At 63.6% G+C, this 56,334-nt stretch carries 62 protein-coding genes (1 of these 62 running past the window's edge); 46 read left to right on the top strand and 16 right to left on the bottom strand.

Features of this window, described 5'->3' with window-relative positions; genetic code table 11:
- Positions 1-18: 18 nt before the first annotated feature.
- The 4 genes from RLDS_RS49420 (at position 19) to RLDS_RS49410 (ending at position 2,299) form a co-directional block, all read left to right on the top strand.
- Positions 19-318 carry a DUF736 domain-containing protein gene (locus RLDS_RS49420; RefSeq protein WP_021227845.1) on the top strand — a complete coding sequence of 100 codons (300 nt, stop codon included), beginning with the start codon at positions 19-21 and terminating at the stop codon, positions 316-318.
- A 152-nt stretch (positions 319-470) separates the two neighbouring features.
- A complete protein-coding gene (locus RLDS_RS56105; protein WP_021227844.1) occupies positions 471-914 on the top strand; it encodes a hypothetical protein in 444 nt (147 codons plus the stop codon).
- On the top strand, positions 803-1,198 hold the full coding sequence (locus RLDS_RS57475) for a DUF7662 domain-containing protein (protein WP_456242887.1): 396 nt from the start codon (positions 803-805) through the stop codon (positions 1,196-1,198). Before RLDS_RS56105 ends, RLDS_RS57475 begins: the two co-directional genes overlap by 112 nt.
- A gap of 255 nt (positions 1,199-1,453) precedes the next feature.
- On the top strand, positions 1,454-2,299 hold the full coding sequence (locus RLDS_RS49410; protein WP_021227843.1) for a DUF932 domain-containing protein: 846 nt from the start codon (positions 1,454-1,456) through the stop codon (positions 2,297-2,299).
- Between the two features lie 185 nt (positions 2,300-2,484).
- Here RLDS_RS49410 and RLDS_RS49405 read toward each other — a convergent pair whose 3' ends face one another.
- Positions 2,485-2,703 (bottom strand): helix-turn-helix domain-containing protein, encoded by a 219-nt coding sequence (locus tag RLDS_RS49405; protein ID WP_024020570.1) that lies wholly within the window; start codon positions 2,701-2,703, stop codon positions 2,485-2,487.
- 272 nt (positions 2,704-2,975) lie between these two features.
- Here RLDS_RS49405 and RLDS_RS49400 point away from each other — a divergent pair, with 272 nt between their 5' ends.
- The 15 genes from RLDS_RS49400 (at position 2,976) to RLDS_RS49335 (ending at position 16,991) form a co-directional block, all read left to right on the top strand.
- Entirely contained in the window at positions 2,976-3,230 is a 255-nt protein-coding gene (locus RLDS_RS49400) for a DUF2285 domain-containing protein (protein ID WP_021227841.1), read from the top strand.
- 157 nt (positions 3,231-3,387) lie between these two features.
- The gene (locus RLDS_RS49395; RefSeq protein ID WP_021227840.1) at positions 3,388-4,167 is read left to right on the top strand and encodes a DUF2285 domain-containing protein; all 780 of its coding nucleotides are present in this window, start codon (positions 3,388-3,390) and stop codon (positions 4,165-4,167) included.
- Positions 4,168-4,285: 118 nt separating this feature from the next.
- On the top strand, positions 4,286-4,552 hold the full coding sequence (locus RLDS_RS49390; RefSeq protein ID WP_021227839.1) for a helix-turn-helix transcriptional regulator: 267 nt from the start codon (positions 4,286-4,288) through the stop codon (positions 4,550-4,552).
- 7 nt (positions 4,553-4,559) lie between these two features.
- Positions 4,560-5,453, top strand: coding sequence for a replication initiator protein A (locus RLDS_RS49385; protein WP_021227838.1), 894 nt, complete (start codon positions 4,560-4,562; stop codon positions 5,451-5,453).
- 244 nt (positions 5,454-5,697) lie between these two features.
- Positions 5,698-6,195 carry a DUF2840 domain-containing protein gene (locus tag RLDS_RS49380; RefSeq protein ID WP_021227837.1) on the top strand — a complete coding sequence of 166 codons (498 nt, stop codon included), beginning with the start codon at positions 5,698-5,700 and terminating at the stop codon, positions 6,193-6,195.
- Positions 6,192-6,770: a S26 family signal peptidase gene (locus RLDS_RS49375; RefSeq protein ID WP_021227836.1), complete on the top strand. Its 579-nt coding sequence runs from the start codon at positions 6,192-6,194 to the stop codon at positions 6,768-6,770. The genes RLDS_RS49380 and RLDS_RS49375 overlap by 4 nt, the downstream gene beginning before the upstream one ends.
- The gene (locus RLDS_RS49370; protein ID WP_021227835.1) at positions 6,751-7,083 is read left to right on the top strand and encodes a DUF736 domain-containing protein; all 333 of its coding nucleotides are present in this window, start codon (positions 6,751-6,753) and stop codon (positions 7,081-7,083) included. The genes RLDS_RS49375 and RLDS_RS49370 overlap by 20 nt, the downstream gene beginning before the upstream one ends.
- Before the next feature lie 3 nt (positions 7,084-7,086).
- A complete protein-coding gene (locus tag RLDS_RS0128810; RefSeq protein WP_084514947.1) occupies positions 7,087-7,953 on the top strand; it encodes a lytic transglycosylase domain-containing protein in 867 nt (288 codons plus the stop codon).
- 304 nt (positions 7,954-8,257) lie between these two features.
- Positions 8,258-9,988, top strand: coding sequence for a relaxase/mobilization nuclease domain-containing protein (locus RLDS_RS49365; RefSeq protein WP_021227833.1), 1,731 nt, complete (start codon positions 8,258-8,260; stop codon positions 9,986-9,988).
- 20 nt (positions 9,989-10,008) lie between these two features.
- A complete protein-coding gene (locus RLDS_RS49360; RefSeq protein ID WP_021227832.1) occupies positions 10,009-12,039 on the top strand; it encodes a conjugal transfer protein TraG in 2,031 nt (676 codons plus the stop codon).
- Positions 12,036-12,452 carry a CopG family ribbon-helix-helix protein gene (locus RLDS_RS49355; protein WP_021227831.1) on the top strand — a complete coding sequence of 139 codons (417 nt, stop codon included), beginning with the start codon at positions 12,036-12,038 and terminating at the stop codon, positions 12,450-12,452. Before RLDS_RS49360 ends, RLDS_RS49355 begins: the two co-directional genes overlap by 4 nt.
- Before the next feature lie 250 nt (positions 12,453-12,702).
- A complete protein-coding gene (locus RLDS_RS49350) occupies positions 12,703-13,485 on the top strand; it encodes a DUF5131 family protein (protein ID WP_021227830.1) in 783 nt (260 codons plus the stop codon).
- Between the two features lie 18 nt (positions 13,486-13,503).
- The gene (locus RLDS_RS49345; protein WP_021227829.1) at positions 13,504-14,754 is read left to right on the top strand and encodes a three-Cys-motif partner protein TcmP; all 1,251 of its coding nucleotides are present in this window, start codon (positions 13,504-13,506) and stop codon (positions 14,752-14,754) included.
- Positions 14,755-14,757: 3 nt separating this feature from the next.
- Positions 14,758-15,735, top strand: coding sequence for a restriction endonuclease (locus RLDS_RS54745; protein WP_021227828.1), 978 nt, complete (start codon positions 14,758-14,760; stop codon positions 15,733-15,735).
- Complete coding sequence (locus RLDS_RS49335; protein WP_021227827.1) at positions 15,732-16,991, top strand: Shedu immune nuclease family protein; 1,260 nt, start codon at positions 15,732-15,734, stop codon at positions 16,989-16,991. The genes RLDS_RS54745 and RLDS_RS49335 overlap by 4 nt, the downstream gene beginning before the upstream one ends.
- 35 nt (positions 16,992-17,026) lie before the next feature.
- On the opposite strand, the gene RLDS_RS49330 is transcribed toward RLDS_RS49335, so the two are convergent.
- The 3 genes from RLDS_RS49330 to RLDS_RS54740 all read right to left on the bottom strand — a co-directional run bounded on the left by RLDS_RS49330 (position 17,027) and on the right by RLDS_RS54740 (position 22,709).
- The gene (locus RLDS_RS49330; protein WP_021227826.1) at positions 17,027-18,676 is read right to left on the bottom strand and encodes a hypothetical protein; all 1,650 of its coding nucleotides are present in this window, start codon (positions 18,674-18,676) and stop codon (positions 17,027-17,029) included.
- A 5-nt stretch (positions 18,677-18,681) separates the two neighbouring features.
- The gene (locus tag RLDS_RS49325; protein WP_152528118.1) at positions 18,682-20,184 is read right to left on the bottom strand and encodes a hypothetical protein; all 1,503 of its coding nucleotides are present in this window, start codon (positions 20,182-20,184) and stop codon (positions 18,682-18,684) included.
- A 119-nt stretch (positions 20,185-20,303) separates the two neighbouring features.
- Positions 20,304-22,709, bottom strand: coding sequence for a type I restriction enzyme HsdR N-terminal domain-containing protein (locus RLDS_RS54740; protein WP_021227824.1), 2,406 nt, complete (start codon positions 22,707-22,709; stop codon positions 20,304-20,306).
- Between the two features lie 215 nt (positions 22,710-22,924).
- On the opposite strand from RLDS_RS54740, the gene RLDS_RS49310 reads away from it, so the two are divergent.
- The 15 genes from RLDS_RS49310 to RLDS_RS49240 all read left to right on the top strand — a co-directional run bounded on the left by RLDS_RS49310 (position 22,925) and on the right by RLDS_RS49240 (position 37,157).
- Positions 22,925-24,739, top strand: coding sequence for an ATP-dependent nuclease (locus tag RLDS_RS49310; protein ID WP_021227823.1), 1,815 nt, complete (start codon positions 22,925-22,927; stop codon positions 24,737-24,739).
- Positions 24,736-26,004 (top strand): ATP-binding domain-containing protein, encoded by a 1,269-nt coding sequence (locus RLDS_RS49305; RefSeq protein ID WP_031298859.1) that lies wholly within the window; start codon positions 24,736-24,738, stop codon positions 26,002-26,004. The genes RLDS_RS49310 and RLDS_RS49305 overlap by 4 nt, the downstream gene beginning before the upstream one ends.
- Before the next feature lie 215 nt (positions 26,005-26,219).
- Positions 26,220-26,537: a hypothetical protein gene (locus tag RLDS_RS49300; protein WP_021227821.1), complete on the top strand. Its 318-nt coding sequence runs from the start codon at positions 26,220-26,222 to the stop codon at positions 26,535-26,537.
- 215 nt (positions 26,538-26,752) lie between these two features.
- Positions 26,753-27,403, top strand: coding sequence for a hypothetical protein (locus RLDS_RS49295; protein ID WP_021227820.1), 651 nt, complete (start codon positions 26,753-26,755; stop codon positions 27,401-27,403).
- 209 nt (positions 27,404-27,612) lie between these two features.
- On the top strand, positions 27,613-28,599 hold the full coding sequence (trbB, locus tag RLDS_RS49290; protein WP_021227819.1) for a P-type conjugative transfer ATPase TrbB: 987 nt from the start codon (positions 27,613-27,615) through the stop codon (positions 28,597-28,599).
- A complete protein-coding gene (locus tag RLDS_RS49285; protein WP_021227818.1) occupies positions 28,596-28,931 on the top strand; it encodes a TrbC/VirB2 family protein in 336 nt (111 codons plus the stop codon). Before trbB ends, RLDS_RS49285 begins: the two co-directional genes overlap by 4 nt.
- Positions 28,928-29,209, top strand: a complete 282-nt coding sequence (locus tag RLDS_RS49280; protein ID WP_021227817.1) for a VirB3 family type IV secretion system protein — start codon at positions 28,928-28,930, stop codon at positions 29,207-29,209. The genes RLDS_RS49285 and RLDS_RS49280 overlap by 4 nt, the downstream gene beginning before the upstream one ends.
- Positions 29,206-31,677: a conjugal transfer protein TrbE gene (gene trbE, locus RLDS_RS49275; protein WP_021227816.1), complete on the top strand. Its 2,472-nt coding sequence runs from the start codon at positions 29,206-29,208 to the stop codon at positions 31,675-31,677. The genes RLDS_RS49280 and trbE overlap by 4 nt, the downstream gene beginning before the upstream one ends.
- Positions 31,674-32,390 carry a P-type conjugative transfer protein TrbJ gene (trbJ, locus tag RLDS_RS49270; RefSeq protein WP_021227815.1) on the top strand — a complete coding sequence of 239 codons (717 nt, stop codon included), beginning with the start codon at positions 31,674-31,676 and terminating at the stop codon, positions 32,388-32,390. Before trbE ends, trbJ begins: the two co-directional genes overlap by 4 nt.
- 10 nt (positions 32,391-32,400) lie before the next feature.
- On the top strand, positions 32,401-32,679 hold the full coding sequence (gene trbK-alt, locus RLDS_RS49265) for a putative entry exclusion protein TrbK-alt (RefSeq protein WP_021227814.1): 279 nt from the start codon (positions 32,401-32,403) through the stop codon (positions 32,677-32,679).
- Positions 32,676-34,037: a P-type conjugative transfer protein TrbL gene (gene trbL, locus RLDS_RS49260; RefSeq protein WP_021227813.1), complete on the top strand. Its 1,362-nt coding sequence runs from the start codon at positions 32,676-32,678 to the stop codon at positions 34,035-34,037. The genes trbK-alt and trbL overlap by 4 nt, the downstream gene beginning before the upstream one ends.
- The gene (trbF, locus tag RLDS_RS49255) at positions 34,038-34,721 is read left to right on the top strand and encodes a conjugal transfer protein TrbF (protein WP_021227812.1); all 684 of its coding nucleotides are present in this window, start codon (positions 34,038-34,040) and stop codon (positions 34,719-34,721) included.
- Positions 34,718-35,731, top strand: coding sequence for a P-type conjugative transfer protein TrbG (trbG, locus tag RLDS_RS49250; protein ID WP_021227811.1), 1,014 nt, complete (start codon positions 34,718-34,720; stop codon positions 35,729-35,731). The genes trbF and trbG overlap by 4 nt, the downstream gene beginning before the upstream one ends.
- Entirely contained in the window at positions 35,728-36,939 is a 1,212-nt protein-coding gene (locus tag RLDS_RS49245; RefSeq protein ID WP_021227810.1) for a TrbI/VirB10 family protein, read from the top strand. The genes trbG and RLDS_RS49245 overlap by 4 nt, the downstream gene beginning before the upstream one ends.
- On the top strand, positions 36,936-37,157 hold the full coding sequence (locus tag RLDS_RS49240; protein WP_021227809.1) for a DUF2274 domain-containing protein: 222 nt from the start codon (positions 36,936-36,938) through the stop codon (positions 37,155-37,157). The genes RLDS_RS49245 and RLDS_RS49240 overlap by 4 nt, the downstream gene beginning before the upstream one ends.
- A gap of 8 nt (positions 37,158-37,165) precedes the next feature.
- On the opposite strand, the gene RLDS_RS49235 is transcribed toward RLDS_RS49240, so the two are convergent.
- The 12 genes from RLDS_RS49235 to RLDS_RS49180 all read right to left on the bottom strand — a co-directional run bounded on the left by RLDS_RS49235 (position 37,166) and on the right by RLDS_RS49180 (position 46,069).
- The gene (locus tag RLDS_RS49235; RefSeq protein ID WP_021227808.1) at positions 37,166-37,474 is read right to left on the bottom strand and encodes a hypothetical protein; all 309 of its coding nucleotides are present in this window, start codon (positions 37,472-37,474) and stop codon (positions 37,166-37,168) included.
- A complete protein-coding gene (locus RLDS_RS49230; RefSeq protein WP_031298857.1) occupies positions 37,471-38,418 on the bottom strand; it encodes a LysR family transcriptional regulator in 948 nt (315 codons plus the stop codon). The genes RLDS_RS49235 and RLDS_RS49230 overlap by 4 nt, the downstream gene beginning before the upstream one ends.
- Before the next feature lie 133 nt (positions 38,419-38,551).
- Positions 38,552-39,127, bottom strand: a complete 576-nt coding sequence (locus RLDS_RS49225; protein WP_021227806.1) for a c-type cytochrome — start codon at positions 39,125-39,127, stop codon at positions 38,552-38,554.
- Positions 39,124-39,618, bottom strand: a complete 495-nt coding sequence (locus RLDS_RS49220) for a DUF6692 family protein (RefSeq protein WP_031298855.1) — start codon at positions 39,616-39,618, stop codon at positions 39,124-39,126. The genes RLDS_RS49225 and RLDS_RS49220 overlap by 4 nt, the downstream gene beginning before the upstream one ends.
- The gene (locus RLDS_RS49215; protein ID WP_120323835.1) at positions 39,615-40,139 is read right to left on the bottom strand and encodes a DUF305 domain-containing protein; all 525 of its coding nucleotides are present in this window, start codon (positions 40,137-40,139) and stop codon (positions 39,615-39,617) included. The genes RLDS_RS49220 and RLDS_RS49215 overlap by 4 nt, the downstream gene beginning before the upstream one ends.
- Positions 40,123-40,491 (bottom strand): ion channel, encoded by a 369-nt coding sequence (locus RLDS_RS49210; RefSeq protein ID WP_021227803.1) that lies wholly within the window; start codon positions 40,489-40,491, stop codon positions 40,123-40,125. Before RLDS_RS49210 ends, RLDS_RS49215 begins: the two co-directional genes overlap by 17 nt.
- Before the next feature lie 77 nt (positions 40,492-40,568).
- Positions 40,569-41,861, bottom strand: a complete 1,293-nt coding sequence (locus RLDS_RS49205) for an APC family permease (protein WP_269078224.1) — start codon at positions 41,859-41,861, stop codon at positions 40,569-40,571.
- A gap of 66 nt (positions 41,862-41,927) precedes the next feature.
- Positions 41,928-42,587, bottom strand: a complete 660-nt coding sequence (locus RLDS_RS49200) for a methyltransferase family protein (RefSeq protein WP_021227801.1) — start codon at positions 42,585-42,587, stop codon at positions 41,928-41,930.
- The gene (locus RLDS_RS49195; RefSeq protein WP_021227800.1) at positions 42,584-42,823 is read right to left on the bottom strand and encodes a DUF2933 domain-containing protein; all 240 of its coding nucleotides are present in this window, start codon (positions 42,821-42,823) and stop codon (positions 42,584-42,586) included. The genes RLDS_RS49200 and RLDS_RS49195 overlap by 4 nt, the downstream gene beginning before the upstream one ends.
- Before the next feature lie 34 nt (positions 42,824-42,857).
- Entirely contained in the window at positions 42,858-45,173 is a 2,316-nt protein-coding gene (locus tag RLDS_RS49190; RefSeq protein ID WP_236616911.1) for a copper-transporting P-type ATPase, read from the bottom strand.
- A gap of 52 nt (positions 45,174-45,225) precedes the next feature.
- The gene (locus RLDS_RS49185; protein WP_021227798.1) at positions 45,226-45,600 is read right to left on the bottom strand and encodes a hypothetical protein; all 375 of its coding nucleotides are present in this window, start codon (positions 45,598-45,600) and stop codon (positions 45,226-45,228) included.
- Positions 45,601-45,640: 40 nt separating this feature from the next.
- Positions 45,641-46,069, bottom strand: a complete 429-nt coding sequence (locus RLDS_RS49180) for a DUF411 domain-containing protein (protein ID WP_021227797.1) — start codon at positions 46,067-46,069, stop codon at positions 45,641-45,643.
- 205 nt (positions 46,070-46,274) lie between these two features.
- Between RLDS_RS49180 and RLDS_RS0128805 the strand changes: the two genes are divergently transcribed.
- The 12 genes from RLDS_RS0128805 to RLDS_RS49140 form a co-directional block, all read left to right on the top strand.
- Positions 46,275-46,559 carry a hypothetical protein gene (locus RLDS_RS0128805; RefSeq protein WP_021227796.1) on the top strand — a complete coding sequence of 95 codons (285 nt, stop codon included), beginning with the start codon at positions 46,275-46,277 and terminating at the stop codon, positions 46,557-46,559.
- Positions 46,560-46,600: 41 nt separating this feature from the next.
- Positions 46,601-46,996 (top strand): Spy/CpxP family protein refolding chaperone, encoded by a 396-nt coding sequence (locus RLDS_RS0128800; RefSeq protein WP_052034204.1) that lies wholly within the window; start codon positions 46,601-46,603, stop codon positions 46,994-46,996.
- Positions 46,997-47,002: 6 nt separating this feature from the next.
- A complete protein-coding gene (locus RLDS_RS0128795; RefSeq protein ID WP_031298847.1) occupies positions 47,003-47,563 on the top strand; it encodes an RNA polymerase sigma factor in 561 nt (186 codons plus the stop codon).
- 57 nt (positions 47,564-47,620) lie between these two features.
- Entirely contained in the window at positions 47,621-49,420 is a 1,800-nt protein-coding gene (locus RLDS_RS49175; RefSeq protein ID WP_021227793.1) for a copper resistance system multicopper oxidase, read from the top strand.
- Complete coding sequence (locus tag RLDS_RS49170) at positions 49,420-50,418, top strand: copper resistance protein B (RefSeq protein ID WP_021227792.1); 999 nt, start codon at positions 49,420-49,422, stop codon at positions 50,416-50,418. The genes RLDS_RS49175 and RLDS_RS49170 overlap by 1 nt, the downstream gene beginning before the upstream one ends.
- Before the next feature lie 74 nt (positions 50,419-50,492).
- Positions 50,493-51,161: an RNA polymerase sigma factor gene (locus RLDS_RS49165; RefSeq protein ID WP_021227791.1), complete on the top strand. Its 669-nt coding sequence runs from the start codon at positions 50,493-50,495 to the stop codon at positions 51,159-51,161.
- Entirely contained in the window at positions 51,148-51,606 is a 459-nt protein-coding gene (locus RLDS_RS49160; protein WP_021227790.1) for a hypothetical protein, read from the top strand. Before RLDS_RS49165 ends, RLDS_RS49160 begins: the two co-directional genes overlap by 14 nt.
- 5 nt (positions 51,607-51,611) lie before the next feature.
- A complete protein-coding gene (locus RLDS_RS57310) occupies positions 51,612-51,950 on the top strand; it encodes a YHS domain-containing protein (protein ID WP_021227789.1) in 339 nt (112 codons plus the stop codon).
- Positions 51,943-52,278: a DUF5676 family membrane protein gene (locus tag RLDS_RS0128790; protein WP_021227788.1), complete on the top strand. Its 336-nt coding sequence runs from the start codon at positions 51,943-51,945 to the stop codon at positions 52,276-52,278. The genes RLDS_RS57310 and RLDS_RS0128790 overlap by 8 nt, the downstream gene beginning before the upstream one ends.
- Entirely contained in the window at positions 52,275-54,080 is a 1,806-nt protein-coding gene (locus RLDS_RS49150) for a DUF3141 domain-containing protein (protein ID WP_084514945.1), read from the top strand. Before RLDS_RS0128790 ends, RLDS_RS49150 begins: the two co-directional genes overlap by 4 nt.
- 151 nt (positions 54,081-54,231) lie before the next feature.
- Positions 54,232-55,653 carry a bifunctional enoyl-CoA hydratase/phosphate acetyltransferase gene (locus RLDS_RS49145; RefSeq protein ID WP_021227785.1) on the top strand — a complete coding sequence of 474 codons (1,422 nt, stop codon included), beginning with the start codon at positions 54,232-54,234 and terminating at the stop codon, positions 55,651-55,653.
- On the top strand, positions 55,650-56,334 hold the 5' portion of the coding sequence (locus RLDS_RS49140) for an acetate/propionate family kinase (protein ID WP_021227784.1). Its footprint extends 491 nt past the window's final position; only the first 685 of its 1,176 coding nucleotides appear in the window; it begins with the start codon at positions 55,650-55,652; the stop codon falls past the right edge of the window. Before RLDS_RS49145 ends, RLDS_RS49140 begins: the two co-directional genes overlap by 4 nt.

The raw sequence follows: 56,334 nt of genomic DNA, 5'->3' as shown, positions 1-56,334 counted from the left end.
CACGAAAGGACTTACGACATGGCTACCATCGGCACCTTCACCGCCAACGACAACGGCGAACTGGGCGGCACCATCAGGACGCTCACCCTCAACACCCAGGCAATTCTCCGCCCCGTCGACAAGGACGGCGAGAAGTCCCCCGACTTCCGCGTCAGCACCGGCGATCTCGACATCGGCGCCGCCTGGAAGAAGACCAGCCGGGAAGGCCGCGACTACATTTCGGTCAAGCTGGACGATCCGAGCTTTCCGTCACCGGTCTATGCCACGCTATCGGAGACCGACACCGCGGGCGAATACGCCCTCATCTGGTCGCGCTGACGGCCAACAGCGCCCCGCCTGTTCGGGCGGGGCGCATCGGGCATCGGGTGGATCGATCGGCTTTCGTCTTGCGGTCATCGCCAACGCCAGCTAACACTTGCGAGTGAATCGCAATAAGCGGCATGAGGGGATTGCGCAGAAAGGACAGATCGATGACCCGCCACTTCCCGCCGCCAAGCTTCGACGATGCCGCGCATCGTTCATTGCTGGTCGAGGCGGCACGGTGCTGGCGCAATGCACGTGACACAGGTCAGGCTGCTCAGCCCTGTCTCTACAAGATCTTGGCGTCCCATAATTGGGAGATGCTTGTCCCCGTGTTCGATAGCCTGATGCACCTGTGCGAAGACGCACTCGGGCGTCCGGTCGCTGTCGGCGACGCCGCTGTGCTGTCGGGCGATGAGTATCTGCTGCTTGGCTTGATCGACGGATCGAAGCCGCGCCGTGCCTGTATCGACTGCGCCGAAGGCGCGGCCTCGGCCCTCGATTGCGCCATCTGCTCGACACGAATCATGATGGGCCTCGCTTTTGCCCGTACCACGGGCGATGTTGCTGGCCGCGTGATGCCCTCGCAACCCGTCCCGCCCGTTATGCACTGAGGGGCGGATACGGCGGGATAGGTAAATATGATGCGCTGGGCACTTTCCTGAGACGCTGGCGGCGGCGCAACGATGCCGAAGGCGTTGAACTGCGCTTCGCGCATATCGAGGATATTATCGGAGGCCTGCTGCCGCGCGGCGCGGCCGAGCCCGAATGGTGGTGTGCGAACGGGCGCGCCGACGCCCATGCGCCGCATCGCCGCGCCTGGCTCGATGCCGGGTTCGAGGCAATCGCCGAACCCAAAGCCGAGACGGTCTATTTCCGAAAACGACCCACGCCCTGACCAGGGTGGGATGATCTTTGCGGGCGCGGCCGACGCCGCGCCGTGACGGCTAAGGGCGTTGCCCTCGCGCCGGTCAAGGGAAGCTTCGCCGTCCTGGCCGGTGTCCCCGGCCTTCCTCCATTTCATTGCGTGCAGGCCGGGCGATCCCCCTCCGGCCCGGCCGCCCTTGTCCGTTGCTACCCCAGTCTCGCCGACGGGCAGGGTTTCAGCGCGGCGCTTCTCGCTGCGCGGAAACCCAAATGGAAGGAAAGACCCATGAGCATCCACCATCTCGCCACCCGGTTTGGCCGCAACGCCCATCAGATCAGCGGGCGCGAGCCGCTCGACAACGAGGCCCTCTATCGCCACGTCCCGTCCATCTTCGCCAACGAGGCGCACGACAGCCGTTCGCAGCGCTATGTCTATGTCCCGACCATCGACATCGTGGAGGGGCTGCGGCGGGAAGGATGGTTCCCGTTCTTCTCCGTCCAGTCGGTCCCGCGCGACGGCAGCCGCCACGGCCACGCCAAGCACATGCTGCGCCTGCGCCGGGATGACGGCATCGGCAAGCCCGAAGCCGCCGAGGTCATCATCGTCAACAGCCATGACGGCACCAGCGCCTATCAGATGTTCGCCGGGATGCTGCGCTTCGTCTGCACCAATTCCATGATCGCGGGTGAACGGTTCGAGGAAGTCCGCGTGCACCACAAGGGCAATATCCAGCATGACATCATCGAGGGCGTATACACCGTGGCGGAGGACTTCCCCCGGCTGATCGACGCCAGCGAGGGCATGAAGGAAATCCAGCTTTCCGGCGACGAACAGCGGCTGCTGGGCGAAGTCAGCCTTGTCGCGCGCTATGGCGACGACGAAAGCCCGATCCGGCCCGAACAGATCATCGAGCCGCGCCGCCGCGACGATATGGACCGGAGCCTCTGGACCACCTTCAACGTCATCCAGGAGAATGTCATTCGGGGCGGCTTGCAGGGCCGCAAGCGCAATGCCGAGGGGCGCATTCGTCGCAGCCGCTCGCGGCCGATCAACGGCATCGACCAGAATGTAACCCTCAACCGGGCGCTCTGGACGCTGGCCGAGGGGATGCAGCGCCTCAAGTCCGCCTGATCGCGACGCCGTAGGGTCGGTCCCGGCCCTACGGCTTCCCCCGACTGCGCAAGCTACCGACCTGACCGGCTGCCGGCGCGCGGCCCAAGGCCCGCGCGCCGGTCGAAGCGGACGGGCTCGCCGGGCGTTCGCCCGGCTCGCGTTTTAATGTTCTGAATGGCTCACAAGGATTTGATAAATGAGGGTCAGGCCTGATCGTCGGGCTGCACCAATTCGACGTGACTCACGCCAAGAGCCTGAGCCAGTTCATACAGAGTGATTACGGTCGGATTCCTTTTGCCGCGCTCAAGGCTACTGAGATATTGCTGACTGAAGCCGGACCGCGCTTCCACCTCTTCCTGGGTCAGCCCCCTGTCTCGGCGCAAACGCGCGAAATTTCGGCCAACCAATTTGCGCATATCCATGCGCCGCAGGATCGTGATTTACATACTTTGAGTTTATCAACTATAGTATGTAAACGGCCTTCGCTATGTTGGCGTCCAACAGGTACGCGCGCCACGACCGTCTGCATGTATCACCGGCGAGACGCCCCAGACGATGGATAGACGCGCACCCGAGCTATCCGCAAATCATCATGTTGCGATAGCGAATGCGGGAGGATTGCTTCGGTCCATTACGGTGTATGTTTGGTGAATCTGCACAAGCCTGGATCGGGGTCGAGGCAAAGAGGTAAGCGATGGGAATAACCGCCTTCGACGATCACGCCCCTGACGCCCCCCACGTCACGCCTTACGACGAACGCCACCATCACACCTATTGGCGGTTGCTCGATGCAGCCGAGGAAAAGGCCGACTGGCAGGAGGCGGTTCGCATCATCTTCGGCCTAGACCCGGCCGCCGACCCGGATCGCGCGAAGGCCGTCTATGACAGTCACCTCGCTCGCGCTCGCTGGATGTGTGAGAGTGGTTATCGCCACTATTTGCGGCCCTGATCCAATCCATCAAATACACGCACCGCGCCGGAATTCTCCTCTGCCGCTGTCTTAATTCCGCTATGTGTCGGAGCGCGCAGCGGAACTTCCCCGCGATGGCCTGTCCGGAGAACATCTCTCTTCGCGCTCCGCAGAGGGCCATGCTTGGGAGGGGCCTATGCCGCCTGAGAGGGACTGGCGCGCGCCCCCGGACGAAGCCGGGAGCGATGCGCTCGCATATTCCGACATCGCCCTCGGCTATCTCAGCCGCAACCCGGCCTACCGCGCCGACTATTCCCGCGCGCTACGGCGTGTGAAGCGCGGGACCATCACCGCTGACGACGCCACTACCAGACTGGTGCGCCGCTGGGGCATCAGCTTTCACGCAGAACCGGCGACGGCCTTCGATCCGAAGTTGGCGGTCGCTCGACCAGACCTGTCTCCGACGAATATTGTCCTGGCCCCGGCGCCGACCGACTTCGGCGCGACACAGATCATCGACGAAAAGCAGCTCGGCGCAATTCGCGCGCGAATGCGGATCGGCAAATATCTGCACGTCATTCTCGCCGATTCCGATGGCGACGAGCACATCTGGATCGCGGGCGCGCTGGATGGCCCGTTGGCAATGATGCTGCCGATTGACGCCGATCCGTTCGCGCGTCTTGCTGCGGCCGAGCGGCTTTGCCGCCGCCTCAACGGCGTGACGGCGGGACCGCCGACATTGCGGCCGCCACCCTTTCGACGGTTGCACCTGCTCACGCTGCTGCAGGTGCTCGACGGCTTGCAGGCGGGTGCCACGCAGCGGGAGCTGGCCACATCGCTGATACACCAGAAGGTTCGTCGCTATAGCGCCGCGGACTGGGTTGAAAGCAGGGAACGCAAGCGCGTCCGCCGGTGGATCGCAGAAGCCGTCGACCTGCGCGACGGCGGCTACGTCCGCCTGCTGCGTGGCGGCTGAGGGGACGTTTTCACACCCATCGGCGATGTCCCTTCTTTAGACAGCAGTCGTTTCGCCATCATCGCCTCCTGACCGCCGGCTTTCCTTCCGGGTGCCGGCCATCATCAGGAGGATCACCATGACCGAACCTGTGGCCGTTACCACGCCGCGCTACCTCAAGACGCCCGATGCGGCGATCCACCTTGGCCTGTCGGCCCGGACGCTGGAAAAACACCGCTGCTTCGGCACCGGCCCGGTGTTTCGCAAGCTCGGCGGCCGCATCGTTTATGCGATCGACGACCTTGAAGCCTGGGCGGCACTGGGCACCCGTCGCTCGACCTCCGACACTGGTACCGGCGTGGTCCATCCCGCCAAGCGGCTGCCCACCGACTGCGTCCGGCGCTGACAGGCCGATGCAGGCTGCACGTCCCCATTCCAGCCGGACCAGCGGTGAGCGGACGCAGCTCGAACTGTTCCGCTCCGTCCCCGGCGACCTTGCCGCGCGAGATGCTCAGGACCTGATGTCCTGGCCTTTCTTCAGCCTGGCCAAGACCAGACGGCAGGCGCCGATCGACTTTCACATGGGCGCGACATGGATCTCAGTCGAGGCCGTGCCCGAGCATGGCATGGCGACCATTTGGGACGCCGACGTGCTCATCTGGGCCGCCAGTCAGCTCGTTTCCGCGCGGGATGCAGGGCGGCCAACCTCGCGGCTGATGATGACGACGCCTCACGAGATACTGGCATTCACCCGACGCGGCACGGGTAAGGCCAGCTATGAGCGGCTGAAAGCAGCGCTCGACCGGCTCCAATCCACCACCGTCGCCACATCGATCCGACAGGAGCACCAACGCCGACGCCATCGCTTCTCATGGATCAACGAGTGGCGCGAACTGGCGGATGGCAACGGCCGTGCGCTGGGCATCGAACTGATCCTGCCCGACTGGTTCTATGCCGGCGTGCTCGATCGCGCGCTCGTGTTGACCATCGACCGCGCCTATTTCGACCTGACCGGCGGCCTTGAACGCTGGCTCTACCGGATCGTGCGCAAGCACGGCGGACGGCAGACCGGTGGCTGGAGCTTCGATGTCCCGCACCTTCATCTCAAGTCGGGCGTGCTCTCGCCGCTCCGCCGCTTCGCGTTCGAGCTTCGCGCTATCGTCGCGCGCCAGCCACTCCCCGGTTACGTCCTCGCACTTGAGCATGCACTCGGCCGCGACCGACTGAATTTCACACCGATTCCGGTCGATCCGTTCGATGCCGCTATGCGCCGCGTCGGTCTCAAGCCTGTGGAGAACCGGCCATGAGACACGGACTATCAGGAACGCCCGGAGTCGGACGATCAGGAACGCGAAACACGGACTATCGGGAACACTTTTTCCCCGAAAACCCGCAGAAAACCGCGCGGAATCGGCCCCTCTCTAACTATCCTAATAGAAAAGAATCCTTCGGATTCTTGCTAACGGCGTGCGCCGCTGTGGAAGACACGGCGCAGTCCGATCGGCGGCTTGCCGTTCGCCATCGCGCCGCGCTCATCCCTGGAGACAACCAATGACCGACGACCGGCCCTTCGGCGCGCTCGCCCGCGATGGCCTCACCCATGTCGAGTTGACCTGGGTCGAGAAAAAGCTGGAGCACTGGATACGCTTCGGCCGCATCGCGGAGGATCGCATCCTGACACGCCGAACGCGCGTCGTCGGCTTTCGGCCAGGTGCGATTTTCGCCTTCGTGCGCTGGGCGTCCAACGACTTCGGCACCATCGTCTCGCGTATCGACGTGGTGCGCGCGGTGGCGGCGAACGAGCCCTACACGACGCTGCCCTTCGTGCGGCCGGGCGGCGATATCCTGCTCAAGATCGAAGGCTGGCCGAAGGTGAGCCAAGTGCTGGCCGTGATCGACGCCGTGGAGGCCGCTGGTGTCGATCCGTGCGAAGCTGCCCCCGATCACTGGCGGCATGTCCACCAGCGCATCACTGCCGGACATCAGCCACGGCTCTACACGACCGAGCGCCATACCGCGTGGCTCAAGCGCCGGGAGATCGAAGGATGACCCGCCGCCGCTACGCTGTGGCCACGGCCCTCGCCGCGTCGGCTTTCGCAGCCTCGTTCGTTGCTGTCGCCGTCGTCCATCCGCAACCGCGTCTCGTCTGGAACGCCAGCGCCAGCGCGCCGATCGGTCTCTACCGGATCCAGCCCGACCGCGATCCGCCCACGGGCGCGCTGGTCGCTGCGATGCCGCCCGCCAGACTCGCGCGATGGCTTGCCCAGCGCGGCTATCTGCCCGCCGGACTGCCGCTGCTCAAACACATCGCGGCCAAGGCCGGACAGCGCATCTGCCGACACGGCGCCGTCGTGAGCATCGACGAACGTCCCGTTGTCATCGCCCGAGCGCGGGATGGCCGAGGCCGTCCGCTGCCGGTCTGGCAAGGCTGTCACACGTTGCAAGCCGGCGAGTTGCTGCTGCTCAATCCGGCGGTCCCGGACAGTCTGGACGGCCGCTATTTCGGCCCGCTGCCGGCGTCAGTCGTCATCGGACGCGCTCTGCCGCTGCACCTCAGCACCCCTCTGCCACGCCTTCACCTGTCAAGCCCGAAGGAGACCCACCATGCCCGTGAACATCTTTGAGCCGACCGATAACGGCTATGCCGGCCGCATCCGGCTGTTCGCGATAGACGAAGCGATCATGCTCGTTCCGGCCGAACCGAGCGACGCCGAGGACCCGGCCGATTACCGCATCCATCTCGACGATCCGGACGGTCCGATCGTCGGTTTCGCCCGCAAGCGCACCAGCGAACGGGCTGGCGACTACATCGCGCTGGAGATCGAAAGTCCGCTCTTTCCGCGTTGGCTCAAGCCCAAGCTGTTCCGCACGGACGCCGACGCGCAGACATTCCGGCTGTCATGGCGCCACCCGCGATCCAGCCAGGACCGGAGCTGATCGGTGCCTGACCTGATCATCCCTTTGTTCGTGGAAAGGCCGTCTCATCCCTCCGTCCCGCTCGGTCGCAGGCCGGCCGGTGCGCGCAGCGAAGGTCAAGGGCGGCCTTCGGCCGACGCTCCGCGCGCACCCTTTATCGGAGCGAGCACATTGGCAGGCTGGCGGCGAAGCGGAGTCGGGTCGGTCGTTGGTCTGGTGATCATGCTGTTGGCCTCGCCGGGCACCGCGCTGGCGCAGAATGCTCCGGCTGGGGAGATCACCGAGAGTGTCCCTTATGCTGCACCCATTGCCGAGGCGGCGCAGCGGTTCGGCATCCCCGAGCGTTGGGTATGGGCCGTGATGCGCGCGGAGAGCAACGGCGATTTTCGCGCCGTCTCTCCGGTCGGCGCGATGGGGCTGATGCAGATCATGCCCGCTACCTGGGCCAGCCTACGCGCACGTTATCGGCTCGGTTCCGACCCGTTCGATGCGCGCGACAACATCCTGGCGGGCACGGCTTACCTGCGCGAGATGTACAACCGCTATGGCAACGTGACCGCCATGCTGGCCGCCTACAATGCTGGCCCTGGCCGCACCGACGAATATCTTTCGCGCGGTCGTCCGCTGCCTGCGGCCACGCGCGCCTACATCGCGAAGTTGGCGTCGATCACCGATGGTTCGGACGACACCCGGCTCGCAGTCGCGCTACCGCCCGATCCCTTTGCCTGGCGCCGCGCGGGGCTGTTTCCGGCACGCGCGGGTGGGTCTTCTATTGCTGCCACTGTACCTTCGGAAGGTGCACCGGCCGTTCCATCAGCCTTCGCCGCGGAGCCCGTCGCGCTTCGCCAAGCCAGCTTGTTCGTCCCACTTTCCGACGAGATCGCACGATGATCGCGCGTAATCTTCAGCGTTTCGGCCGTGTATTTGCCGTCAGTGACGGTATTCACGCGCGCTGGCGTTGCCCGTCGCAGCGTCTCGCAGCGCCGGAAGAGAGAAGGCGTCTGCTTTTGCAGGGGAAAGGTCGAGGGCAAGATAAAGGGCGGCAATGTGCGAAGCCCCTGCGCCCCGGTCGTAGCCTTGATTCTCAAGGCTTTTGGGCATTGCTGCGCAATGTGTGCGGAAATCCCGCACTGTGCGGCGCTGGCCGAACGTCAGTCCTCACCGTGGTTTTTCGCACTGTGCGGAGCGCCGCGCCATGAGCGGTGACGAGGATTTCCGCATCCGCCCTGGCCGCATCCGCTCGCGCGGCGGCCGGCGGGCGCTGCCGATCATCACCCAGGCGCTCGTCGCCGCGCAGCGCGCCGGCGGCCATGTCTCGCGACGCGGGCGAATCATCGCGCCGGGCCGTTCGACCTTCGGGCGCGGCCGCGTCGCCAGCCTGCGCGCCACGCACCGGCTCGGCCACCGATCGCGCCAGGTTGTCGTCAAGGCGCGGGTGGTCCGCCACGGCGGCCGCGCCTCGCTCGCGGCGCATCTCAACTATCTGCAACGCGATGGCGTCACCCGCGACGGCGAGAAGGGCGTGCTGTTCGGCGCGGACACCGAGGGCCTCGACCGGGGCACGTTCGCCGCGCGCTGTGAGAACGACCGGCACCACTTCCGCTTCATCGTCTCGCCCGAGGATGCGCCCGACATGGGCGACCTCAAGGGCTTCACCCGCGAGCTGATGACGCGAATGGAAAAGGATCTCGGCACCCGTCTCGACTGGCGAGCCGTCGAGCACTGGAACACCGATAACCCCCATGTCCATGTCATCGTGCGCGGCGTCGCCGAAGACGGCCAGAACCTCGTTATCTCGCGCGACTATATCGGCGAGGGAATGCGCGCCACCGCGCGCGAGATCGTCACCCGCGAGCTGGGGTTGCGCAGCGATCTCGACATCCGCACCTCGCTGGAGCGACAGGTCGACGCCGAACGCTGGACCGAGATCGACCGCGACCTCTCGCGCACGCTTGGCCGCGAGGGCGTCATCGACATGGCGCCCGAACCGGGCGTGCGGCCGGACGGGGATCACACGCTGCGGATCGGACGGCTGCGCAAGCTGGAGGGGCTCGGCCTCGCCAGCGAGATCGCGCCGGGCCAGTGGACGCTTGCGGACAATGCGCAGGCCGCGCTGCGCGAGCTGGGTGAGCGCGGCGACATCATCAAGCGGATGCACAAGGCGATGAGCGATCGCGGCGTTGACCGGGGCGCCGCCAGCTATGTGCTCCAACCCGATTCCGCCCAGCCCGTCATCGGCAAGCTGGTCGACCGCGGGCTCCATGACGAGCTGACCGGCCGCGCCTACGCGATCGTCGACGGGATCGACGGACGCACCCACCATGTCCAGTTTCCCGACATCGAGGCGACCGGCGATTGCAAGCCCGGCGCGATCGTCGAGCTGCGCCGCTTCGAGGACCGCAAGGGCCGCCAGCGGGTGGCGCTTGCCGTGCGATCGGACTTGGATTTGCCGGGACAGGTCCATGCGTCGGGAGCCACCTGGCTCGACCGCCGCAACCTGTCGAGCGAAGGCCGCGATCTCGGCGGCGGCTTTGGGACCGAAGTGCGTGCGGCAATGGAAGCGCGCGCCGAGCATCTCGCCGACACCGGCCTGGCGCGTCGGCAGGGGCAGCGCATCATCTTCGCACGCGGCCTGCTCGACAGGCTGAAGCATCGCGAACTGGACGCGGCGGCCAAGGACCTGTCGGCCGATATCGGTCTGCCGCACACGCCCTCAAAGGCCGGCGAATATGTCGCCGGCACCGTGCGCCAGCGCCTCACGCTCGCCTCGGGCCGCTTCGCCATGATCGACGACGGCCTGAGTTTCCAACTCGTCCCCTGGACCCCCTCGCTCGACCGCCAGATCGGTAAGCACATCTCCGGCGTCATGCGTGGCGACGGCGGCGTGGACTGGTCGCTCGGCCGCGGCCGGGGGCTCGGGCTGTAACCCTTCCAAGGAGATTGAATATGCCCGCCAGCAAGATTCTGTGGGGCCAGGTCGTCACCGTCTTCACGATCATCGTCGCGACGCTCTGGATCGCCACCCAATGGACGGCCGCGGCGCTCGACTATCAGCCGCAGCTCGGCCCGCCCTGGTTCGCCGTCTTCGGCTGGCCGGTCTATCCGCCCTACGCTTTCTTCGTCTGGATGTTCTTCTACGACGCCTACGCGCCCAGGATATTCGAGACCGGCGCGCTGATCGCCGCTTCGGGGGGCTTGCTCGCCTTCATCGTCGCCATCGCCATGTCGGTGCGCCGCGCCCGCGAACTGAAGAACGCGGAGACCTATGGCTCGGCCCGCTGGGCGGAACGCCGGGAAGTGGAGGCGGCCGGCCTGCTCGGGCCGAACGGCGTCACGCTGGGCCGGCTGGGACGCGACTATCTGCGCCACGACGGCCCCGAGCATGTACTGTGCTTCGCGCCGACCCGAAGCGGCAAGGGCGTGGGACTGGTGGTGCCGACGCTGCTGACCTGGCCGGAGAGCTGTATCGTCCACGACATTAAGGGCGAGAACTGGCAAATCACCGCGGGCTTTCGCGCACGTCACGGCCGCGTATTGCAGTTCGATCCGACCGACGCGCGCTCGGCCGCCTACAACCCGCTGCTCGAAATCCGCAAGGGCGCCCTGGAGGTGCGCGACGTGCAGAACGTCGCCGACGTGCTGGTCGATCCCGAAGGCAGCCTGGAGAAGCGCAACCACTGGGAAAAGACCTCCCATGCGCTGCTGGTCGGCGCGATCCTGCATGTCCTCTATGCCGGCGAGAACAAGACCCTGGCCGGCGTCGCCGCCTTCCTGTCGGACCCGCGCCAGCCGATCGAATCCACCCTGCGCGCCATGATGACCACGCGGCATCTTGGGCGAGCCGGCGTCCATCCCGTCGTGGCTTCCGCTGCGCGGGAGCTGCTCAACAAATCGGCCAACGAGCGATCCGGCGTGCTCTCGACCGCCATGTCGTTCCTCGGCCTCTATCGCGATCCGGTTGTCGCCCAGGTGACGAGTCGCTGCGACTGGCGCATCGCCGATCTGGTTGAGGGGGCGCTGCCCACCACGCTCTACCTCGTCGTCCCGCCCTCCGACATCTCGCGCACCCGGCCGCTGATCCGGCTCATGCTCAATCAGATCGGGCGGCGCCTCACCGAGGATCTGAAGCCGGCGGCCGAGCGTCACGAGCTGCTCATCATGTTCGACGAGCTGCCGTCGGAAGGGCGCCTTGACTTCTTTGAAAGCCAGCTCGCCTTCATGGCCGGCTACAAGATCAAATGCTTCCTGATCGCGCAGTCGCTCAACCAGATCGAGAAGGCTTACGGCCCCAACAACGCGATCCTCGACAACTGCCATGTCCGGGTCTCGTTCGCCTCGAATGACGAGCGCACCGCCAAGCGCATCTCCGACGCGCTCGGCACCGCCACCGAGATGCGCGCTATGAAGAACTACGCCGGCCACCGGCTGTCCCCGTGGCTGGGACATTTGATGGTGTCGCGCTCCGAGACCGCCCGCCAGCTCCTCACACCTGGCGAGGTGATGCAGCTCCCGCCCGACGACGAGATCGTGATGGTGGCGGGCGTCCATCCGATCCGCGCCCGGAAGGTTCGCTATTTCAAGGACCGGCGGTTCACCGAACGGGTGCTGGTGCCCCCGGACCCGAAGGCCGGCGTTGGCGAGCCGCGCCCAGACGACTGGAGCAATATGCCGCCGATCGCGCCGCCGCCAATGGCAGAGCCGACCGAGGAGAAGGCGCCGAAAAAGTCGAAGAAGAAAAAGGCCGGTAAGAAAGCAGCGGCGGAGGACGATGCGGAGAATGGGGACCTGCGCCGCGAGCCGGACATGGAGCGCCATATCGACATCGCGTCGCCGCCGGGCCCAGCGCCCGCCAACGAGTTCGAGCTGGACGAGCCGGAACCCGATACCGACGCGGCGCGACAAGCGACGGTGCGGCGACAGATGCAGGGCATGGCACGGCAAGCGTCGCTCGATCCTGACGACGGCATCGAGCTATGACCACCAAGACGCCATTCTCTGTATATCTCGACCCCGAAGTGATGCAGGCGCTCGCCGCCTATGCCGACCGGCGGGGCAAGTCGCGCTCGCTGGTCGCCGAGGCGGCCATCGCATCCTTCCTTTCGCCCGACGCCGACGAGCAGCGCGAGGCAGCCATCGCCAAGCGGCTTGATCGGCTCGACCGACGCCAGACGCGATTGGAGCGCGATGTCGGGATCGGCGTCGAGATGATCGCGCTGTTCATCCGCTTCTGGCTGTCCAACACACCGCCGCCGCCCGAAACGGAGCGAGCCGCGATGCGCCGCCAGGGTGGTGATCGCTACGACGCCTTTATCGAGGCGTTGGGCCGGCGGCTCGCGAAAGGTCCGAAGGTCCGGCAGGAGATCGGCGAGGATGTCGAAGTTGCATCATAGGATGGGACGATCCGGTTATTCCCCTTCTAGGAGCCAATCGGCTGAAGCCGACGTTCGTTCATCTCCGTTGATGCGCGACGTATATTACCGCTGGGTTGGACTGTCCGGAAGGGCATATTTTGTTGGTTGGATGGCTAGATTTGCCATTAGATTGTCTGGTCCCGTGACAATGAACATTAAATCGCGTTGTCCGTAACCCGGATTGATCAGCGTGGAAGACATTATGCTGCAACTGATCTAAGACACATTTATGGCTGAAACGCAGATCGAATGGACCGATGCTACATGGAATCCCGTCGCTGGCTGCACCATCGTCTCGGCGGGCTGCACCCATTGTTATGCCATGGAAATGGCGCGCCGCCTCGAAGCCATGGGCGTCGCCAAATATGAGCGCCTGATCCGCAAGAGCGGCAAGCGCGCGATCTGGAACGGCACCGTACGGGAAGATCGCCAAGCACTCACCATCCCCCAGCGTTGGAAGAAGCCACGCAAGATCTTTGTTAATTCGATGAGTGATCTCTTCCACGAACGAGTAAGCGACGCTTTCATCGCCGAAGTCTGGCAGGTAATGCGCGCGACGCCCTGGCATTCCTATCAAATCCTCACCAAACGCCCCGAGCGCATGGCCGAGCTTCTGATGCAGATGGAGTGGGGCGTCCTTCCCAATGTTTGGCTTGGCACAAGCGTGGAAGACGCGGCGGTCGCCCAACGCATTGATCATCTCCGCCGTGCGCCGGCTGCGACGCGGTTCATCTCGTTCGAACCTTTGATAGGGCCGGTGGGCGACATCGATTTGACCGATATCCATTGGGCGATCGTCGGCGGCGAAAGCGGTCGGCTGGCGCGGCCGATTAAGGAGGAATGGATCGACGAGATCCATGACCTTTGCGGCGTCTTCGGGACGGCCTTCTTCTTCAAGCAATGGGGAACCTGGGGCAAGGACAACAAGCGTCGATCCAAGAAAGCCAATGGCCGACTCTATCGTGGCCGGACCTGGGACGAAATGCCGCAGCTCTCGGTGGCATGCCCATAGACATGGCGCGGGGGGCGCATGGTCGAAAAAGCGTATGAGTGGACCGATGGAGCCGTGCTTGAGGAGCATTCGCGCCGCAAGCACCGGATCCTCCGCGAATATTTTTCGCAATATCTCCGCGTCCGCTGGCGCCGCCCGCAACAGAACCGCTTCCGTTTCGCCATCGTCGACGGTTTCGCCGGCGGCGGCCGCTACAAATGTGGCGCGCCGGGATCGCCCCTGATCTTCATCGAGGAGCTGCGCGCGACCCTGGAGGCGGTCAACCTCCATCGCGTCGAGCAGGGGTTCGATCCGATCGAGGTCGAATGCCTGTTGATCTGCAACGATGGCAACCGCGATGCCATTGAGCTGCTGAAAACCCATGTCGCGCCGATCGAGGCGGCTGTGAAGGCGGAGGTCGCCAAGCTGCACCTTCGGGTCGACTATCTCAACGACACGTTCGAACGCGCCTATCCGACCATCCAGCAGCTACTGGCGGCAGGCCAATATGCCAATGTCGTCTTCAACCTCGACCAGTGCGGCCACAGTCATGTCGACCTGCGCACCATCGTCACAATCATGCGCGCGCAGCGGTCCGTCGAGATATTCTACACCTTCATGATCGAGGCGCTGATCGCCTTCCTGCGCAAAAACGACCCGACTGTGCTCGCGACCCAGCTTGCCTATCTCAACGTCACACCGGACGATCTCGCCGGGCTGCAGGGCGCGATGAGCAAGAATGTTTGGCTTGGCACGGCCGAACGCATCGTGTTCGAGACCTTGGGCACGTGCGCACCTTATGTCAGCCCCTTCTCAATCCACAATCCGAGCGGGTGGCGCTACTGGTTCGTCCACTTCGCGAACTCCTACCGTGCGCGCCAGGAATATAACGATGTCCTGCACAACAATGCGACGACGCAGGCCCATTTCGGGCGCTCTGGCCTCAACATGCTCAGCTACGATCCACGCGACGAAGGTGCACTCTATCTGTTCGATGACGCCGGGCGACAGCAGGCGCATGGCCAGCTGCTGGAAGACATACCGCGCCTGATCTCCCGGGCGGGGGACGCTATCGAAATCGGCGAATTCTATGAGGGCATCTATAATCTCACGCCCGCGCACACACAGGACATCCACGCTGCGATCATCGACAATCCTGACATCGAAGTGATCACACCAACGGGTGGCGAGCGCCGAAAGCCCAATACGATCGCCGTGGGCGACACGCTCAAACTGAAACGCCAGATCAGCTTCTTTCCCATGTTTCTAAACGGCGGAAAGACGGGCTGATCCATGGCATCCCAACGCACGGACGCGGAGTGGCGGGAGTTCGAGCGGCTCGTAGCTAGGATCGAGACCGATGTCCGAGACTCAGGCGCCGTTGTTACCTCTCCCGATCACATTCGTTGCACCCTGACCGGTGCGCTACGCGAGGTCGACGCCAGCATCCGTCATGCGGTCGATGGCGTCAGTCGCCTGATCACAATCGAATGCCGCAAGCGCCGCGGTCGGCAGGACGTGACCTGGATCGAGCAACTGGCGACCAAGCGGCAGTCTATTGGCGCTGACAAGACGATAGCAGTAAGTGCTTCCGGATTTTCGGCTGCCGCGCACAAAGTAGCTGCTGCCCACCAGATCGAATTGAAGGCGACCCGGGAACTGTCGGTTGCCGATCTCAATCCTCTGGCACAGCTGGATTTCGTCTGGTTCACACACAAGGTTGCGAAGTTGCAGTCGGTCGGTTTGCGCTTCTTTCGATCGTTGGAATGGAAGCTGCTGGAAGCCGGTGATGTCAATTGCACCTTGCCGACCGATACCGACCCGCATCAGCCCATCTTCACGAACAAGGATGAAGGGCACAGCTGGTCGATCAACGATTTGTGGCACCAATTGCAGCAAGCGACGGAACCTTTCGACGGCATCGCCAAGGGCAAACCTCCGGTCACGCGGACTGCATGCTTTCCCTATCCCGGTAATGTGGAGGCTTGGACGCCCGACGGCCCGAGGCGGCTCGGTGAAGTTTTCCTGACTGTCGCGCTGTCGCTGGAGGTCGAACAGATCACCCTCGATCAGGCCAGGAAGGTGGACTATCGCGCGACCGGGCAAGACCTGCAGCGCGTCGAATTCGCGTCGCAACGATCGGCTACGCAAGAGTGGCGTGTGTCACTGCAACTGCCAAGCGATGCCATCGACCTCGGAGAACTGCGCACCGGTGGAAGCTGGCCCATCCGCAAAACCCGCCCTGGCGCAGATGACGGGGGCGTATCGTGATCCGGTTCGACGTCAAGCGACGCAGCGTGATTTTCGAATATGAGCCCGAGTTCACCAGCGCCGAGTGGATCCTGAATGAGTTGAAGACCCACCATGAAGTGACACTAAGCCGCGGCTTCACGTTCAAAGATGACGATCTGATTGAAGGCCCGGTCGACGTTGCCGAAGACGAAATCGGCGAACCCGTCTTCCGCTTCCGCTTTGCCACGCGCCGCAGCGGCTATTTCCGTATTCCGGGGCGGATTCTCGGAATCGCCAACGACGTGCTGATCGACGAGGGCATCACCCTCCAGCGCAAGTTGTTCATTGCCGAACGCAATGTCGGGATTTTCCGGCGCCTCGCGAAAGTGATCCCCGATGGAGCCGAGATTGTCATCGGCGGAGATCGCGAAGGCGGCATCCCTGAGGACGTGTTCCGCGAGCTGCTCGATCGCTTTCCCAATTCTGGGGAGCTCGACCGCTACGCCAGCGCGCGCGTCGAGACCATCATCGGAGAGCATTTCGATGGAATGAAGAGCGCGCGCGACCAGTACGAGACCTACCTCAGCAAGCGAAAGTCATCCGTGACTGATGCGCCCCTCGCGCAGGATCATCTCCTCCAGGCCGAGGTCGACAAGTTCGTCTATGTGCGTGACACCATCATTGCTTGGCTTCGATCCGCTGATTCCTACACCGAGCGCGACTGGCAGAAGATGATCATCAAGATCATCCTCCTCATCTTCCCGAAATACGTAGCGGTGCTCGAGAACGTCGAAATCGCCGATTTCTACACCTCGCCTGACCGCACCAGACGCCGCTACATCGATCTGTGCTTGATCGACGCCGCAGGCAATCTCGACGTCATCGAAATCAAGAAGCCGTTCGACAATGTGTTGCTGAGCAAGTCGCTCTATCGCGACAACAGCATCCCCACGCGCGAGCTATCGGGTAGCGTGATGCAGGCCGAGAAATATCTGTTCCACCTCTCCAAGTGGGGAGTCAATGGGGAACGGGAACTCTCTCGCCGCTTTGCCTCCAACCTCCCGCGCTCGATGCAGATCCGCATTACCAACCCCAAGGCGATGATTATCCTCGGGCGTGATTGCGGTCCCGATGGTCAACACGCGCTTACAGATCGCCAACTGTTCGATCTCGAAATCATCAAGCGCAAGTATGCCAATATGATCGACATCCTCACCTACGATGACCTGCTGCGCCGACTGGAAAACATCATCACTTCGCTCGTGAAGCGGAAAGCCGGAACCGCCTTAGGCTAGCAACCAATGGGCTTGGTCTATACCTGCGACTAGATCTAAGGTGGATCGATTAGATTGCACGTATCACAGTCGATCCCGTAATATTGTTGGAACTGGTGCTTGGCGAGCGCAACGAGGGCGGCATTGTCAGTCTTCCCGGTGAGCCATTTGAAGTCGTAGTGGAACGGCCCCGGTTGCAGGGTCCATTGTAGCGCCAGATCGTACACGAGCATGCCAGTGAAGAAGGTCTGCACGAGCATTTTGATGTTCTGATCGCTGCGGCCAGGCATCGCGCGCGGATAGATCTGCTCAGTATCCGCTCGGTCCTGAAAGAGGGACAGATGATCCACAAGAAGGGCGCTCTCCTTTGGCGTCACCTTATCGCCGGCCAGCCACATACCGGGCCAGCAGAAGAATTCAGGTCGCTTCAGCTTGTCGCGACAGAAAGCGATATAGTGCGAGACCATGACGCGCACCGGCGTGTTGACGGCCTGGAAGCCGAATGTGCGATGCTCCTCCATCAGCGCATCGACCGGACCACCATCTCCGAGAAGACCGACGACCGCTTCAAGGGCCGCACGCGGATGGTCATAGCCGCAACGGTCGGTCAGCCGACCCGCGATGTCATTATATTCGAGGGCGGAGTAGGTCTGCACGCCGTTCGCAAGTTCCGGCGCCTCCGCCGCAGCGAGGCACAGAAGCGTGAAACGGGCGCCGGCATCCACGTCGCTGATGAGGTCGTCGAAATGCTCGATATCCAGCGGAAAACCACGCGTAGGGTTAATCGCTAGATCGCAGATCAAAAGGAAGAGACCGACCAGCGGGTCGTCGTAGCGCTCCGGCCATTGCGTGGCCGTCAACTTGAGGAACAGCTCGAAGGCATCCCGGTAGAGCGGCGCGAAATAGCCATCGTCGCGATAGGTCTGAAGCAGTTCCGGGCCGCCGGCCGACGCCAGAAACTGGATCTGACAGAAGCGGGCCTGGCCTTCAAAGATGTGCCGCAGGCCGATCTCCGCGTAGGGCGGCCGCGGACCATAAGGAAAGCCTTCGCTGCGCTCGGCATGCAGGCGACGGGTTTCCGCATCCCAGCTCTCAGGATTGGGAAATTGGCCGTCAGCGAAGTCGCACGAGCCGTTGATGGCGCTGACGGTGTCGCCATAGGCCTTGAGATAGCTGTGTCCTACACCGAGGAAGAAGGGCGAGCGCTCATGCTCCAGCACCGACTTGGGAAAGAAAGCGAGCTGCTTATAGTAATTGATATCGAGTGCGTTGTTAACGGCGACGTTGTCGGCAACGAGTCCTGGATCGAGGGGCGACGTGCCGTCGATCAAAGCGCGATCTGCCCATGCCTTGACCGGCTTCACAGCGCCGACCTCGCGCGCAAAATCTGCGAGGAAGCCCATGCTGCCGTACACCTGCGCAGGATAGGCCAGGCTCAGGATAAGGCCTGCCGTCGAGCCCACATGCTGCCACCAGTGGATCGTTTCATGCAGATAGGTGGAATAGGCCTGATACAGTTCGGCCGTGTCATAGCCGTCTGTTTCCTGCCGGGTGATGGCATCAACCAGTTCGTGCGTTCGAGGGCTCAAGCGCAGCACGAAATGCTCCGTCGTGTACGTGCCGAGCGCATTGATGGTCGCCTCGAATACCGACTGATCGTTACTGGGATTGAGCAGTGCCGGGTCCAGATCGGAAAACCGAAGCATCGGGGCTAATCCTTGCTCGTAAAGATGGCGGCTGGATACTCACGGAAGATCCACTCGCCGCCGCCTCCTTCCTCGCTCAGGAACCGGACCGTGTTCTCGACCATGTCCGGATTTCCATGGCCGGTCGGCATAGGGAACTGGCGCACGAGGAAGGTGGCGGGAATGCGAATGGCACCGTCATGTTCCCATTGATGGATGCGCTCCATATATGCATGGGTGCGATTGTCGGCGACATCGGAGCGCGCGCCCTCCGGATAGGCGACATAGACCAGTCCGAACTCCCCACGCGGCACCTGCGTTACCGCCTTCGCGAACAGCCCCAATGGTGCCCGGCTCCGCTTGGTAATCGCTGCCTCAGCGTCGACCCGCCAGGCGAGTCCCACCGGCGAACGCACCCGGTCTACGGCTACAGCGGGTGGCCCATCGATCTGACAGATGAAGCCATCCCAGCTCGGCATTTCCAGTTTCCAACCGAACACCTCATCCAACATGATCGGGCTGTACGCCTTCGTTACGTCGTCGAGGTCGACGCGACGTGGCATCGGCCGAAACGCAACGCTGCCCCAGGGATAGGAGAGCGGCCGCTCGGGATGCGCGGCGAGCCGCTGCCGGAGGCACGTCGCGGCGACATCCGCGATATCGACTGCGCTCGCCTCGACCGAGAACGCAACCTCGTACCTGCCGAACTGACCGCGCGCCATTGCACCCGCCCTGAGCAAGTGAAACAAGCTACGCATCCGCGCTTCCTCATCGACCTCATAGACCGTGAGCGCTGCGCTGCGCTTGCATTCTACGACCATCTTGAATGCATCGGTGCAACGCAGATCAGGCGATTTGACGCTTGTTGGCTCTACGAAGACCATGGCTCTCCCCTTCGCCGAGCAAGCAGCAGCGACGAGAAGCTCGAACATGATTGAATCGGTATCGGCGCCGGAATAGAGAGCGTCGATCCTCTCCTGGGAGCCCCCGACCGCCCGCAGCGCCTCGATCCGCCGCCCGAGTTGCGCGAGTTGGGTTACGGCCAGCGCTCCGCCGAAATGATCGTAGCGCGGATCGTTGGCGAGGTAGTCCTTCGCTAATATCATGGCCTGGCGAAGTCGGTGTCCCTTCGGCCGTTCGCTTTCCAGTCGCACACCCTTCACAATCGAGACGGGCTGTTCATCGGGCACCGATGAAAAGCGAAAAAGGTCTGCAGGTTCCCGCTCGAACCAGCCGTTGGGCGCATGACGTTCGATGAGCTCGATTGCCTTGGGCAGATGGTCCTCGACATAAGCAGTCGCAGCCGGTGCCTCGTCCACGATCGATGCCCGACTGAGCCTCGGAAAAGGGTCGCCGACCGGCTCTCTCTCCTCGGCAAGATCGTCTGGATCGATCCCGGCGGCCTCGAACGTGGCCGCTACTGCGGCATCGAGATCGACACGAGCCCGTTGCGCGCGCTCGATCGCCGCTTCCATTTCCAATTTGGCAGCTTCGGTCCGCTCGACGAAATATCGGCGACGCAATTCCATGACCTTCGGCCATTCCGCATCGAAGGCCCGCTGGCGGCGATCCAAATCTTCCACGAGCACTCTGAGATGCTCGGGCATATCATCGGGGAGTGGGGGAAAAGCCGACATCAGATTATGCGCTAGCCCTCGGTCGATGAAAGGGCCTTTTTCAGCGCCGGATTCACCAATGTGTCGAGCCGGACTTTCGCCCATTCTGCCCGCGATGCCTTTGGGTTCAGCACTGTCAGCATGAACAGGGCCTGCGAAATGCGGTTCAGCAAGGGAGCCGATCCGTCGTCACAAGCCTCCTCGAGCCACTCGTCGGCATTGTCCTGCTCGCGCTCGAGAAAGCGCAGGAGCGAGAAGGTGACCGGCTCGATGATCCCGTCTTCGCGGCAGGCGAGCTGGGCACCGTCAGGGCCGTCATGGGTGTGGTGGCCGGAGCGTTCGGGATCTTCAGGCACGCGACGCAGAAGGATCGGACTGGTGCCGACCAGCGCCAAGATCGCCGGGTCCATGAGGCCGACAATCCGGTCCTCGTCGGTCGCCAGCGCGCCGATCCGAACGCTCGCGAGATGCGAGAGGATCAGCCAGGCGTCGAGATCGGCATAGGTTACCGCGGCTTCGCCGGCGGGCAATTCGATACCTTCCCTCCAGCCAGGCTTCTTGATCACGGTCACGCCGTCGGCGCGCGTCGTCATGTTGAGCTGGCCAACGCTCGGCATCCAGACGACGGCGCGCGTGCCGGGCTTGATCGGGCGGACATTCGGCGCCCGCTGGAGCAACCTGTTCAGAAACGCGACCGAGATGCCGTTGCGCCATGAGATGAGATCGACCAGCGCCTGCGCACCGATCACATCGCCAAAGGGCAGGCGCGCGGTCGTCGCGACCAGCCAGTCAGCGGCGTCCGCGTCGGCCTCCGCCTCCGCCTCCTCGTCGCCCATGCGCTCAGCCAATTGCTCGGCGATCTGCCGGGCGAGTTCGGACGCGATCAGTTCGGGAATGCGTCCGGTGACGAGAGGCCGATTGCCGATGTCGAGCGCAGTTCCAGTGAGGCCGGACCGCACCATCGTCGCCAGTTCGTCGTTATCGGCATGGTCGCGCATTGTCGCCCTGCGAACCATGAAGCTGTGCATCGATCGCAGGATGACGTCGTGGGGCCGATCGGCCCGGCCATAATCATCGAGCACCGCGCGTGCGAAGGTCGCCGCTTGTTCGTCGAGGTCGTCCTGAATGAAGTGAGCGCGAGTATAGCGGAAGAGGTCGAGGCTGAGCAGCGGCGGCAGGACCGCCGTCATGCCCTTGGTCCGTTCCGGCGCTTCGACGACGCCGGCCGCCATCGATCGCAGCAGCCAGGGTTGGCGATATTCGTCGGCCCTGTCGGCGCCGTGCATGAAGGTGACGTCGTGCCGCTGAAGCACATTCAGCGCTTGGCCAAATTCGTCGTCGTCAAGCCGTTCGACCAGAATGCGCTCGCCACGGCGGGCGAAGACGGTGTCCTTGCGCCGGGTCTCGCCCTTCCAGAGGCGGTCGATGACCGACGTGTCGGCCTCGATGACGAATTTCACCTTCGGCCCCATCGATTGAGCCGACAGCGCTTCGAGTTCACGGCGGATGCCGTCATGCTCGAGGCCCAAGCCATCGATGGCGATCACGAGCTGCGGACCGTCGGATGTCGCGAGACGCTCTAGCCAGCGCCGCGCCTCCTCCGCCGAAATTCGCCAGCCGACCGCGCCGGACAGGAGCCTGGCGACCTCGTCCGCGATCCCGATCGCGGCGGTGCCCGACGCCTCGACGAGGAGTACCGCGATCTCGTCCGACGCGGTCGTGCCGATCGCAAGCTCGCGCAGGACATGGCTCTTGCCGATCAGGGGCGCGCCCTCAATCGCGATGACGCGGCGTGTGCCGCGCAGAACCGTCATCGCCTCAGCCGATGCCTTGCGGGAGATGTGGAAGTCGGGAGTGAACGGCGTGCGGACATCACTCCAGCCGCCGGTCAGCTCGTCGAGCGTCTGCTCGGTTGCGGCCCGGATAGCGGCCATCCAGACGGCCGAGCCCGGCCCCATGAGCGTTGCGATGGCATCTTGCAGACCGGCGTGAGCATTCGCCATCGCGGCATCCATCAATGCGGCGAAGGCCTGCTCATTCGGCAGCCCATCCTTCAGAAGATCGCCCGTCTCGGTCGCATAGGTGCGGGTCTCGGTCCCATTCGAGACGATCACGATCGGGGGGCTGGGATGCAGCACGCGGGCGTAGGATAGACCCTGGTCAACATCGTCCGCGTCGAGCGGCTGCCCCGGCTTCTTCAGTTCGAGTATCGCCAGTCGTTTGCCGGCGCTTTCAATCAGCATATCGAGCCGGCCGCGCCGGCTGGAGGCTTTGGCGCCGTTGATCTCTACCGTCTTGTGACCAAGTTTAAAGGAGAAGGTCAGCTGATGTTGTACTCCAGCGACGTCGAGCCAGGGCAAAGCAATCCGTAGGGCCGAGTTCGCGTGGACTTCAAGGTCGGTTTCGGTCTTGCCGACCGTGGATTGGGTAACAGTCATTTCTGCATTTTACACCGACCAGTCTCCAAACTGCACTATTTTAGTGTTCTACCGACGAGATATTCGATCGTTACCTGAATTGCATTTCGATCCTTATGGCAAGAGGTTGACGATGCCTCTACGGTGGAATGCAATCGCTGGCCTGTCGGAGACCGATCTCATGCTGACGCCTGATACGGCTCCAGGAGCCATCCGATCGATAGCGGGGGGATGAAATGGAGATCGCCAGCCTTAAGATCGAGAACTTTCGGGGCGTGCAAGATGGCATAGTCCGTTTCTCGCCGCACACGGTGCTTGTTGGTGCGAATAACTGCGGTAAGACCACGGTGATCGAGGCACTGGCGCTCTTGTTCGGCCGCGACCGGATGATCCGCTCTTTGACCGAGCATGACTTCCATGGCAGCAATCCCAAGCCAGCAGATCGTATTCGGCTGACCGCAACGGTGATTGGTTTCCACGACGACGATCCGGCCCAGCATCCGGATTGGTTCCGGGACGACAGGGGAATCGTCAAATGGTGGAACGCGGCGACCGGCGCCGTCCATCCCGCACGTACGGATCCGGCATGGAAGCTCGCCTGCCAGATTGCCTTCTCGGCGCGGTTCCATCGGCCCTCGCTCGAGGTAGAGACGCTGCGCTATTTCCACGACGACGACAGTGTCGGCGATGTGTTTGACGACGAGATGGCGACTCCGCTTTCAGCCCGTCTGATCCGCGAACTCGGCTTCTTCTTCGTGCCTGCAACGCGGACGTGGGACCGGACCGTGTCGTTCGGTTCTGAGCTGTTCCGCCGCGTAGTCGCGGCTGGCGACGGACAGCCTTCGGAATCTGTCCTTGCCGAGCGCGACCGTTTGCGCGCGCCGCAAGCGAGGCTCGAACAGGACGAACGACTCGCGCCAATCGTCGATCAACTCAATCAGGAACTGCGCGGCTTTTTTCGGACGAAACCAACATTGCATCTGCGCGTGACGGCCACCGATTCCGACGGACTGCTCGAATCCGTCGTTTCGCACTACGCCCAAAATGGGGCGGACCTACCGCTCCCGGCGAAGCGGCACGGCAGCGGACTGTTGTCTCTGCAGCATTTGTTGCTGCTGCTGCAGTTTGGGCGACTGCGGGTCGGGGCCGACGAGAATTTCTGGATGGCACTGGAGGAGCCCGAACTGCACGTTCCACCGGCGTTGCAGCGGCGATTGGTGCATCGCATACAGTCACTGTCATCCCAGACCCTTGTCTCGACCCACTCGCCGATGGTCGCTGCGCTGGCTGACCCAAGTGGCGTCGCGGTTCTGCGCAACGAAAGCGGCGTCCTGACTTCGGTGCCTCTGCTACAATCGACCTTGCCGGCGGATACGCCCAACAGCATCCGAAAGCTGTTCCAGGTCAACCGCGTCGAGACGATTGCGGCGGTCATGCACGACTTCGTACTGATTCCTGAGGGCCGCACGGACTATGAATGGCTGGGTCTGCTCGTCCGGGCCGTCGATCTCCATCAGAGCTGGGCGGCAGCCGATGAATGCCGCTTCGACGCCTTCGTCGGCGTCATCCCGACCCATGACGGGGCCGTGTTGCGAACAGTGGCAACGATGTCCCCGCTTCACCCACGCGTGGTCGCGTTGGTCGATGGAGATCCGGAAGGCGTGGGCTATGCCAATGCGCTTGCCGACGCCAGCGCGCCTAACTCGGGGATCATCCTGCGTTGGGCCGATGGCCAGATGCTTGAGGATGTGATCGGCTGGATTATTGATGCCGACGCAGCCGCCTGCCTGCCGACCATCTCCATCGACAACCCTCCAGCGAATGTCGCCGATCTTGTCGCGCGCCTCAAGGACGAGGTGCGGGCAACAGGCGGGCTCAAGAAGGATAGTTCCAGCTACGAGGCGATTGCCGGGGCGATCGGCGCAAATGAAGCATGCTGCGCGCGAGCGCGATCGCTCCTCAACGCGATCACCGAAGTGGCCGAGGGCACCGATAATCCGCTGTTCGTGGCGGACCTGGACCATCCGGCGATCAAGGTCTTCACACCGTGACTATCCAGGCAGTCGAGGGCGGTGCGGGGTACGGGAAGACTTACCGGCTGATGGAGATGCTGGCGGAACGGCTCGAAACCCATCCGCTCAACGACGGGCAGCGCGTTCTCGCGCTCACTTTTATGCACGGGTCGAGGCGGCGCCTGTCCGAGCGGCTGCGCTCGGTCGCCAATCTGCGCGGGCGCGTGGAATGCTGCACAATCGACGCCTTTGCATGGCGCATTTATCGCCGGTGGAGAGGATTGGCAGGTGCGCTCGCCCTCGCGCCTGCGACCGAGGGCGAGTTCGATCGCGTCTGCGACGCAGCCGGATTGCTGCTGGAGCAGCCACAGGTTTACGCTTGGGTCGCGGCGAGCTTTCCGATCGTGCTCGTCGATGAAGGTCAGGACTTGAAGCCAGAGCGCCTGCGCATGCTCAAGGCTCTCGCGGGCGCCGTCCATGCGCTGATCGCCGCTGACGAGTTCCAGTGCCTCGATCAGGCGCTTCGCCCTAACCCGCTGGTCGCCTGGCTGCAAGAGGACGCTGAGCCGGAGACGTTGATGCAGGTGCGCCGCACGAACGCGCCGGGCTTGCTGGCGGCAGCGACCGCGATCCGCGCGGGCAATGCGCCGGTCAACGGCGCGGGATTTAAGCTGCTGCCGCCAGGAGCCAGCGTGCCGCTTGCTACGACGCTGCTTGCCAATGCCATCGCCTGGCGGCAGGGCGGCGATGTCGCGGTGATCACACCGGCTCTGCAAGGCGGGTTTGCCAAGTCGGTTGTCGCCCGCCTCGCCGAGGGGCCTTGCGGCAAACAACAGAACGGACCCTATACCGTTCATTGGGAGGGCAATGACCGCGACGAGGCACAGGCGATCATCGCCGGTCTCGATCTTGCTGCTGATGCGTCGGCTGCTGCGGCCTGCACAGCGCTACGAGCGATGCCGCGGACCGGCCCAGTGCGGGCAACCCTATCATGGGTCGAGAACCAGCTTCACGCCTGTGGAAGGGCAAATTTCACCCGCACAGAAATCGAGGCAGTGATTGCACGGCAGGTTTCGCTGCGACGGCAGCATGGCGGCGGCGCGTCGCATCAGCTAGCGGCGATGACGGTGCAGCAGGCCAAGAACAGGGAGTTCGAGGGCGTCGTGGTCCTCTGGCCCTACCAGGTGGGCGGCGATGCCGAACATAAGCGGCGCCTACTCTACAACGCAATCACCCGGGCGAAACGGTGGTGCAATGTCATCGTCCAGGGCCAGAATATTCTCGGTGCCGCGCCGTTCGCCTGAATGCTCGACGTCGTGTGACAGCCTTGGGACCGGCAGTAAAATCCAACTACCGTCAGTATGAACGAGATGAACGGACGGCCGCTTTAGGGAGGCCAGCTGTGGCGCACAGCGATCTATCGTCCCGATTTCTCGTCATGCGCCACGCGTTATCATGTGTATCTTTTTCCGCATGCGGATTGTCAAAGAGTCGTGATGTGCGATAGACGGGGGCTCGGATGGGAAAAAGAAATCTCGCAATCGTCGGCACCCACAAAGATTACTTCGCGGATATGCACGACGAGAAAATGGGCGAGGACCCATCGACCGTGTTCGGCTGCGCAACTCCGGAAGATGCCGCCACGAGCTATTTCAAAGATGTTTTTGAAAACTCGAACGCTCGCATTCGCGAGGCAGTCATTGGCGTCTGGCTAACATCGGAGGGCCCGGACAAGGCGCGAATTTTCCAGGCTTGCGCGACGATGACTCCTTGCACAGCCTCCGACGCGGAGCCCGATGAATTCGATATCGTGCTGGATGTGCGCCAGCGATCATGAGGCGGGACGCGCAAAAGCGCCGGTAGCCGCAGCCGTGATCGGGCAAAACGCAGAGCAACGGTTGACAGTCGCATGATACGCGACCAGCTTTGTTGCTGGCCTTACCTCCATGCCTGTCGCCAAGCTAAATAGGTTTCGATTAAATCTTTAGTCTGCCCGCGAAACCAGTGGTCAGATCGATTAAATGGCGACCGACACGACCCGTTGGAATTCGTATGGCTATCCTGCTGCCAACATCTGCGAATATTCGTTTGCTCAAAACCACCCTGATGGGTGATTTTGAAATGCGCTCCGCGCACGCCACGGAGGCGATTGCCGCCCTAATAGGATTTCGATCCAATTCGGCTTACTTGGCGACTTCCAATCATCTGCCCGACGTGACGGTTTACGAGGCGGATTTCGATGCCTTCGAGGATCGCGCAGCGCACCTAGGTTACGACAGAACCTCGTCGGAATTCCTGCGATTCATTTTCAAAGGGATCAAATGGCCCGACCCAGCTTGGAGACTTTTCAATAAGCGACACTCCGCCGCCCGGGACGCCTGGTTTTATGAATGCCAACGGCGCCAGATTCCATTTCTGCACATATCAAAGGCAACGAAGTATTATTCGGTTCACTGGGATCATATCAGCCTGAATTCGGAATATGATCAAATGGTTAGACAATCTCCCGAGGGCGATATAGGGAAAGTTTTATTTCGAACTTATCAGCTGATTGCTGCCGGCGTTGAGCCCAAGAGCTTTTTTGACGGCAGCGCCTTGGTCGGGGACGTGACCGGTCTGTCTGAATCATGTGCTCGACAGATTGCCAACTCGTTTGCGTTGCGGCTCTTTCCGGGCAACGTGCAATCCGCCTTGGCGGCATGACAAAATACGCAAAGCACCCTATCGTCGGCTGTCCATAAAAGAGCTGATCGGTCAGTTGATTGACGCGCAATCATCTACGCTGCTCCCTGTATTACTTCGCTACACTACTACGCCCGCATTTACTTGTTGAACCGCAGCCCTTTCTGTCTCTCTTGATGTGCCCCTGACGCCGGGCGGCGGTTCGCCCGGCCCAATCCAGGGGCCTTTTCTTGACCATCCACCCGATCCGTTCCGAGGCCAGCTCACGCGGTGCGCGGATGCTGCGCACGGCGCTCGGGGCATCGATCGCTGCGTGGCTGGAAGACTCCGCCGTCATCGAAGTGATGCTCAATCCTGATGGCCGGCTCTGGGTCGACCGGCTCGGCGACGGCATTTCCGACACCGGCATCACGCTGACCGCCGCGGACGGCGAACGCATCGTGCGCCTGGTCGCGCATCATGTCGGTGTCGAAGTTCACGCGCGCTGCCCGCGTGTCTCGGCCGAGCTGCCGGAAGGCGGCGAGCGATTCGAGGGTCTGCTGCCGCCCGTGGTGGCGAACCCGGCTTTCGCGATCCGCAAGCCCGCCGTCGCGGTCTTTACGCTCGACGACTATGTGCGCGCCGGTATCATGTCGGCGGCCGAGGCCGCAGTCCTGCGGGCAAGCGTCGCCGCTCGCGCCAACATCCTGGTCGCCGGCGGCACCGGCAGCGGCAAGACCACCCTGGTCAACGCGCTCTTGGCCGAAGTCGCCAAGACCGACGACCGCATCGTCTTGATCGAAGACACGCGTGAGCTGCAATGCGCCGCGCCGAACCTGGTGGCGATGCGGACCAAGGATGGCGTCGTCTCGCTTTCCGATCTCGTCCGCTCGTCGCTGCGCCTGCGCCCTGACCGCATCCCGATCGGCGAGGTACGCGGCGCCGAGGCGTTGGACCTTCTGAAAGCCTGGGGCACCGGCCATCCCGGTGGCGTCGGCACGATCCATGCCGGTTCCGCGCTCGGCGCGTTGCGCCGCATGGAGCAGCTCATCCAGGAGGCCGTCGTCACGGTGCCCCGCGCGCTGCTGGCCGAGACCATCAACCTCATTGCTGTGCTGGTCCGCGACGGGACCGGCCGCCGGCTCTCAGAGCTGGCCCGCGTCGAAGGGCTCGACGCCGCAACTGGCGACTACCGCCTCGCGTCGCTCTCCACCCTCCAACCGGGAGTCCTCCCATGATCCATGCCGTTCGGCATGGCGCACGCCGCGCCATGCTCGCCGCCTCCGCCGGCCTCGTCGCCCTGACCATTTCCGCGCCCGCCTACGCCTCGGGCTCGTCCATGCCGTGGGAAGCGCCGCTCCAGTCGATCCTCGAAAGCATCGAAGGGCCCGTCGCCAAGATCATCGCAGTGATGATCATCATCATTACCGGCCTGACGCTGGCGTTCGGCGATACGTCGGGCGGCGCGCGCAGGCTGATCCAGATCGTGTTCGGCCTGTCGATCGCGTTCGCCGCGTCGAGCTTCTTCCTGTCCTTCTTCTCGTTCGGCGGCGGGGCGCTGGTCGCATGAGCGACGCGGCCGATCCTGGCGAGCTGATTGCAGGCTTCCATGCGCCGGTCCATCGGGCGCTGACCGAGCCGATATTGCTCGGCGGCGCCCCCCGCGCGCTCGCCATCGTCAATGGCACGCTGGCGGGCGCCATCGGCCTGGGCCTGCGGCTCTGGATCGCCGGCTTGGTTATCTGGGCATTCGGCCATGCGCTGTCGGTCTGGGCCGCGCGGCGCGATCCGCAATTCGTGGACGTGGCCCGCCGCCATCTCCGTTACCCGGCGTGGATGCGGCCATGATGAGCTTACGCGAATACCGCAATAAGGCGGCTCACCTCGCCGACTTCCTGCCCTGGGCCGCCCTGGTCGGCGAAGGCGTCGTGCTCAACAAGGATGGCTCGTTCCAGCGCACCGCGCGCTTCCGCGGCCCCGATCTCGACAGCGCCACGTCCGCCGAGCTGGTCGCCACCACGGCGCGGCTGAACAATGCGCTGCGCCGCCTGGGCTCGGGCTGGGCGATCTTCGTCGAGGCGCAGCGCACGCCCGCGCTCGACTACCCGGACTCCATCTTCCCCGATCCGGTGTCGGCGCTCGTGGACATGGAACGGCGCGAACAGTTCCGCGAGGAAGGGGCGCATTTCGAGAGCCGCTATTTCCTCACCCTGCTGTGGATGCCTCCCGCCGGGGACGCGGCCCGCGCCGAAGGATGGCTCTACGAGGGGAAGTCCAGCACCGGCGTCGATCCGTGGGAACGGCTGGCGAGCTTCACCGACCGCAGCGACAGGGTGCTGAGCCTGGTCGACGGTTTCGTGCCCGAGGTCCGCTGGCTCGACGATAGCGAGACCGTGACTTATCTCCATTCAACGATCTCGACCCGCCGGCAGCGCGTGCGCGTGCCCGAGACGCCGATGTATCTCGATGCGCTCCTGGCCGACGAGCCGCTGACGGGTGGACTCGAACCGCGCTTGGGCGAGCATCATCTGCGCACCCTCACCATCGTCGGCTTTCCGAGTGCGACCTTTCCCGGATTGCTCGACGAGCTGAACCGGCTCGCCTTCGAGTATCGCTGGTCGACGCGGGCGATCATGCTCGACAAGAACGACGCGACCAGGCTCCTGACCAAGATCAGGCGCCAGTGGTTCGCCAAGCGGAAGTCGGTCGCCGCCATCCTCAAGGAAGTCATGACCAACGAGGCGTCGGTCCTGATGGACTCGGACGCCTCGAACAAGGCCGCCGACGCCGACACCGCCTTGCAGGAGCTGGGCGCCGACTATGCCGGCATGGCCTATGTCACAGCGACGGTGACGGTGTGGGACCGCGATCCGGCGGTCGCGGCCGAGAAGCTGCGGCTGGCCGAGAAGGTCATCCAAGGCCGCGATTTCACCGTCATCCCCGAAGGGATGAACGCGATCGAGGCATGGCTGGGAAGCCTGCCGGGTCATGTTTACGCCAATGTCCGTCAGCCACCGATCTCCACCCTCAATCTCGCCCACCTGATCCCCCTGTCAGCGGTGTGGGCGGGGCCGGAACGGGACGAGCATCTGCAAGCGCCCCCCTTGCTATTCGGCAAGACCGAAGGCTCCACCCCGTTCCGGTTTTCCATCCATGTCGGCGACGTCGGCCATGCGCTGATCGTCGGCCCGACCGGCGCCGGCAAATCGGTGCTGCTCGCGCTGATGGCGATGCAGTTTCGCCGCTACGAAAATGCTCAGGTTTTCGCCTTCGATTTCGGCGGCAGCATCCGTGCCGCCGCGATTGGCATGGGCGGCGACTGGCAGGATCTGGGCGGGATGCTCGCCGACGACGGCGGCGAAGGGGTGCAGCTCCAGCCGCTCGCGCATATTGACGATCCCGCCGAGCGCGCCTGGGCGGCCGAATGGCTGGCGGCGATCTTCGCGTCCGAAGGCGTCGCGGTCGATCCGCAAGCCAAGGAGCATATCTGGTCGGCACTCGGCTCGCTTGCCAGCGCGCCGGCGTCCGAACGCACCCTGACCGGCCTCGCTGTGCTATTGCAGAGCCAGCCGCTCAAGCAGGCGCTTGGCGCCTATTGCGTCGGCGGTCCCTGGGGCCGACTGCTCGATGCCGAGGCGGAGCGGATCGGCGAGGCGCGGTGCCAGGCGTTCGAGACCGAGGGCCTGGTCGGCGCCGGCGCGGCGGCGGCCGTGCTCTCCTATCTGTTCCACCGCATTGGCGATCGGCTCGATGGCTCGCCCACGCTCATCATCATCGACGAGGGCTGGCTGGTCTTGGACAGCCCTGCGTTCGCGGCCCAGCTCCGCGAGTGGCTGAAGACGCTGCGCAAGAAGAACGCCAGCGTCGTCTTCGCCACGCAGAGCCTCGCCGACATCGAAACGTCGAGCATCGCGCCGGCCATCATCGAAAGCTGCCCGACGCGCATCTTCCTGCCCAACGAGCGGGCGGCAGAACCGCAGATCGCGGCGATCTACGAACGCTTCGGCCTCAACGCGCGCCAAATCGAGATCCTCAGCCGGGCGACGCCGAAGTGCGACTATTACTGCCAGTCGCGGCGCGGCAACCGCCTGTTCGAGCTGGGCCTGGGCGAAGTGGCGCTGGCTTTCGCCGCCGCCTCGTCGAAGTCCGATCAGCTCGCCATCGCCGAGATCATAGAAACCCACGGGGCCGCCGCCTTCGCCGCCGAATGGCTGCGCCATCGCGGCTGCGCCTGGGCCGCCGAGCTGCTGCCCGACCCCGGCTCCGGCCTCCAGCCCGAACTTCCCCTCACGCCAGAAATGGAGATCATCCCGTGAAAGCGCTTCCGCTCCGCCGCGCCCTGATGGCCGGCGCCCTTGCCGTCTCGACCGTCACGCCGATGTTAATCGCTGCGCCGGCCCACGCGCAATTCGGCGGGATCGTCTATGATCCCAGCAACTACGCCCAGAACGTGCTGACGGCCGCCAGGTCGCTCCAGCAGATCAACAACCAGATCCAGCAAATCCAGAACCAGGCGACCTCGCTCCTCAACGAGGCGCGCAATCTGGCCTCGCTGCCGTTCAGCTCGCTTGCAACATTGCAGCAACAGGTGCAGCGCACCCAGCGGCTCTTGGGCCAGGCGCAGCGCATCGCCTATGATGTCCAGAACATCCAGCAGGCGTTCAACAACCGCTACACCGGCACGGCGCTGACCGGCGACCACGCCCAGATGGTCGCCAACGCCAACGCCCGCTGGGAGGATAGCGTCGGCGCCTTCGAGGACGCGCTGAAGGTGCAGGCCGGCGCCGTCGGTAATATCGAGGGCGCCCGCACTTCGATGGACAGCCTGGTCTCTGCCAGCCAGTCGGCGACTGGCGCCTTGCAAGCGGCGCAGACCGGAAACCAGCTTCTCGCGCTGCAATCGCAGCAGCTCGCGGACCTGACCGCCACGGTCGCCGCGCAGGGTCGGGCGCAGGCGCTCGAATCCGCGCGCCAGGCCGCGGAAGAGGCCGAAGGTCGCGAACGCTTCCGCCGCTTCATGGGCAACTGAGGCGCGCGCCATGCCGCATGGAACCTCGCGCACGGCAAAAATCGCAGGCGTGGCAGCGCTGGCCGGTCTGATGATGGCGGTGGCGATCCTCGCCGCCACCAGGGATCGCGCGCCCGCGCTGCCGCCGATGCCCGCGATCGTGCGCGACACCGAAGGGCGCAGCCGGCTCAACCGCGAGCTGGAACGCTGCGCCACGCTCACCATGCCGGACAGCGGGTGCGAGGCTGCCTGGGCGGAGAACCGCCGCCGCTTCTTCCACCACGACGATCACGAGGGCGCCGGGCGATGAACGACACCGGCGTCATCGACACCTTCCTGGGCGTCTTCGGAAGCTACATCGACAGCGGATTCGGCCTACTGGGCGGCGAAGTGGGCTTCCTGTCCTCAACGCTGATCGCGATCGACGTGACCATCGCCGGGCTGTTCTGGGCCTGGGGCGCCGACGAGGACGTGCTCCAGCGGCTCATCAAGAAAACGCTCTATATCGGCTTCTTCGCCTTCATCATCGGCAACTTCCACACCCTCGCGACGATCGTCTTCGAGAGCTTTGCCGGCCTCGGTCTCAAGGCGAGCGGCGACAGCCTGAGCCTGGCCGAGTTCATGAAGCCGGGCAGCATCGCGGCGACCGGGCTTGAGGCCGCCAAGCCGCTGCTCGACGCAGCGGGCCAGTTCTCCAGCCTGTGGGCCGTCTTCGCCAACCTCGCGCTGATTCTCGTGCTGCTTATCGCTTGGCTGATCGTGGTGCTGGCCTTTTTCATTATCGCAGTTCAGGTCTTCATCACGCTGATCGAGTTCAAGCTGGTGACGCTGGCCGGCTTCGTGCTGTTGCCCTTCGCCTTCTTCAACCGCACAGCGTTCATGGCCGAGCGCGTGCTGGGCCATATCGTGTCGACCGGCATCAAGGTGCTGGTCCTGGCCGTCATCACCGGCATCGGCACCACATTGTTCAGCCAGTTCACCGCGGCAGGCCTTGGCGTCGAACCCGACATCAACCAGGTCATGGCCATCGCCCTTGCGGCTCTATCGCTGCTCGGCCTGGCGATCTTCGGCCCCGGTATCGCCAATGGCATCGTCTCCGGCGGTCCGCAGCTTGGTGCGGGCGCGGCTGCCGGCACGGCGCTCGCTGCGGGTGGCGCCCTGGTTGGCGGCGCGGCCGCCGCACGCCTGGGCGTCGGTGCCGCCGGCTCCGCTATCGGCGCGGCGGGTCGGATGACCGGCGCGGCCGCGCGTGGCGGGGCGCAAATGGCCGGAGGCGCCGCCAGCGCCTACAGCCTCGGCTCGCTCGGCAAGAGCGGCGCCGGCGCTGTCGCAGGTGGCATGGGCGCGGTCGGCCAGGCGGCCGCTAACACCGCCATGTCACCGTTGCGCAAGGCGGCCGCCAGAGGCGGCGAAGCGATCAAGGCCAGCTTCCGCTCCGGCGCGCGTGCGGGCTTCACCGCATCTGGCGGCACGATCGCCGGCGGATCAGCACCCGCCACTGCGGCCGCTGACGCCTCCGCATCCGGCCCTGCCGCGCTGCCCGCCTGGGCGGCCGCGATGAAGCGCCGCCAATCCATGACCCACAACGCGACCCTTGCCGCACACACGCTCAAAGCTGGCGACAGCCACGGCGGCGCCGGCGGTCCCGACATCCGGGAGAAAGACTAGATGTTCCGACGCCCTTCGATCCGCTTTGCGCAGACTCCCGAGCCCGTAACGCCCTATCAGGCCGCCCGGCAGGAATGGGATCGCCGCATTGGCGAGCCGGTCGTGCAGGGGAAGAACTGGCGGCTCGCCTTCTTCTGCGCGATGGCCTTGAACCTCGCCTTGACCGGTGGCCTGATCTGGCAGTCGGCGCGCGGCCATATCGTCCCCTGGGTGGTTCAGGTCGACCGGCTCGGCGAGGCGCAGGCGGTCGCGCCGGCCGAGGCCGGCTATCGGCCTACCGATCCGCAGATCGCGTTCCATCTCGCGCGCTTCATCGAGAATGTCCGCTCGATCCCGGCCGATCCCGTCATCGTCCGCCAGAACTGGCTCAGGGCCTACGACTTCACTACCGACAAGGGTGCGCTCGCGCTCAACGACTACGCCCGCGCCAATGACCCGTTCACGAAGGTCGGCAAGGTGCAGGTCGCCGTGGAGGTCTCCAGCGTCATCCGCGCTTCACCTGACAGCTTCCGGATCGCCTGGATCGAACGCCGCTATCAGGACGGCAGTCTCGCCGCCACCGAGCACTGGTCGGCCATTCTCACCATCGCTGTACAACCGCCGCGAACCCCCGAAGGCCTGCGCAAGAACCCGCTCGGCATTTTCGTCAACGCCTTCAACTGGTCAAAGGAGCTGTCGCAATGACGCGTTTTCGTCGTTCCGCCCCGGCGGTCCTGCTCGTATCCACCGCGGCCTTGGCCGGCTGCGCCACCTCATCGGTCAAGCCGCCGGCCATCGCCTATGACAACCCGCCGACCGAGATCGCGGCGACGCTCGCGCCCGAGGCGCCCAAGCCCGTCGAGGTCGTGACCATTCCCGAGCCCTTGCCGCTGCCCGGCCAGTTGAAGCCGGTGCCGGCCGAACATGCGTCGCCGCCCGAGCCCGCCGATCCGCGTCAGCGTGTCGGTGCGGCCAATGCCGCCGCCCGGATGCAGCCGGTGCGGGACGGCTTTCTCAACGCAATCCAGCAATATCCCTGGGCCGAAGGCGCGCTCTATCAGGTCTATGCCGCGCCAGGCCAGGTGACGGACATAGCCCTTCAGCCGGGCGAGCAACTCGTGGGTTCAGGGCCGGTTGCGGCCGGCGACACCGTGCGCTGGATCATCGGCGACACGACCAGCGGCGGCGGGCCATCGGCCCGCGTGCATATCCTCGTGAAACCCACCCGGCCGGACCTATCCACGAATCTCGTCATCAACACCGACCGGCGCACCTATCACATGGAGCTGCGCGCGACGGCGGCGACTTACATGGCGTCGGTCTCCTGGACCTATCCGCACGACGCGCTGATCGCGCTTCAGGCGCGCAACGCAGCGGCGGCCGCCGCTGCGCCGGTTGCGACCGGCGTGGACGTCGCCACTCTCAATTTCCGCTACCGCATCGACGGCGACAACGCCCCGTGGAAGCCGCTGCGCGCCTTCGACGATGGCCGTCAGGTCTATATCGAGTTTCCGGCCGGGATCTCGCAGGGCGAGATGCCGCCGCTATTCGTGATCGGCGCCGCCGGCGGCGCCGAACTCGTCAACTACCGCGTCCAGGGCCGCTACATGGTAGTGGACCGGCTGTTCGCCGCCGCCGAGCTGCGTCTGGGCGACAAGCACAGCGAACAGCATGTTCGCATCGAACGCGCTGACGGACGGAAAGGCCGGCGGTGACCGATCCCGTCGAACCGCCCGTCGCTGAGCCGGCGTCGCCGCGTCCCGATCCGGGGGCCTTCCAGCTCCGGGGCGATCCGCCCCGCGTCAAGCGCCTGTCGCGTAAGGCCCTGGCCGTCGTCGGCATCGCTGCCGGCCTCGGCATCGGCGGCTCGCTCATCTACGCGCTGCGTCCGCCAGCCGAAAAGCAGGCCAAGGAGCTTTACAGCACCGAAACCCGCAACACGGCGGAGACCATCACCTCCGGGCCAAGGGACTATACGCAGGCGCCGCGGCTCGGCCCGCCGCTTCCCGGCGATCTCGGCGGCCCGATCGTCTCGGCCCAGCAGCGCGGACAGGACGTGCCGGTGCCGGCGGTTGGAGCGAACGGACAGCGCAATCCGCAGGCGCAGGCCGCCGAGGCGGCGCGCCAGCGCGTCCGGCAGGAGCGCGAAGCCGCGCGCACCAGCTCGGTATTCCTCGGTCACGGCGCGGCAGGGGCTAGCGCGATCGCACCGCAGATCGCCGCCGCGCCGGGCCAGGCGGCGACACCGCCGCAGGCCAGCCCGGCCGCGCAAGACGACCAGGCCGCCAAGCGCGCCTTCATGGCGCAGGCGTCCAACCAGCGCACCCTCAGCGTCGAGCGGCTGACCGCGCCGGTCTCGCCCAACATTGTCCAGGCCGGCAGCATCATCCCTGCCGCGCTCATCACCGGCATCCGTTCGGACCTTCCCGGGCAGATCACCGCCCAGGTGACGCAGAACGTCTATGACAGCCCCACTGGCCGCATCCTGCTCATCCCGCAGGGCGCGCGGCTGATCGGCGAATACGATAGCCAGATAACCGCCGGCCAGACCCGCGTGCTGCTCGCCTGGGACCGGCTCATCATGCCGGACGGCCGCTCGATCACTCTCGAGCGCCAGCCAGGCGCCGACGCGGCCGGCTATGCCGGCTTGCAGGACAAAGTAAACCAGCATTGGGGCGGCGTGCTCAAGGCTGCGATGATTTCGACGCTGCTCGGTGTCGGGACCGAACTGGCCACCGACAATGACAGCGACCTCGTGCGCGCGCTTCGGCTCGGCACGCAGGACACCATCAATCAGACCGGCCAGCAGATCGTCCAGCGGCAGCTCAATATCCAACCAACTCTGACCATTCGGCCGGGCTATCCTCTGCACGTAATCGTCACCCGCGATCTCGTGCTCGAACCCTTTGGAGCGACACGATGACGAAATTGAAGCTGGGGCCGCTCGAAGATGATCGGCCAGTCAAACTGACGGTGGAACTGCCCGCAGCCGTGCACCGGGACCTTGTCGCCTATGCCGCAGCGCTCGCGGCCGAAACGGGAAGTTCACCGGCCAAGCCCGAAAGGCTGGTGGCGCCGATGCTCGCGCGCTTCATGGATACAGATCGCGGTTTTCGCCGACGCCGCGCGCAGGAAGGCTGACCGCGCCGTCAGTTGCCCATGAAACGCTTGAAGCGATCATGCCCATCAGCCTCGATCACCGCCCGTTCAGCATTCGCGCACTCATCGCCACCCACTGCGCCATCCTTGCAGGCAGCGAGAACCTGCCGCGCCTTGTCGAGATGCGCCGCGAAATATTGCTTGCTGCGCGGTGCCACTGGGTATTGCGCGGACGGAGCATCATCGGGCGCTGCCGCAACCGGATGCATCGGAACGATCATGGGGCGCAGCACGAAGCCAGCGCCGAACCCGGCGACCAGCGCAACGACCACGAGGATGAGTGCCTTGCCATGCGTCACGGCATCTCCTTTCCTGTTTGGTGAGAAGATTGCTGCTGGCCCGATAAGGGCGGCAGCGAATAACGGTCGGCTACGAACTCTAGGAAGCGGTGCAGCACCGCGTTATCGTTGTCCTCGCGCCAGTAGCCGGAAAAACCGATCCGTATGTGGCCGTTGCTTTCATGGACTTCGCGGAACACGACGCCTGGCACCTGAATGCCGAGTGCCGACTCGGCGACGATCGAGACGCGTCCACCGAGCGCAATGGCGCTCAGCACCGTGTCGCGGCCAATGTCGTCCATATCGATTTCCGGCGTATAACCCGGCATCCAGAGCTTGCTCAGGAGCATGTTGCGCGTTTCGGGGCCGGGATCGCGTTCGGTCAGAAGAAACCGCTCGCCAGTCAGATCCGTCCAATGAATGCGCTCGCGAGAAGCCAGCGGATGGCTTTCCGGCATGGCCACTAAAATGCGTTCACTCCAGAATGAGCGGCTTCTGAGATGATGATACCGCACCTCGCCGATCATGATCACGATATCGAGCAGGCCATTCTCGATACCCGCCAGTAGCATTTGGCGATCTCGTTCGAATCCACGCACCTGTATGTTAGGAAAACGGTCGCTGAATTCTGTCAGTGTCGCGCGCAGATTGCCCGCTGAGAAGGACGTGTAGAAGCCGATTGCCAATCTTCCGTTTTCGCCGTCGCGAGTTTCTCGAACCCAGGCGTTCAACTCTTCGAACTCTTTTACGATACGACGGGCAGTACGGAGATAGCGCTGACCGTTCGGTGTCAAAGTGGCGCCTCGGGTTTTGCGATCGAAGAGGGTAATTCCAAGACGCTGTTCCACCTCGAGGATGTGGCGGCTGAGGGTTGCCTGTTTGATGTTCAAGGTGCGTGCCGCCCTACTGAAGCTGCCGGAGTGTGCCGCCGCAATCAGGTAGCGGAGCTGACGCAGCTCGATCATTCCAATCGCGCAACCGATAGAAAACATTGAGGCTTACAGCGCCTGTCCAATGCCTTCTGTCGGCCCGAGCACCCAATGAGACAGCGTATGAACAACGGTTTTCTCGAAAATCCACCTCATGGAAGTGCAAAATTTAATGGTGGTGGGGAGCTTCGCTCTCTTCGTGAGCGTGATCATCATGCATCTCTTCGTCATGATGACTGCTGTAGCCCGCATATTGCTCTGCCGGCATTTCGGGCAAGGCTTTCACGAAGGCGACGATGTTCCAGATGGTCTTGTCATCATGCGTGGGACCGAAGGCGGGCATCCCGCTCATCTTCACGCCGTGCTTAACCAGCCAGAAAACTTCCTTGGGATCCCATTCCTTGGCGGCTTCGGCCAGCGGCGGCGGTTTTGGGAGCATGACTTCCGCCCATTCTGCGCGGCTTTGCCCGACGCCTCCATGGCAATGGGAACACATCGCTTTGTATTCGCCCGCCCCGGCCGCGATCATGGCCGGCGTGAACTCGGCCGGGGGCTTGATATCCGCCGCCTGCCGTCGGACGGAATTGCCCATCGTTGTGGTAAGCGCCCAACCGACGATCGGATTGTGCCGATCGGTCGCGGCCACATTATAGCCACCGGTCAAGATCACGATCAGAGCGACGACGATCATCAAGATCAGCAGCGCGGCTGCGCCCCATATGGCGCCTTTCCAGGTCGCATTCATGCTTGGCCTCCTTTGAAGCACTGGATGTAGCCCCGGTAGCCCATCTCCTCCCTGGATCCCGGAGGCACGATGATCATTTCGGCAGCCTTGAGCCCCGCATTTCCGACTTCGTCGACCGGGCGGAGGACGACGAGCAGATCATCGGCCTCGAAGCGACCGGAGCCGGTGTTCGGCAGAACGATCAGCTTGCCGTTCAGCTTGATCGCACCGGAACCGTTTGGCCGGTACAAAAACGAGGGGAAGCCGACTTCGGTAAGCTTGATGGCGCATCGGCCGACCTTGCCGCCCAGCGCCAAGATATCGGCATTGCTCATGGTCTCGGGTTTGATGGCGGCGGTTTCCACATTCTGCAGGGCAGCACCGGCCGCGACGATTGGCGCCGGACTGGCAGCAGGATCGACCCGTGCCTCCCGGTCATTGCCGATTGCGCTGTTACGATTACACCCGGCCAATGCCAGACCGAGGAGAGCGAGGGAGAGGATGGCTCTCATTTCTCGATCCCCTTCGGCAGCCGCTCGGTCGTGCGCACGCCGTTCTGTTCGATATCGGCGATGAGATACTTCATCTGGGCGATCTCGCGGCGCTGCGCGACGATAATGTCGTGAGCCAGCTTGCGCGCGCGAGGATCGCGGATATGGGCGCGCTCGCTGGTCATGATCGCGATCGAATGGTGCGGGATCATCGCCTTCATATATTCGGTGTCGGTCACGGTGACCTGGCTGCGCACCAGCCAGAGCGCGACCGCGAAGACGAGCGCCGCGATTCCTAGAATGATGAAGTTCTTTTTTCGGTCGCGATACATGCCCCACATGAAGAGGAGCATGACCACCATCATCATGGCGCCCATGACGAAGGCCATCCAGAAGCGGGTCTCGCTCCAGAAGATATGGTCCGCATCATAGGTGTTGGCGTACATGAGGAAGAACATGATGACGGTGGATGTCGCCACCATCGCCATGAAGCGCCAGTAATTGGCGCTCCCGCCTGCCTCCATTTTATGACCGTTTGGCATACAGCCTCTCCTCCTTGTTCATGGTCGCGTAGACGAACTGGGCCGTGCAGCTGATCAGCAGAAAGCCGGTCAGGGATTCGATGCCGGTGATCGCGCGCAGGTGACCGGTGGGATAGATGTCGCCCAGGCCTAGCGTGGTGATGTTAATGAGCGAGAAGTAGAAGAGGTCCATCCAGCTATCGAGAACTGGGCTTTCGAAGCCGCCGAGTCCCATTTGTGCGGCGAGAAAGAAACCTGCCGCGAAGAGACCCGCGATCAGCAGATGACTTGCCAGAATGATGAGGTATGACGCGCTCAGTCGAACCGCGCCGGGTCGGCCGGGGGGAAGGGCGATCTTGGCGAGGCCGATCAACCAAAGATGGATCCAGGCCGATATCAGGAACAGGGCGGAGCCAAGGAAAATTGCGACGGCGATAGCGCGTTATCCTCTCAGTTATGATTGTGTCGTTGTGAGGCATCGGCCTCGTTGCGGCGAAGAAACATGTGCTCGGCCGCAAACACCGCTGTGATGCCCGCAATCGCGTAGAGAACGATCGAGGGGTCGCTTTGCAGCTTCACCGCCGTGAACGCCGCAAGCACGACGGCGTCGGCAGCCAGAGCAACGAGAAGGATCAAGGCCTTGGCGCCGACTTCGTGTCTCAGATGACGAAACACGCCCCAATGCACGAGCATGTCCATCACCAGATAGAAAAAAGCCCCAAGCGAGGCGATGCGCGACAGGTCGAACAAGACAGCCAGCACGCCGGCAACCACCACCGTGTAGATCAGCATATGGCTGCGGATACTTCCGCTCATGCCGAAATGGCTGTGCGGGATCATCTTCATGTCGGTGAGCATCGTCAGCATGCGCGATACCGCGAAGACGCTTGCGATCACGCCCGAGGCCGTGGCGGCGAGCGCGATCACCACTGTGAAGTAAAATCCTGCGTCACCAAGCGCCGGACCGGCTGCTGCGGCGAGCGAATAGTCTCGAGCCTCCACGATCTCGTCAATCGTAAGGCTCGATCCCACTGCAACGGCGACCAATAGATAGGTTGCGACGCAGATGCCGATCGCGATCATGATCGTGCGACCGACATTGCGATGCGGATCGACGATTTCGCCGCCGCTGTTGGTGATCGTGGTGAATCCCTTGAAAGCGAGGATGGAGAATGCGACCGAAGCGACAAAGGCTTCGGCGCCCTGCATTCCCACCGGCTCGGCGAATGCGCCGCCGGAGAACCCGCTCGCCCAGATCGCGGCGATGGCGAAGAGCGCGATGCCGCCGATCTTTACCGCCGACATGATGAGCGAGAAGCCGCTTACCGACCGGTTTCCCGCGGCATTCACGAGATAGGCGAAAACGATGAGCGCGACCGCGCCGATCGAAAGCAGCAACGTGTTCTCTTCCAGGCCGAATGGCCGCAGCGCATAGGTCGCGAAGGTCCGGGCAACGAGGCTCTCGTTGATCACCATCGACAGCGCCATGAGAAGTGAGGCCGAAGCGGCGACGGTGCCCGGGCCATAGGCCTTTTGCAGGATCATCGCGATACCGCCCGACGAGGGCCAGGCATTCGACATCTTGATGTAGCTATAAGCGGCGAGCGCGGTCACGATCGCGCCTGCGACGAAAGATAACGGAAAGAGCGGCCCGGCCAGCTCGGCGATCTGGCCGGTGAGCGCGAATATCCCCGCACCGATCATCACGCCGGTACCCATGGCGACGGCGCCGGTAAGCGTTATCGAGTTCCGGCTGAGATCGTTGTCGCCACCGACGGCATCATTCTTTTCGTGGTCGTGCTCCAATCCCTATTTCCCCGCTTCCGAAAGAGAGGCGGGCTTCCATCTCGGAATGAAGGCAGGCACCTGCGCTTCGTACCGCGCGAAGCTCTCCGGGAAACGGGCGCGCGTTTCCGCTTCTTCTGCCCGCGCCAGCCTTACGTACATGAAGACCAGGATCGGGAACATCGCCAGGGTCAGCAGCGTCGGCCACTGAAACAGGAAGCCCAGCATGACGAGGATGAAGCCGAGATATTGCGGATGCCTGACCCGGGCATAGGGACCGGTCACCGCCATTTCACCGTCACGCTGCGCCTGCCAGAGCACATGCCAGGAGACAGAGATCAGCCAGAAGCCACCTCCGATCAGCAGGAAGCTCAGCATGTGGAACGGACCGAAATGCGGGTTGGTCTTCCACCCGAACATCATCTCGAGCAGGTGCCCCGCATCGTGGGAGAACCAGTCGACGCCGGGATAGGCCGACTGCAGCCATCCCGAGAGAAAATAAATGGTAAGCGGAAAACCGTACATTTCCGCGAACAGGGCGACGAGGAACGCGCTAAACGCCGAGAAGCTGCGCCAGTCACGCTTCGTCTGAGGTTTGAAGAAACTGAAGGCGAAGAAAATGAAGATCGCGGAATTCGCGATGGCCAGAAACCAAAGGCCATAGGAAGGGGCGTCATGATTCATTTATCATGCCCTCCATGTCCATGGTGCATGAACAGATGCATGGCCGGACAGAGAAGGACGATTAGGAGCAACAGGCCGGAGCCCGTGAAAATATGCGCCCGATGCTCATAAGCGAGCATGAAGGCGATGAGCACCAGGAAGGCGAGGAATACGGTGCCCGCCCGCGATTTCCAGAAACTCCGCCGATGCTTCTCCTGCGCGGTGTGAGCCTCGCCGTGCGAATCCTCCATGACCATCGTCACGTCCTTTCAATTGGGTTTGTTTCGCGCCTCACACCTTCGCCGCCCTGAGCCGAAGTGAGTTGAGCACAACCGAAATCGACGAGGCGCTCATGGCGAAGGCGGCGAACATCGGGCTGATGAGGATGCCGAAGAACGGGAACAGGACGCCCGCGGCGACCGGCACGCCTGCGCTGTTGTAGATCAGCGCGAAGAACAGGTTCTGGCGGATGTTGCGCATCGTCGCGCGGGCAAGCCGCCGGGCGCGCACGATGCCGTCGAGATTGCCTTTCACCAGCGTGATCCCCGCGCTCTCGATCGCCACATCGGCGCCGGTGCCCATGGCGATGCCGACATCGGCCTGGGCGAGCGCGGGCGCGTCGTTCACGCCGTCGCCCGCCATGGCGACTTTCTTGCCTTCCTCTTGCAGCTCGCGGATGATCCGGGCCTTGTCCTCTGGCAGGACGTCGGCGCGGATCTCGTCGATGCCGAGACGCGCGGCGACGGCCTTGGCGGTGCGTTCATTGTCGCCGGTCGCCATGATGATCCGGAAGCCGAGGTCATGTAGCGCCTTGATGGCGTCGGGTGTGGTTTCCTTGACCGGGTCGGTGACGCTCACCAGGCCGGCGATCGCGCCGTCGAGGATGACGAACATGACCGTTTCGCCCTCATCGCGCCGGGCATTGGCCTTTTCAGCCAGTCCGGCACCTTCCAGCCCCAAGTCGCGGACGAGCGCGATATTGCCGAGCGCGACCGCCTTGCCGTCCACGGTGCCCTTCACGCCCTTGCCGGTGATCGCCTCGAAATCGCTCGCCTCGTCCATCGCCACACCGCGCTCCTCGGCACCGCGCACGATCGCTTCGGCGAGCGGGTGTTCCGAGCCGCGCTCCAGCGTGGCGGCGAGACGGAGCACTTCGCCTTCGTCATGGCCCGGCTCGGGCATCACGGCGACGAGCCTTGGTTTGCCTTCGGTCAGCGTGCCGGTCTTGTCGATCATCAGCGTGTCGATCTTCTCGAACCGCTCCAGCGCTTCGGCATTCTTGATGAGCACGCCCGCCTGCGCGCCGCGTCCGGTGGCCGTCATGATCGACATCGGCGTCGCCAGGCCCAATGCACAGGGGCAGGCGATGATCAGCACGGCGACCGCCGCGATCAGCGCATAGGAGAGCGCGGGCGCCGGACCCCAAACGGCCCAGGCAATGAACGCCAGCACCGCGATGCCGATCACGACAGGCACGAAGAAGCCTGCGACCTTGTCGGCATATTTCTGGATCGGCGCGCGCGAGCGCTGGGCGTTCGAGACCATCTCGACGATCTGCGAGAGCATCGTCTCGGAGCCGACGCGGGTCGCCTCCATGACAAGGCTGCCCGTGCCGTTGATCGTCGCGCCGGTGACGGGATCGCCGGCGACCTTCTCGACCGGGACGGGCTCGCCCGAGATCATGCTCTCATCGACCGAGGAGCGGCCATCAACCACAACGCCGTCGACCGGCACCTTGTCGCCCGGCCGCACGCGCAGCCGGTCGCCGACCTGGACATCCTCCAGCGCGACCTCTTCCTCGCTGCCGTCCGCGCCGATCCTCCGCGCGGTCTTGGCGGCGAGATCGAGCAGCGCCCGGATCGCCTTGCCGGTGCCCTCGCGGGCGCGCAGTTCCATGATCTGCCCCAGCAGCACCAGCGTGACGATGACGGCGGCGGCCTCGAAATAGACGCCGACATGGCCCTCCGGATCGCGAAAACCGTCAGGGAATATCCCCGGCGCCAGGACCGCGACCACGCTGAACAGCCAGGCGGCCATCACCCCCATGCCGATCAGTGAGAACATGTTGAGGTTCATCGTGCGGAACGAATTCCAGCCGCGCACGAGAAACGGCCAGCCGCTATAGAGCACCACCGGCGTGCCGAGGATCAGCTCGATCCACAGCGTCGCGCGCTCGCCGAATATCTCGCGCACACCGCCCAGGCCGACATAGGGCCCCATGGTGAAGACCAGCAGCGGCACGGTAAGCACCGCGCCGATCCAGAAGCGGCGGGTGAAGTCGACCAGTTCGGGATTGGGCCCTTCATCGAGCATTGCGGCCGATTCCAGCTCGAGTCCCATGCCGCAGATCGGGCAGGAACCGGGTTTGGTCTGCCGGACCTCCGGGTGCATCGGGCAGGTATAGACGGCGCCGCCATAGCCGGCGGGAACCGTGTCGTACTTACCTGCCGCGGCCCCTGCGGACTGATGCGTTTCATGACCGTGGCAATGCGAATGCTCCTGCGCCGGCGCATCCTCTGCCGGCACGAGGTGCATGCCGCATTTGGGGCAATCGCCGGGCCCTTCCTGTCGGACTTCGGGGTGCATCGGGCATGTGTAGGTCGTCATCGTTCGATTCTCCGGCGGCTCTTGTCTCTGTCCCCGTCCTGCCCGCTCCGGATCATTGCGGTGTGTGGCCCTGATGCTGGCTGTGGTCGGCGGTGCCCTGATGTTGCGCGTGGCCATCATGGCCCGTCGCCAAATGGTCTCTAGTCCCGTCCATCATGCCACAATGCGCCATGTCCGCATGGCCATCGGCGGAACCATGGGCCATGCCCTGTCCGCTCATCTGCCCGGGGTTCATTTGACCATGATCCATCTGACCACTGTTCATCGTCCCGTGGTTCATCATCGGGCACGACGTTTCGCCGCTTTCATCCGTCTTCGCCTGGCCATGGTCCTGATGTCCGCTTTGCGCGCCCGTCGTTTGCTGGGCCAGCAGCGTGGCGGGAGTGGCGAGAGCGAAAGCGGCGAGTCCAAAAACGAGCTTTTTCATTGCGGTGATTCCTTGAAAGGCCTTCGAGCGCGTCCGAAGGTCAGTTGTAGCTGTTGAAGACGGAGCGGCCCGCCTCGCCGAATGCGATGACCTGATAGGGTTGGGCCCGGTCGCCCATCTCCATGCCGGGCGAACCGAGCGGCATACCGGCGACCGCGAGGCCGCGAACGCCGGCCGGGCGTTCCCTGAGCAACCGCTGGATATCCGCGGCGGGCACATGGCCCTCGATCACATAGCCGCCCACCACCATCGTATGGCAGGAGCGCAACGCTTCGGGCACGCCGTTGTCGTCCTTGACGGCCGCCATGTCGGCGCTGTCCTTCACAGCGATCTCTGCATTCATGCCATGACGGACGTGTTCGGCCCATTGTTCGCAGCAGCCGCACGACGGGTCCCGGAACATGGTGTACTCGGCGGCCTGCGCCGCATTCGAACAGGCGCCGAGCGCGAACAGAAGCGCCGAAGCCATCGCCGGTCGAAAGCGGTTTACACGGGGCATTTGCACATCGTTTCTCCGGTTGGGCGGGCCGAAACTACAGGCCCCGATATCCCCGCTACGCGCGAGGCGACCTTACCCCTCACTTTTTTTTGAGGGGCGTGAAGCGTTCAGGCGTATGAGGGCTATGACGCGCGGATGCGTATGAGATTACAGTAGAAAGCGAGAAGCGAGCGAGATGGATCAGGAAACCCGATTGAACGATGCGCTGCGATCGCTGGGCGACATGCAGTCCGAAGTCGTCCCTGAGGGCTTTATGGACAGCGTCTGGTCGCGTGCCGGGGAAATGGCCGAGGCCGCGAACGCACGTCGGCGTCTCGCCCTTTTCGCGGTCATATTCGCTGCCGGCATGGGCGGCGGGATTGGCACGATCCAGACACCGGCAAAGGCCGAGCCGACATCGCACGAGCTTTTCGCCGGCGCCGACCTTTCACCTGCCGTTCTGCTGCACGTCGAGCCGTGAAGCTATCGGGTCTCCACATCGTCCTTGCTGTCCTGCTTGCCATGGCCGCGGGATGTATCGGCGCCTTCGTTGCCGGACAGTGGTGGACGCAGCCGCAAAGCCAGGGCTTGCATGATTTCGTACACGACGAACTCGACCTCAGCCCGGATCAGAGCGCCAGGCTGGAGCAGCTTGAACACCAGTTCGCAACAGAACGTGCAGGACTGGAGGCGAAGCTTCGCTCGGCCAATGTCGATCTGGCGAGAGCCATGGAGGAGGAACATTCCTACGGTCCCAAGGTCGGTGCGGCCATCGATCAGGTCCATGTGCAGATGGGTGAACTCCAGAAGGCAACCGTGCGCCACGTCTTCGCCATGCGGGGCCTGCTTGACCAAACGCAGCAGGAGAAGTTCGATCGGCAAATCTCCAAGTCCCTGACCGGCGATGGCCGCGAATGACGGCTCGTGGCAGGGATCAAGGATACGAACGAAGCTGACCTGATCGAGCAGGTTAAAGCAGGCCAGCGGCGGGCTTTCGACCGCCTCGTCGAGCCTCATGCGCCGCGCTTGCTTGCGCTCGCCCGGCGTATGCTCGCATCGACACCGGAAGCCGAAGAAGCGGTGCAGAACGCGCTCGCATCGGTCTGGATCAATCGCCGACGCCTGGACTCGGGCCGCCCGGTGGGCGGCTATCTGACGACCGTCATTCTAAACAAGTGCCGCGACAGGTTGCGGCGGCGAAAAGCGGCGAGCTTTCTCGGCTTCGGTCAAGGGCTGGAAGAAGCGGTCGCGCCCGACGATGCACCCGATCCCGAGAGTAGCGCACTGGATCGCCAGGAGCTGGCGCGCGTGAAACTGGAAATCGAACGGCTTCCGGTCCGGTTGCGCGAGGCGCTGGTGCTGGTCGCCATCGACGGGCGCAGCCAGCGCGAGGCGGCAGAGCTGCTAGGCGTGTCGGAAAAGACTGTGGAGACCCGCGTCTACCGCGCGCGCAACCGGCTGCGCGAGAAACTGGAATTTTCTTGAGGGGTGAAGCTGCCCGCGGCGTAACGGAGGGCAGACCCTCAAGAACGGACAATCGCGATGACATCGTTAAATCGCCGCAAATTCCTGCATTACAGCGCATACGGAGCGGGCCTGGCAGGTCTCGCGGGCGTCATGCCGGCATGGGCGCGCGGTGCGCATGGCGGGACGCTCGCGCGCAAGGGCAGCGACGTGCTTGCCGGCGAACACCTCACCATGACCGTCGACGATGCGCTGTTCACCACCGGCTCGCGCCGCGGACCGGCCGTGACGATCAATGGCACCCTGCCGGGCCCGTTGCTGCGCCTGAAACAGGGTCAGGACCTTACCGTCGATCTGGTCAATAATGCGTCGGAAGGCACGTCGATCCACTGGCACGGCATGCTGGTCCCGTTCCTGATGGACGGGGTTCCGGGCATCACCATGGCCGCGGTCGAACGCGGAGAAACCTTCCGCTATCGCTTCCCCGTTCGGCAGGCGGGGACCTATTGGTGGCATGCGCACACGCTGCAGGAACCGATGGGCCATTACGGCCCGATCGTCATCGATCCGATCGAGCCCGATCCGTTCGAATATGATCGCGAATATGTGCTGATGCTGACCGACTGGTCGCCGATGAGCCCGCACGAGATCATGCGCAAGCTCAAGGTCGGCGAAGGCTATTTCAACTATCAGCAGACGAGCTGGACCGACAAATATCCGCTGACCGGCGAGCAGCGCCGCATGTGGGCGCAGATGCGGATGATGCCGACCGACATTTCGGATGTGACGGGCTCCACCTACACCTTCCTCGTCAACGGCCATGGTCCCGAGGACGGGCTGGAGCTTGCCTATAATCCCGGTGAGCGCATCCGCCTCCGGATCATCAACGGCGCGGCGATGACCTTCTTCAATGTGCGTATCCCCGGCCTGCCGATGACCGTCGTCGCCGCCGACGGGCAGAATATCCGGCCGGTCGAGACCGACGAATTTCAGATGGGCAATGCCGAAACCTATGACGTGATCATCGAGCCCAAGGGCGCCGAGACCTTCGCCTTCGTCGCCGAGGCGATGGACCGCTCCGGAATGGGCATTGCGACGCTGACGAGCAGGCCCGGGTCGAAAGCGGCCTTCCCCCCGTTGCGCGATCCGCCGCTGCTCACCATGGCCGATATGGGCATGAGCGCGAGCGATCCCGGCGCAGACGGCATGAACGGCATGTCCGGCGGGAGCATGCACGACATGCATGGCATGGACGGCATGAGCGGCGCGGACAAGGGCGGCGACATGGCCGGAATGGAGATGTCGGGCGGCATGAACATGCGCGACACTTCGCTGCTGCCGCCCAACGTCAAGGCCGGCCCCGGGCTCGATATGGTGGCGATGAACCCGGTCGACCGGATGGGCGACCCGGGGGTCGGCCTCGCCGAAGTCGGGCACCGGGTGCTCGACTACATGCAGCTCGTCGCAGCGAAGCCCAACCCCGATGACCGTCGCCCGACGCGGCTGAAGGAAATCCACCTAACCGGCAACATGGAGCGGTACATGTGGTCGTTCGACGGGCAGAAATTCTCCGCCGTCACCGACCAGCCGATCCGCTTCGCCTATAACGAGCGCGTCCGGGTCAAGCTCGTCAATGATACGATGATGGCGCACCCCATCCATCTGCACGGCCATTTCTTCGAACTGGTCAACGGCGCCCCTCCGGGCCACCAGCCGATGAAGCACACGATCGTCGTGCAACCGGGCGGCTCCGCCCAGTTCGACCTCACCGCCAATGAACCCGGCGACTGGGCGTTTCACTGCCACCTGATCTACCACATGCACACCGGCATGTTTCAGGTCGTCACCGTCCGCCCCCTCGACGGAGGAGACCAGTGATGCGCACCGCGATCTTCCTTCTCCCGCTCCTCGCGCTGGCCACCCCGGCGCTCGCGCAGGAACATGCCGGGCACGACATGGGCGAGCAGCCGCAGACGGCGACGCCCGACGCACCGGATAGCGGCGCGATGGACCACAATGCGATGGACCATGGCATGATGGACCGGAACCAGCCGGACCACAGCCATAGGGATCATGCCCGGATGGAGCAGGATGCCATGGCATCGGGCACCGCCGCCGACGATCCCATTCCGCAGGGGCCGCCGCCGCCCGAGGCCTTCGAGGGTCCGGCATTTGCTGCGGACGCCTTTGTCGGCGTCGATCGCATGGCCACGTCCCGCACCCAGGTGGTGAAGCAGGTCAGCGGCGAAATGCCCGTCTACTGGTTCCAGGCCGAACGCGCCGAATATCGCGCGCGAGGAGGCAAGGACGGCTATCTATGGGACGTACAGGGCTATTATGGCGGCGATATCGACAAGCTGTGGCTCAAGTCCGAAGGCGAAGGCAGTTTCGGGGAAAAGCCCGAAAGCGCCGAGGTGCAGGCGCTATGGAGCCACGCCATCGGCCCGTGGTGGGATCTTCAGACAGGCGTGCGGCAGGATCTTACCGGCCCCACCCGCACCCACGCGGTCGTCGGCTTGCAGGGACTTGTCCCCTATGAGTTCGAAATCGATGCCGCCGCCTTCCTGTCGGACAAGGGCGACCTGACCGGCCGCATCGAAGCCGAAATCGACCAGCGCATTACCCAGCGGCTGATCCTGCAACCGCGCGCCGAGGTGAATCTGTCCGCGCAGGACATTCCCGAACTCGGCATCGGCGCGGGTCTCGACACGGCGGAGCTGGGTATCCGCCTGCGCTACGAATTCGTTCGCGAATTCGCGCCGTACATCGGCATCGAACAGGAATGGAAAGTGGGCGACAGCGCCGACTATGCCCGCGCGGCAGGCGAAGATCCGAGCGTCACCAACTATGTCGTTGGGGTGCGCTTCTGGTTCTGACGCTGTGCTCGGATTTCCTCCCGCAACTGTAATGAATCGGCATGGGCGGCGTCAATTGATGGGAACGGACGATCATGGCGAAGAACGAGCGCACATCACGTCAGGCACGCGAAGAGCCTGAATTGGAGGCCGCAAAGCCTGCGGACGCGGCCGTTCGCCGTGCCTTGATCGAAGCCCGCGAGGAGTTTTTGCTCTTCCTCTATCAACGGGTCGGCAACAGGAGCGATGCCGAGGAACTGCTTCAGAAATTTTCGCTGAAAGCGCTCGAACGGGCGGCGCAGTTGCGCGACATTCGCAGCGTGCGTGGTTGGCTCGGTCGCATTCTCGCGACAACGCTGATCGACCATCATCGCCATACCGGTCGCCACCGCAATAGGGAAATCGGCACGGACCCGTCCGATCTGGAAAGTCTGGCAATCGAACCGGACCATGAAATGGACGAGGCGATCTGCAACTGCCTGCACAAACTCCTGCCTACCTTGAAGCCCGAATATGCCGACGTCCTGTGGCGTTCGGACATTCTGGACGAACCAAGGGATCGCATCGCTGCGAGCCTCGGAACGACGCTGAACAATGTGACGGTGCGTCTTCATCGGGCGAGGCAGACGCTGCGCAAGCGGCTCGAGGAAATGTGCCTGTCCTGCCCGACGCACGGATTCCTGCAATGCGAGTGCGAAGAGATCGAACAGGCGAAAGCAAAGCACGGAAATTTGAAAGGGAAAGACCTCGATGAACGGCAATGAAGAGAGTGCGGCGACAGGCTTCGGGCAAATGAACGACTTGCTCGCTTGGTGGAAGCTCCCGATCGCCAACGGTGCGGGCATAGTGCAAGGCAATCTGCGCGGCGCTCAAACCCTCGCCCGCGAACTCCAGAAGGTTCTGACCGAGAGCTTCAGTTCGGAAGTCAGCGCAACGGTCGAAAGCAATGAACGCCTCCGTCAAGCGTTTCAGGATATGCTGCAATTCGGGCAGCCGCAAAACTTGCTGGCGGCCGAAGCCGAGATTTTGTCTCTCTTCGTCGAGCGTTCGTCGCAGCAGGCCAAGCGCTGGTCGCAAACGACGCAGAAGATCGGCGAGTGCTGCATGGCGATGGCGCACGATATGGCGGGTGAAACGCGCCGGCAGGCGGCCGAGCACGAGAAGTCCTCGCCGAAGCCCGGGAAGCCGCAAAGCGGCGCGGCTTCGTAACGGGCATGAATACGCTTCTATACTTCGCCTTCTGGGCCGGTCTCTTTTTCGTAATGATGCGGTTTGGTTGCGGCGCCCATGTGATGGGTCACGGCCATAGCGGCCATTCGGGAGGCCATTCCGGGTCGACCGGAGGCGGACAGCCCAATTGGGCTCCCCCAGAAAGCGCTATTGATCCGGTGTGCGGCAGAAAGGTCGAAACGAACACCGCGAAATCCAGCGTTTACGGTGGCCAGGTCTATTATTTCTGCTCGGCCGAACATCGCGATGCGTTCGAGACCGGGCCCGCTCGGTATCTTGACGATGAAGCAGGACCGATCGCCAGGGAGCATCAGCATGGCTGAACCGGCAATGACGGTACAAAGTCGCACGGGGAATTCGGTTCAGGCGATAACCGCAGTCCGACAGATTCCGCTTGTCACCTTCGGCACGAGCTTCGGGATATTTCTCGCGATCACCTATGTGCTCTGCGTCGGCCATGACCTGCTCTTTCCGGCACAGGCGATGCATCCAAGCTGGGAGCGCTTGCTGCCCGGCTTCATCTGGCTGGACTGGCCCAGCTTCATCTTGGGTCTGATCGAGAGCTTCGCTTACGCCTGGTACGTCGCGCTGATCTTCTGCCCCTTGTTCAACTTTCTGGCAGCACGGACAAAACGCGGGAGGCAAGCATGACCGACACTCACCAATCACAGCCGACCGGCGCCAAGAGACCCAAAGCCTCGCGCTCCGCAACGGAATCGCCGCCAGCCCGCGTAGAGCCGACAACTACCCTTCCAGCGGTCATTCCTCATCAGGACGACCGCACGGACGAAAACCCGTGGCTAGGCTTCTGGGCGTATCAGCGAGACGTCTGGGAGCGCGGTATTCTGTTCTGGGACGCGCTTCGACAGCGTGCAGTCAACATGATCGCGCACGAACGTGCGGGGAAACCGCCGTTGCTCGACTTTGAATATGAAATGATCCTCGATGCGCGACGTTTCGACGAACCCGCGAACTATGCGCTGCTGCGTATCACGCGTATCGACGAGGCCTGTCTCGAAGACTGTTTCGACCCGAGCAAGCCACCGGTTGTAGTTATGGATCCGCGCGCCGGGCATGGCCCCGGCATCGGCGGGTTCAAGCGCGATTCCGAAATCGGCATCGCGATGCATCAAGGACATCCGGTCTATTTCGTGTCATTCTTTCCGGAGCCGTGTCCCGGCCAGACGCTCAGGGATGTCCTGCACGCACTGCGTCGCTTCGTTGAGGAAGTGGCGCGCAGGCATACGGGTCAAGCACCCATCCTGTACGGCAATTGTCAGGCCGGTTGGGCCGCCACGCTGCTGTCGGCGGACTGCGAAGGTCTGGTCGGCCCCACCGTCCTCAACGGCTCGCCACTGTCCTACTGGGCCGGTAAGTCGGGCGTAAATCCGATGCGGATCGCCGCAGGCTTCGTCGGCGGGGCATGGATGACGCATTTCCTCGCCGATATCGACGACGGGCGTCTCGACGGGGCGTGGTTGATCGCGAATTTCGAGAATCTGAAGCCTGAGTCCGTATGGGACAAATATGCCAATCTGTTCATGAACGTCGACACGGAACGCGAACGGTTTCTCGAGTTCGAGCGCTGGTGGAATGCCTGGTATTTCCTGAGCCGCGAGGAAATCGTGGCGATCGTCGAGAATCTGTTCATCGGCAACAAGCTCGAAGAGGGCAAGCTGCACGTTTGCGACGGCTGCACGGTGAACTTGCGGCATATCCGCAATCCACTGGTGATATTCGCCTCATACGGCGACAACATCACGCCGCCGCAACAGGCGCTTGACTGGATACCGGCCGTCTATCGCGACACGGCTGATCTCAAGGCTGCCGGGCAGCGCATCGTCTATCTGACCCATCCGCATATAGGGCATCTCGGCATCTTCGTTTCGGCGAAGGTCGCGCGGTTCGAACACCGCGCGATCCTGGAGAGCATTAAGGAGATTTCGGCGCTTCCGCCCGGTCTTTACGAGATGAAGATCGACAATCCCTCAGGCGATCCCGATTGCCACAAACCCGAATACATCGTCCATTTCGAAGAGCGTGACGTCTCCGACATCGAGGTGGACACGCCGCGTCAGGCCTTCGAGCGGGTCAGGGAAATGTCCGAAGCGAACGAGGAAATCTACAGCACGTTCATAAGCCCCTTCGTCCGGAGCCTTTCAAACCCCGCGAGCGCTTCGATGCTCGAATGGCTGCATCCCATGCGGACGAGCCGCTATCTCTTCTCGGAGGAATTCAACCCCTGGATGCGGGTCATCGCTGCGCTGGCGCCGATCGTCGAACGCGGCCGGAAGCCATTGCCGCCCACCGATCGGTTCCGGACGGCCGAACGGGACGCGAGTGAGCGAATTGCCAAGATGATCGAACAGGCTCGCGAGCATCGCGACGTCACCGAGGAAAGAGCTTTCGCGCTGGCTTACGGTGCAGCACCGGGCAAACCGGCGACGGCGTAAAACCAGTGCGCCCTGAATATTCAGCCGGTGCATGCGCTTGCCGCTTGACGGCGGTGGCGTCGGTGATCGGTATCGAATTGTCGAAAGCGGCCTTGGCGAGCACGATGCCGGCATCATTCCCGATCCCCGCCATCGCTGACGGAGCGCTAACATGACTGGCCCGATGATCGAGAACCGCACGTTCGACGACATCGAGATCGGAGATACGGCAAGCGTCACCCGCACGCTCACGCCCGATGACATCCGGTTGTTCGCGGCCGTGTCCGGTGACGTAAACCCGGCGCATATGGACCCGGATTACGCGGAAACCGACATGTTTCACCATGTTGTTGCCCATGGCATGTGGGGTGCGGGCCTGATCTCGGCTGTGCTCGGGACCGAGCTGCCGGGTCCCGGCACGATCTATCGGAGCCAGTCGCTGCGCTTTCTGGCGCCGGTAAGCGTCGGGGACATCATCACCGCCAGCGTGACCGTCACCGAGAAAGCGGAACAGGATCATGTGATTCTGCTCGATTGCCGCTGTGTCAGCGCCGGAGGTCGCGAAGTCATCACCGGACAAGCCGAGGTGGCGGCGCCGAGCGAGAAAGTGTCCCGCCCGCGCGTTCCACTGCCCGAAATACGCCTGATCGGACATGAGGGCCATCGGCGTCTGCTCGAACAAGTCGGCACTCAAGGTCCGATCGAGACGGCAGTCGCCCATCCGTGCAGCCCGGACGCGATCATCGCCGTTGCCGACGCGGCGGGCGGCCGAATGATCACGCCCATTCTGGTCGGTCCGGAGGCGAGGATCAGGCAGAGCGCACAAGCTGCAGGCCGAAGCATCGACACATTCCGGATCGTCGACGTACCACACAGCCATGCCGCCGCGGCAGAAGCGGTGGCGCTTGTGAACAAGGGAGAAGCAGGGCTGCTGATGAAGGGCTCGCTTCACACCGATGAGTTGATGAGCGCGGTGCTTGCGTCCGACGCTGGCCTGCGCACCGAGCGCCGGATCAGTCATGCCTACATCATGGACGTTCCTGGCCATGCCCGTCCGCTCATCATCACTGATGCCGCCATCAACATCGAGCCGACACTGGATGACAAGGCTGACATTCTGCGCAACGCCATAGACCTGGCACATGTAATGGGCATCGAGCGGCCAAAGGTGGCGATCCTCGCGGCTGTGGAGACGATCAACCCGAAGATGCGCACCACGCTGGAGGCGGCCGCGCTGTGCAAGATGGCGGATCGCGGGCAGATCGCCGGCGCAATTGTCGACGGGCCGCTTGCCTTCGACAACGCCGTCAGCGCACAAGCCGCAGAGGAGAAACGCATCGTATCGTCCGTGGCGGGACAGGCCGATATCCTGATGGTACCGAATCTGGAGGCCGGCAACATGCTGGCCAAGCAACTGACCTTTCTCGGCGGGGCGGACGCGGCGGGAGTGGTACTCGGCGCGCGCGTGCCTATCATCCTCACCAGCCGGGCGGACAGCGTACGCACTCGTCTTGCTTCCTGCGCCGTCGCGCTGCTGCTTGCGCGCGCTGCAACCAAGGCGGCACCCGGAACGCTTCAAGGCCGGCCGACGTGACGATCCTGTCCCTTAATGCGGGGTCGTCGAGTATCAAGTTCGCGCTGTTCTCAATGACCGAGGGCGAGCCTCTGCGGCTTGGACACGGTAAGATCGAGGAAATCGGAATCGCACCTTCTCTGGTCGTATGGGGTGCCGATGAGGCTGTAACGCTGGAGCACCGGTGGGAACACACAGCGTTGACCCATGAGGAACTGCTTGGCGATCTGCTGGAGGCTCTGGAAAATCGCCTCGGATCGGGCCTGGAGGCAGTGGGTCACCGTATTGTGCATGGTGGTGAGCAGTTTAGCGCGCCTGTCCGGATCGACGAGGGCGTGCTTTCCATCCTCAGTTCGCTATCCCCGCTTGCCCCTCTGCACCAGCCCCACAACCTTGCGGCCGTGCGTGCCGTAGCTCGCCACCGGCCTAGCCTGCCGCAAGTCGCCTGTTTCGACACGGCATTCCATCATGGCCAACCGCATGTGGCAAGCCGCGTGGCCGTGCCACGCAAACTGGGGGAGCAGGGCGTCCGGCGCTACGGCTTTCATGGGATATCCTATGCCTATATCGCGCGCCGGCTCGCAGAGTTGGACCCGGTGACATCGACAGGCCGGGTGATCGTTGCGCATCTTGGCAACGGTGCCAGCCTGTGCGCGATGAATGGCGGACGCAGCATCGAATCCACCATGGGTTTCACTGCGC

The sequence above is a fragment of the Sphingobium lactosutens DS20 genome, assembly GCF_000445105.1.
Taxonomy (GTDB): domain Bacteria; phylum Pseudomonadota; class Alphaproteobacteria; order Sphingomonadales; family Sphingomonadaceae; genus Sphingobium; species Sphingobium lactosutens.
This window is presented reverse-complemented; position numbering and strand designations above follow the sequence as displayed.

Coding starts and splice junctions, on each gene's coding strand:
- RLDS_RS49420 (WP_021227845.1), top strand. CDS start 19: ATGGCTACCATCGGCACCTTCACCGCCAACGACAACGGCGAACTGGGC.
- RLDS_RS56105 (WP_021227844.1), top strand. CDS start 471: ATGACCCGCCACTTCCCGCCGCCAAGCTTCGACGATGCCGCGCATCGT.
- RLDS_RS49410 (WP_021227843.1), top strand. CDS start 1,454: ATGAGCATCCACCATCTCGCCACCCGGTTTGGCCGCAACGCCCATCAG.
- RLDS_RS49405 (WP_024020570.1), bottom strand. CDS start 2,703: ATGGATATGCGCAAATTGGTTGGCCGAAATTTCGCGCGTTTGCGCCGA.
- RLDS_RS49400 (WP_021227841.1), top strand. CDS start 2,976: ATGGGAATAACCGCCTTCGACGATCACGCCCCTGACGCCCCCCACGTC.
- RLDS_RS49395 (WP_021227840.1), top strand. CDS start 3,388: ATGCCGCCTGAGAGGGACTGGCGCGCGCCCCCGGACGAAGCCGGGAGC.
- RLDS_RS49390 (WP_021227839.1), top strand. CDS start 4,286: ATGACCGAACCTGTGGCCGTTACCACGCCGCGCTACCTCAAGACGCCC.
- RLDS_RS49385 (WP_021227838.1), top strand. CDS start 4,560: ATGCAGGCTGCACGTCCCCATTCCAGCCGGACCAGCGGTGAGCGGACG.
- RLDS_RS49380 (WP_021227837.1), top strand. CDS start 5,698: ATGACCGACGACCGGCCCTTCGGCGCGCTCGCCCGCGATGGCCTCACC.
- RLDS_RS49375 (WP_021227836.1), top strand. CDS start 6,192: ATGACCCGCCGCCGCTACGCTGTGGCCACGGCCCTCGCCGCGTCGGCT.
- RLDS_RS49370 (WP_021227835.1), top strand. CDS start 6,751: ATGCCCGTGAACATCTTTGAGCCGACCGATAACGGCTATGCCGGCCGC.
- RLDS_RS49365 (WP_021227833.1), top strand. CDS start 8,258: ATGAGCGGTGACGAGGATTTCCGCATCCGCCCTGGCCGCATCCGCTCG.
- RLDS_RS49360 (WP_021227832.1), top strand. CDS start 10,009: ATGCCCGCCAGCAAGATTCTGTGGGGCCAGGTCGTCACCGTCTTCACG.
- RLDS_RS49355 (WP_021227831.1), top strand. CDS start 12,036: ATGACCACCAAGACGCCATTCTCTGTATATCTCGACCCCGAAGTGATG.
- RLDS_RS49350 (WP_021227830.1), top strand. CDS start 12,703: ATGGCTGAAACGCAGATCGAATGGACCGATGCTACATGGAATCCCGTC.
- RLDS_RS49345 (WP_021227829.1), top strand. CDS start 13,504: ATGGTCGAAAAAGCGTATGAGTGGACCGATGGAGCCGTGCTTGAGGAG.
- RLDS_RS54745 (WP_021227828.1), top strand. CDS start 14,758: ATGGCATCCCAACGCACGGACGCGGAGTGGCGGGAGTTCGAGCGGCTC.
- RLDS_RS49330 (WP_021227826.1), bottom strand. CDS start 18,676: ATGCTTCGGTTTTCCGATCTGGACCCGGCACTGCTCAATCCCAGTAAC.
- RLDS_RS49325 (WP_152528118.1), bottom strand. CDS start 20,184: ATGGAATTGCGTCGCCGATATTTCGTCGAGCGGACCGAAGCTGCCAAA.
- RLDS_RS54740 (WP_021227824.1), bottom strand. CDS start 22,709: ATGACTGTTACCCAATCCACGGTCGGCAAGACCGAAACCGACCTTGAA.
- RLDS_RS49310 (WP_021227823.1), top strand. CDS start 22,925: ATGGAGATCGCCAGCCTTAAGATCGAGAACTTTCGGGGCGTGCAAGAT.
- RLDS_RS49300 (WP_021227821.1), top strand. CDS start 26,220: ATGGGAAAAAGAAATCTCGCAATCGTCGGCACCCACAAAGATTACTTC.
- RLDS_RS49295 (WP_021227820.1), top strand. CDS start 26,753: ATGGCTATCCTGCTGCCAACATCTGCGAATATTCGTTTGCTCAAAACC.
- RLDS_RS49285 (WP_021227818.1), top strand. CDS start 28,596: ATGATCCATGCCGTTCGGCATGGCGCACGCCGCGCCATGCTCGCCGCC.
- RLDS_RS49280 (WP_021227817.1), top strand. CDS start 28,928: ATGAGCGACGCGGCCGATCCTGGCGAGCTGATTGCAGGCTTCCATGCG.
- trbE (WP_021227816.1), top strand. CDS start 29,206: ATGATGAGCTTACGCGAATACCGCAATAAGGCGGCTCACCTCGCCGAC.
- trbK-alt (WP_021227814.1), top strand. CDS start 32,401: ATGCCGCATGGAACCTCGCGCACGGCAAAAATCGCAGGCGTGGCAGCG.
- trbL (WP_021227813.1), top strand. CDS start 32,676: ATGAACGACACCGGCGTCATCGACACCTTCCTGGGCGTCTTCGGAAGC.
- trbF (WP_021227812.1), top strand. CDS start 34,038: ATGTTCCGACGCCCTTCGATCCGCTTTGCGCAGACTCCCGAGCCCGTA.
- trbG (WP_021227811.1), top strand. CDS start 34,718: ATGACGCGTTTTCGTCGTTCCGCCCCGGCGGTCCTGCTCGTATCCACC.
- RLDS_RS49240 (WP_021227809.1), top strand. CDS start 36,936: ATGACGAAATTGAAGCTGGGGCCGCTCGAAGATGATCGGCCAGTCAAA.
- RLDS_RS49230 (WP_031298857.1), bottom strand. CDS start 38,418: ATGATCGAGCTGCGTCAGCTCCGCTACCTGATTGCGGCGGCACACTCC.
- RLDS_RS49225 (WP_021227806.1), bottom strand. CDS start 39,127: ATGAATGCGACCTGGAAAGGCGCCATATGGGGCGCAGCCGCGCTGCTG.
- RLDS_RS49220 (WP_031298855.1), bottom strand. CDS start 39,618: ATGAGAGCCATCCTCTCCCTCGCTCTCCTCGGTCTGGCATTGGCCGGG.
- RLDS_RS49215 (WP_120323835.1), bottom strand. CDS start 40,139: ATGCCAAACGGTCATAAAATGGAGGCAGGCGGGAGCGCCAATTACTGG.
- RLDS_RS49200 (WP_021227801.1), bottom strand. CDS start 42,587: ATGAATCATGACGCCCCTTCCTATGGCCTTTGGTTTCTGGCCATCGCG.
- RLDS_RS49195 (WP_021227800.1), bottom strand. CDS start 42,823: ATGGTCATGGAGGATTCGCACGGCGAGGCTCACACCGCGCAGGAGAAG.
- RLDS_RS49190 (WP_236616911.1), bottom strand. CDS start 45,173: ATGACGACCTACACATGCCCGATGCACCCCGAAGTCCGACAGGAAGGG.
- RLDS_RS49185 (WP_021227798.1), bottom strand. CDS start 45,600: ATGAAAAAGCTCGTTTTTGGACTCGCCGCTTTCGCTCTCGCCACTCCC.
- RLDS_RS49180 (WP_021227797.1), bottom strand. CDS start 46,069: ATGGCTTCGGCGCTTCTGTTCGCGCTCGGCGCCTGTTCGAATGCGGCG.
- RLDS_RS0128805 (WP_021227796.1), top strand. CDS start 46,275: ATGGATCAGGAAACCCGATTGAACGATGCGCTGCGATCGCTGGGCGAC.
- RLDS_RS0128800 (WP_052034204.1), top strand. CDS start 46,601: ATGGCCGCGGGATGTATCGGCGCCTTCGTTGCCGGACAGTGGTGGACG.
- RLDS_RS49175 (WP_021227793.1), top strand. CDS start 47,621: ATGACATCGTTAAATCGCCGCAAATTCCTGCATTACAGCGCATACGGA.
- RLDS_RS49170 (WP_021227792.1), top strand. CDS start 49,420: ATGCGCACCGCGATCTTCCTTCTCCCGCTCCTCGCGCTGGCCACCCCG.
- RLDS_RS49165 (WP_021227791.1), top strand. CDS start 50,493: ATGGCGAAGAACGAGCGCACATCACGTCAGGCACGCGAAGAGCCTGAA.
- RLDS_RS49160 (WP_021227790.1), top strand. CDS start 51,148: ATGAACGGCAATGAAGAGAGTGCGGCGACAGGCTTCGGGCAAATGAAC.
- RLDS_RS57310 (WP_021227789.1), top strand. CDS start 51,612: ATGAATACGCTTCTATACTTCGCCTTCTGGGCCGGTCTCTTTTTCGTA.
- RLDS_RS0128790 (WP_021227788.1), top strand. CDS start 51,943: ATGGCTGAACCGGCAATGACGGTACAAAGTCGCACGGGGAATTCGGTT.
- RLDS_RS49150 (WP_084514945.1), top strand. CDS start 52,275: ATGACCGACACTCACCAATCACAGCCGACCGGCGCCAAGAGACCCAAA.
- RLDS_RS49145 (WP_021227785.1), top strand. CDS start 54,232: ATGACTGGCCCGATGATCGAGAACCGCACGTTCGACGACATCGAGATC.